General features: G+C 60.1%; 51 protein-coding genes, 6 tRNA genes and 1 pseudogene (2 of these 58 running past the window's edge). 39 read left to right on the top strand and 19 right to left on the bottom strand.

Annotated features, from left to right (window positions below; all coding sequences use genetic code 11):
• From AC3IUF_RS22155 to AC3IUF_RS22130, 6 genes are all read left to right on the top strand, one after another.
• A protein-coding gene (locus AC3IUF_RS22155; protein ID WP_414894746.1) for a histidine kinase sensor domain-containing protein crosses the window boundary here: on the top strand, positions 1-364 show its final stretch. It extends 1,061 nt beyond the left edge of the window; 364 of the gene's 1,425 nt are visible here — the last part of the coding sequence; its start codon lies beyond the left edge, outside the window; its stop codon occupies positions 362-364.
• A 253-nt stretch (positions 365-617) separates the two neighbouring features.
• A complete protein-coding gene (cysM, locus tag AC3IUF_RS22150) occupies positions 618-1,520 on the top strand; it encodes a cysteine synthase CysM (protein WP_042705044.1) in 903 nt (300 codons plus the stop codon).
• A complete protein-coding gene (gene rlmD / locus AC3IUF_RS22145; RefSeq protein WP_489279312.1) occupies positions 1,520-2,896 on the top strand; it encodes a 23S rRNA (uracil(1939)-C(5))-methyltransferase RlmD in 1,377 nt (458 codons plus the stop codon). Before cysM ends, rlmD begins: the two co-directional genes overlap by 1 nt.
• Before the next feature lie 101 nt (positions 2,897-2,997).
• Positions 2,998-5,241 carry a GTP diphosphokinase gene (gene relA, locus AC3IUF_RS22140; RefSeq protein WP_489279311.1) on the top strand — a complete coding sequence of 748 codons (2,244 nt, stop codon included), beginning with the start codon at positions 2,998-3,000 and terminating at the stop codon, positions 5,239-5,241.
• A 148-nt stretch (positions 5,242-5,389) separates the two neighbouring features.
• Positions 5,390-6,223: a nucleoside triphosphate pyrophosphohydrolase gene (gene mazG / locus AC3IUF_RS22135; RefSeq protein ID WP_460111582.1), complete on the top strand. Its 834-nt coding sequence runs from the start codon at positions 5,390-5,392 to the stop codon at positions 6,221-6,223.
• Positions 6,224-6,248: 25 nt separating this feature from the next.
• Positions 6,249-6,791, top strand: coding sequence for a DUF2058 domain-containing protein (locus AC3IUF_RS22130; RefSeq protein WP_016987455.1), 543 nt, complete (start codon positions 6,249-6,251; stop codon positions 6,789-6,791).
• A gap of 70 nt (positions 6,792-6,861) precedes the next feature.
• Here AC3IUF_RS22130 and AC3IUF_RS22125 read toward each other — a convergent pair whose 3' ends face one another.
• From AC3IUF_RS22125 to AC3IUF_RS22100, 6 genes are all read right to left on the bottom strand, one after another.
• Positions 6,862-7,050, bottom strand: coding sequence for a hypothetical protein (locus AC3IUF_RS22125; protein WP_007917473.1), 189 nt, complete (start codon positions 7,048-7,050; stop codon positions 6,862-6,864).
• A gap of 391 nt (positions 7,051-7,441) precedes the next feature.
• Positions 7,442-8,662, bottom strand: coding sequence for a beta-ketoacyl-ACP synthase I (fabB, locus tag AC3IUF_RS22120; RefSeq protein ID WP_003227152.1), 1,221 nt, complete (start codon positions 8,660-8,662; stop codon positions 7,442-7,444).
• Between the two features lie 11 nt (positions 8,663-8,673).
• Positions 8,674-9,189, bottom strand: a complete 516-nt coding sequence (gene fabA, locus AC3IUF_RS22115; protein WP_003227150.1) for a 3-hydroxyacyl-[acyl-carrier-protein] dehydratase FabA — start codon at positions 9,187-9,189, stop codon at positions 8,674-8,676.
• A 247-nt stretch (positions 9,190-9,436) separates the two neighbouring features.
• A complete protein-coding gene (locus tag AC3IUF_RS22110) occupies positions 9,437-11,341 on the bottom strand; it encodes an ATP-binding protein (protein ID WP_123376383.1) in 1,905 nt (634 codons plus the stop codon).
• A complete protein-coding gene (locus AC3IUF_RS22105) occupies positions 11,338-12,270 on the bottom strand; it encodes an ABC transporter substrate-binding protein (protein WP_123376382.1) in 933 nt (310 codons plus the stop codon). Before AC3IUF_RS22105 ends, AC3IUF_RS22110 begins: the two co-directional genes overlap by 4 nt.
• A gap of 1 nt (position 12,271) precedes the next feature.
• Positions 12,272-14,395, bottom strand: coding sequence for a TonB-dependent receptor plug domain-containing protein (locus AC3IUF_RS22100; protein ID WP_007917469.1), 2,124 nt, complete (start codon positions 14,393-14,395; stop codon positions 12,272-12,274).
• 196 nt (positions 14,396-14,591) lie between these two features.
• On the opposite strand from AC3IUF_RS22100, the gene AC3IUF_RS22095 reads away from it, so the two are divergent.
• From AC3IUF_RS22095 to AC3IUF_RS22075, 5 genes are all read left to right on the top strand, one after another.
• A complete protein-coding gene (locus tag AC3IUF_RS22095; protein ID WP_090285290.1) occupies positions 14,592-15,617 on the top strand; it encodes an NAD(P)H-dependent glycerol-3-phosphate dehydrogenase in 1,026 nt (341 codons plus the stop codon).
• A gap of 21 nt (positions 15,618-15,638) precedes the next feature.
• The gene (locus tag AC3IUF_RS22090) at positions 15,639-15,986 is read left to right on the top strand and encodes a DUF4389 domain-containing protein (RefSeq protein ID WP_008087808.1); all 348 of its coding nucleotides are present in this window, start codon (positions 15,639-15,641) and stop codon (positions 15,984-15,986) included.
• Positions 15,983-16,435: a phosphohistidine phosphatase SixA gene (gene sixA / locus AC3IUF_RS22085; RefSeq protein WP_095114423.1), complete on the top strand. Its 453-nt coding sequence runs from the start codon at positions 15,983-15,985 to the stop codon at positions 16,433-16,435. Before AC3IUF_RS22090 ends, sixA begins: the two co-directional genes overlap by 4 nt.
• Positions 16,436-16,639: 204 nt before the next feature.
• A complete protein-coding gene (locus AC3IUF_RS22080) occupies positions 16,640-18,295 on the top strand; it encodes an AMP-binding protein (protein ID WP_007917465.1) in 1,656 nt (551 codons plus the stop codon).
• A 31-nt stretch (positions 18,296-18,326) separates the two neighbouring features.
• On the top strand, positions 18,327-18,770 hold the full coding sequence (locus AC3IUF_RS22075) for a hotdog fold thioesterase (RefSeq protein WP_489279306.1): 444 nt from the start codon (positions 18,327-18,329) through the stop codon (positions 18,768-18,770).
• A 33-nt stretch (positions 18,771-18,803) separates the two neighbouring features.
• Here the strand turns inward: AC3IUF_RS22075 and AC3IUF_RS22070 are convergent, their stop codons facing one another.
• The gene (locus AC3IUF_RS22070) at positions 18,804-21,809 is read right to left on the bottom strand and encodes an RHS repeat domain-containing protein (protein WP_489279304.1); all 3,006 of its coding nucleotides are present in this window, start codon (positions 21,807-21,809) and stop codon (positions 18,804-18,806) included.
• Positions 21,810-22,034: 225 nt separating this feature from the next.
• Here AC3IUF_RS22070 and AC3IUF_RS22065 point away from each other — a divergent pair, with 225 nt between their 5' ends.
• The 4 genes from AC3IUF_RS22065 to AC3IUF_RS22050 all read left to right on the top strand — a co-directional run bounded on the left by AC3IUF_RS22065 (position 22,035) and on the right by AC3IUF_RS22050 (position 25,736).
• Positions 22,035-22,841, top strand: a complete 807-nt coding sequence (locus tag AC3IUF_RS22065) for an alpha/beta fold hydrolase (protein WP_007917459.1) — start codon at positions 22,035-22,037, stop codon at positions 22,839-22,841.
• The gene (locus AC3IUF_RS22060) at positions 22,838-23,692 is read left to right on the top strand and encodes an alpha/beta hydrolase (RefSeq protein ID WP_007917457.1); all 855 of its coding nucleotides are present in this window, start codon (positions 22,838-22,840) and stop codon (positions 23,690-23,692) included. The genes AC3IUF_RS22065 and AC3IUF_RS22060 overlap by 4 nt, the downstream gene beginning before the upstream one ends.
• 115 nt (positions 23,693-23,807) lie before the next feature.
• Positions 23,808-24,614 carry a DUF4892 domain-containing protein gene (locus AC3IUF_RS22055; protein WP_042704990.1) on the top strand — a complete coding sequence of 269 codons (807 nt, stop codon included), beginning with the start codon at positions 23,808-23,810 and terminating at the stop codon, positions 24,612-24,614.
• 69 nt (positions 24,615-24,683) lie between these two features.
• Positions 24,684-25,736: an AI-2E family transporter gene (locus AC3IUF_RS22050; RefSeq protein ID WP_007917454.1), complete on the top strand. Its 1,053-nt coding sequence runs from the start codon at positions 24,684-24,686 to the stop codon at positions 25,734-25,736.
• 634 nt (positions 25,737-26,370) lie between these two features.
• Here the strand turns inward: AC3IUF_RS22050 and xopAW are convergent.
• The 3 genes from xopAW to AC3IUF_RS22035 all read right to left on the bottom strand — a co-directional run bounded on the left by xopAW (position 26,371) and on the right by AC3IUF_RS22035 (position 29,261).
• On the bottom strand, positions 26,371-27,228 hold the full coding sequence (xopAW, locus tag AC3IUF_RS22045; protein WP_489279302.1) for a XopAW family type III secretion system calcium-binding effector: 858 nt from the start codon (positions 27,226-27,228) through the stop codon (positions 26,371-26,373).
• Between the two features lie 234 nt (positions 27,229-27,462).
• The gene (locus AC3IUF_RS22040; RefSeq protein ID WP_489279301.1) at positions 27,463-28,512 is read right to left on the bottom strand and encodes a sensor histidine kinase; all 1,050 of its coding nucleotides are present in this window, start codon (positions 28,510-28,512) and stop codon (positions 27,463-27,465) included.
• Positions 28,512-29,261, bottom strand: a complete 750-nt coding sequence (locus AC3IUF_RS22035; protein WP_016983639.1) for a response regulator — start codon at positions 29,259-29,261, stop codon at positions 28,512-28,514. Before AC3IUF_RS22035 ends, AC3IUF_RS22040 begins: the two co-directional genes overlap by 1 nt.
• A 296-nt stretch (positions 29,262-29,557) precedes the next feature.
• Between AC3IUF_RS22035 and pyrF the strand changes: the two genes are divergently transcribed.
• A complete protein-coding gene (pyrF, locus tag AC3IUF_RS22030) occupies positions 29,558-30,256 on the top strand; it encodes an orotidine-5'-phosphate decarboxylase (RefSeq protein WP_161986598.1) in 699 nt (232 codons plus the stop codon).
• Between the two features lie 125 nt (positions 30,257-30,381).
• Here the strand turns inward: pyrF and AC3IUF_RS22025 are convergent, their stop codons facing one another.
• The gene (locus AC3IUF_RS22025; protein ID WP_489279300.1) at positions 30,382-31,386 is read right to left on the bottom strand and encodes an NADP-dependent oxidoreductase; all 1,005 of its coding nucleotides are present in this window, start codon (positions 31,384-31,386) and stop codon (positions 30,382-30,384) included.
• A complete protein-coding gene (locus AC3IUF_RS22020; protein WP_489279298.1) occupies positions 31,383-31,538 on the bottom strand; it encodes a hypothetical protein in 156 nt (51 codons plus the stop codon). The genes AC3IUF_RS22025 and AC3IUF_RS22020 overlap by 4 nt, the downstream gene beginning before the upstream one ends.
• 85 nt (positions 31,539-31,623) lie before the next feature.
• Here AC3IUF_RS22020 and AC3IUF_RS22015 point away from each other — a divergent pair, with 85 nt between their 5' ends.
• The 4 genes and pseudogenes from AC3IUF_RS22015 to AC3IUF_RS22000 all read left to right on the top strand — a co-directional run bounded on the left by AC3IUF_RS22015 (position 31,624) and on the right by AC3IUF_RS22000 (position 36,054).
• Positions 31,624-32,385, top strand: a complete 762-nt coding sequence (locus tag AC3IUF_RS22015) for an SDR family oxidoreductase (RefSeq protein WP_007917441.1) — start codon at positions 31,624-31,626, stop codon at positions 32,383-32,385.
• Positions 32,386-32,576: 191 nt separating this feature from the next.
• Positions 32,577-33,977, top strand: a complete 1,401-nt coding sequence (locus AC3IUF_RS22010; RefSeq protein ID WP_123376405.1) for an aminotransferase-like domain-containing protein — start codon at positions 32,577-32,579, stop codon at positions 33,975-33,977.
• Positions 33,910-35,193: pseudogene (locus AC3IUF_RS22005) on the top strand (HAMP domain-containing protein); the annotation flags it as partial. The gene AC3IUF_RS22010 and the pseudogene AC3IUF_RS22005, both read left to right, overlap by 68 nt.
• A complete protein-coding gene (locus AC3IUF_RS22000) occupies positions 35,173-36,054 on the top strand; it encodes a methyl-accepting chemotaxis protein (protein WP_414916883.1) in 882 nt (293 codons plus the stop codon). The pseudogene AC3IUF_RS22005 and the gene AC3IUF_RS22000, both read left to right, overlap by 21 nt.
• Positions 36,055-37,706: 1,652 nt before the next feature.
• Here the strand turns inward: AC3IUF_RS22000 and AC3IUF_RS21995 are convergent.
• Positions 37,707-38,465, bottom strand: a complete 759-nt coding sequence (locus AC3IUF_RS21995; protein WP_042705064.1) for a hypothetical protein — start codon at positions 38,463-38,465, stop codon at positions 37,707-37,709.
• 384 nt (positions 38,466-38,849) lie between these two features.
• Between AC3IUF_RS21995 and AC3IUF_RS21990 the strand changes: the two genes are divergently transcribed.
• From AC3IUF_RS21990 to AC3IUF_RS21965, 6 genes are all read left to right on the top strand, one after another.
• Positions 38,850-38,925 (top strand) — tRNA-Glu (locus tag AC3IUF_RS21990).
• 2 nt (positions 38,926-38,927) lie between these two features.
• Positions 38,928-39,003, top strand: a tRNA-Gly gene (locus tag AC3IUF_RS21985).
• Between the two features lie 104 nt (positions 39,004-39,107).
• Positions 39,108-39,183 (top strand) — tRNA-Glu (locus AC3IUF_RS21980).
• Between the two features lie 3 nt (positions 39,184-39,186).
• Positions 39,187-39,262: transfer RNA gene (locus tag AC3IUF_RS21975), tRNA-Gly, on the top strand.
• 57 nt (positions 39,263-39,319) lie between these two features.
• Positions 39,320-39,395, top strand: a tRNA-Glu gene (locus AC3IUF_RS21970).
• Positions 39,396-39,397: 2 nt separating this feature from the next.
• Positions 39,398-39,473: transfer RNA gene (locus tag AC3IUF_RS21965), tRNA-Gly, on the top strand.
• A gap of 123 nt (positions 39,474-39,596) precedes the next feature.
• Here the strand turns inward: AC3IUF_RS21965 and AC3IUF_RS21960 are convergent.
• The 3 genes from AC3IUF_RS21960 to AC3IUF_RS21950 all read right to left on the bottom strand — a co-directional run bounded on the left by AC3IUF_RS21960 (position 39,597) and on the right by AC3IUF_RS21950 (position 41,721).
• Positions 39,597-40,235 (bottom strand): LysE family translocator, encoded by a 639-nt coding sequence (locus AC3IUF_RS21960; protein ID WP_095112868.1) that lies wholly within the window; start codon positions 40,233-40,235, stop codon positions 39,597-39,599.
• Position 40,236: 1 nt separating this feature from the next.
• Positions 40,237-41,007: a 2OG-Fe(II) oxygenase gene (locus AC3IUF_RS21955; protein ID WP_007908184.1), complete on the bottom strand. Its 771-nt coding sequence runs from the start codon at positions 41,005-41,007 to the stop codon at positions 40,237-40,239.
• An 87-nt stretch (positions 41,008-41,094) separates the two neighbouring features.
• Positions 41,095-41,721, bottom strand: a complete 627-nt coding sequence (locus tag AC3IUF_RS21950; protein WP_007908185.1) for an alanyl-tRNA editing protein — start codon at positions 41,719-41,721, stop codon at positions 41,095-41,097.
• Between the two features lie 90 nt (positions 41,722-41,811).
• Here AC3IUF_RS21950 and AC3IUF_RS21945 point away from each other — a divergent pair, with 90 nt between their 5' ends.
• Positions 41,812-42,810, top strand: coding sequence for a LysR family transcriptional regulator (locus AC3IUF_RS21945; RefSeq protein WP_108226336.1), 999 nt, complete (start codon positions 41,812-41,814; stop codon positions 42,808-42,810).
• Between the two features lie 132 nt (positions 42,811-42,942).
• Here AC3IUF_RS21945 and AC3IUF_RS21940 read toward each other — a convergent pair whose 3' ends face one another.
• On the bottom strand, positions 42,943-43,350 hold the full coding sequence (locus AC3IUF_RS21940; RefSeq protein ID WP_007908190.1) for a PA2817 family protein: 408 nt from the start codon (positions 43,348-43,350) through the stop codon (positions 42,943-42,945).
• A gap of 74 nt (positions 43,351-43,424) precedes the next feature.
• Positions 43,425-45,872 (bottom strand): acyl-CoA dehydrogenase, encoded by a 2,448-nt coding sequence (locus AC3IUF_RS21935; protein WP_489279296.1) that lies wholly within the window; start codon positions 45,870-45,872, stop codon positions 43,425-43,427.
• Positions 45,873-46,120: 248 nt separating this feature from the next.
• On the opposite strand from AC3IUF_RS21935, the gene AC3IUF_RS21930 reads away from it, so the two are divergent.
• The 4 genes from AC3IUF_RS21930 to AC3IUF_RS21915 all read left to right on the top strand — a co-directional run bounded on the left by AC3IUF_RS21930 (position 46,121) and on the right by AC3IUF_RS21915 (position 49,279).
• Positions 46,121-46,780, top strand: coding sequence for a transglutaminase-like domain-containing protein (locus AC3IUF_RS21930; protein WP_095112871.1), 660 nt, complete (start codon positions 46,121-46,123; stop codon positions 46,778-46,780).
• Between the two features lie 43 nt (positions 46,781-46,823).
• Positions 46,824-47,447, top strand: a complete 624-nt coding sequence (locus tag AC3IUF_RS21925) for a glutathione S-transferase family protein (RefSeq protein WP_489279294.1) — start codon at positions 46,824-46,826, stop codon at positions 47,445-47,447.
• 123 nt (positions 47,448-47,570) lie between these two features.
• Positions 47,571-48,503 carry an ABC transporter ATP-binding protein gene (locus AC3IUF_RS21920; protein WP_007949873.1) on the top strand — a complete coding sequence of 311 codons (933 nt, stop codon included), beginning with the start codon at positions 47,571-47,573 and terminating at the stop codon, positions 48,501-48,503.
• Complete coding sequence (locus tag AC3IUF_RS21915) at positions 48,500-49,279, top strand: ABC transporter permease (RefSeq protein WP_007908200.1); 780 nt, start codon at positions 48,500-48,502, stop codon at positions 49,277-49,279. The genes AC3IUF_RS21920 and AC3IUF_RS21915 overlap by 4 nt, the downstream gene beginning before the upstream one ends.
• Before the next feature lie 135 nt (positions 49,280-49,414).
• Here the strand turns inward: AC3IUF_RS21915 and AC3IUF_RS21910 are convergent, their stop codons facing one another.
• Entirely contained in the window at positions 49,415-49,933 is a 519-nt protein-coding gene (locus AC3IUF_RS21910) for a DUF2062 domain-containing protein (RefSeq protein WP_007908202.1), read from the bottom strand.
• A gap of 136 nt (positions 49,934-50,069) precedes the next feature.
• Between AC3IUF_RS21910 and AC3IUF_RS21905 the strand changes: the two genes are divergently transcribed.
• The 8 genes from AC3IUF_RS21905 to murB form a co-directional block, all read left to right on the top strand.
• A complete protein-coding gene (locus AC3IUF_RS21905) occupies positions 50,070-52,304 on the top strand; it encodes a DNA internalization-related competence protein ComEC/Rec2 (protein WP_489279292.1) in 2,235 nt (744 codons plus the stop codon).
• A 101-nt stretch (positions 52,305-52,405) separates the two neighbouring features.
• Positions 52,406-53,041: a MotA/TolQ/ExbB proton channel family protein gene (locus AC3IUF_RS21900; protein WP_007908216.1), complete on the top strand. Its 636-nt coding sequence runs from the start codon at positions 52,406-52,408 to the stop codon at positions 53,039-53,041.
• Positions 53,038-53,466: an ExbD/TolR family protein gene (locus AC3IUF_RS21895; protein WP_007908223.1), complete on the top strand. Its 429-nt coding sequence runs from the start codon at positions 53,038-53,040 to the stop codon at positions 53,464-53,466. Before AC3IUF_RS21900 ends, AC3IUF_RS21895 begins: the two co-directional genes overlap by 4 nt.
• A complete protein-coding gene (lpxK, locus tag AC3IUF_RS21890) occupies positions 53,466-54,476 on the top strand; it encodes a tetraacyldisaccharide 4'-kinase (protein WP_007908225.1) in 1,011 nt (336 codons plus the stop codon). The genes AC3IUF_RS21895 and lpxK overlap by 1 nt, the downstream gene beginning before the upstream one ends.
• A gap of 21 nt (positions 54,477-54,497) precedes the next feature.
• Positions 54,498-54,683 (top strand): Trm112 family protein, encoded by a 186-nt coding sequence (locus tag AC3IUF_RS21885; protein ID WP_003174668.1) that lies wholly within the window; start codon positions 54,498-54,500, stop codon positions 54,681-54,683.
• Positions 54,680-55,444, top strand: coding sequence for a 3-deoxy-manno-octulosonate cytidylyltransferase (gene kdsB / locus AC3IUF_RS21880; protein WP_007908227.1), 765 nt, complete (start codon positions 54,680-54,682; stop codon positions 55,442-55,444). Before AC3IUF_RS21885 ends, kdsB begins: the two co-directional genes overlap by 4 nt.
• Positions 55,444-55,908, top strand: a complete 465-nt coding sequence (locus AC3IUF_RS21875) for a low molecular weight protein-tyrosine-phosphatase (protein WP_102900035.1) — start codon at positions 55,444-55,446, stop codon at positions 55,906-55,908. The genes kdsB and AC3IUF_RS21875 overlap by 1 nt, the downstream gene beginning before the upstream one ends.
• Positions 55,905-56,087, top strand: the start of a protein-coding gene (gene murB / locus AC3IUF_RS21870; RefSeq protein WP_414916876.1) for a UDP-N-acetylmuramate dehydrogenase. 837 nt of this gene lie beyond the right edge of the window; the window shows 183 of its 1,020 coding nt (coding positions 1-183); the start codon lies at positions 55,905-55,907; its stop codon lies off the right edge, out of view. The genes AC3IUF_RS21875 and murB overlap by 4 nt, the downstream gene beginning before the upstream one ends.

Raw genomic sequence — 56,087 nt, 5'->3', positions numbered from 1 at the left:
TAACGCGATTCGGCATTCGCCGCCGAGCGGGATCGTGCGTCTTGATGGACGGCGCGATGGTGATTACTGGCATCTGTGGCTGGAAGATCAGGGCGGCGGCGTAGCGGAAGGGGATCTGCAACGGATCTTTTCACCGTTCACCCGGCTCGACGGCTCGCGGCCCGGGGACGGTGGATTTGGCTTGGGGCTGAGCATCGCGCGCAATGCCGTGCAGCGTCAGGGCGGAAGTATTTGGGCGGAGAACAGCGGGGCGGGGTTGCGGTTGAATTTGCGGTTGGTCGCTGAGGGTGATTTCGCGCCGCCTGACGCCTTCGCGAGCAGGCTCGCTCCCACATTGGAACTCGGTTCGCCGCAGATCGTGTGATCAACAGTTAATAGTGTCATCACTGCTGACACTATTCTGCGAATGACACTACTCCCTGTGGGAGCGAGCCTGCTCGCGAAGAGTCTCTGCGCATCACCACCAATGAAAATGGCTCAACACAAAAGTCGCACCACTGGTGCGACTTTCAATCCCTTATTCCCATAAACCATAAGCACCGCACTTTGCGTGATATGGCCTGCGCGGGTTTGCCGGTATGATAGGCGCCCCCGCACGTCTGGATTGCGAATACGCCATGACCTTGCAGTACCCAACCATCGCCGATTGCGTCGGCAACACGCCGCTGGTGCGTTTGCAGCGCCTGCCCGGTGCTACCAGCAACACCCTATTGCTCAAGCTCGAAGGGAATAACCCGGCGGGTTCGGTCAAGGACCGTCCGGCGTTGTCGATGATCACTCGCGCCGAGTTGCGCGGGCAGATTCATGCCGGTGATACGCTGATCGAAGCGACCTCGGGTAACACCGGGATCGCGCTGGCCATGGCGGCCGCGATCAAGGGTTACAAAATGATCCTGATCATGCCGGACAACTCCAGCGCCGAACGTAAAGCGGCAATGACCGCGTACGGTGCCGAGCTGATTCTGGTCAGCCAGGAAGAAGGCATGGAAGGCGCCCGCGACCTCGCCCAGCGTATGGAAGCCGAAGGCCGTGGCAAGGTGCTCGATCAGTTCGCCAATGGCGACAATCCTGAAGCGCATTACACCACCACAGGTCCGGAAATCTGGCGTCAGACCCAGGGCACCATCACTCATTTCGTCAGCTCGATGGGCACCACCGGCACCATCATGGGCGTGTCGCGCTACTTGAAAGAGCAGAGCGACAAAGTGCAGATCGTCGGACTGCAACCGATGGAAGGCTCGGCCATTCCGGGCATCCGTCGCTGGCCGCAGGAATACCTGCCGAAGATCTATCAGGCCGATCGCGTTGACCGTATCGTCGACATGGCGCAAAGCGAAGCCGAGGACGTCACCCGACGTCTGGCCCGCGAAGAAGGCATCTTCTGCGGCGTGTCCTCGGGCGGTGCGGTGGCAGCGATGCTGCGCCTGTCCAAAGAAGTTGAAAACGCGGTGATCGTCGCGATCATCTGCGACCGTGGCGACCGTTACCTGTCGACCGGCATTTTCGACGCGCCCAACTGATGGCCAAGCACGAGAGAGGCCTGCGCTTCCAGCCCACGGGCGGCAGCAAGGCCGCGCAAATCCCGACCGGCAAAAAGCAGCGCTTGAGCATCGAGCGCCTGGCCAATGACGGTCGCGGCATCGCGTTTTTCGAAGGCAAGACCTGGTTCGTCCTCGGCGCCCTCGCCGGTGAAGAGGTCGAAGCGCGAGTACTCGGCGCCCACGGCAAAGTGGTCGAGGCGCGCACCGAGCGCGTGTTCAAGGCCAGCGAACTGCGCCGCCCGGCACCCTGCCAGCACGCCGGCCGTTGCGGCGGTTGCAGCGTCCAGCATTTGCCTCACAGCGAACAGCTTGCCCTGAAACAGCGCATGCTCGCCGAGCAATTGTCGCGTGTCGCCGGTGTCGAACCTGAAGAATGGGCAGCACCGCTGACCGGACCTGAATTCGGCTATCGCCGTCGCGCCCGCATCGCCGTGCGCTGGGACATGAAGGCGAAGAAACTCGAAGTCGGTTTCCGCGCCGCCGGCAGTCAGGACATCGTCGCGATCAGCGAATGTCCGGTGCTGGTACAGCCCTTGCAACCGATCATGACCCGTTTGCCGGAGATGCTTCGTCGTTTGAGCAAACCGCAGGCGCTGGGGCATGTCGAGTTGTTCAGTGGCTCGTCACTGGCGGTGTTGCTGCGGCACATGGCGCCGTTGTCCGAAGCGGATCTGACGATCCTCAAGGACTTCTGCCAATTCCATGAAGCGCAGTTGTGGCTGCATGGCGAAGGCGAGCCGCAACCGGTCGATGCGACCCAGTCGCTGGGCTATCGCCTGGAACAGTGGGATCTGGATCTGGCTTACCGGCCGGGCGACTTCGTCCAGGTCAACGCTGGCGTCAACGAAGCGATGGTGGCGCAGGCGCTGGACTGGCTGAAACCGGGTAGCGATGAACGTGTGCTGGATCTGTTCTGCGGCTTGGGCAACTTTGCTTTGCCGCTGGCCAAAGCCGTGCGCGAAGTGGTGGCAGTCGAAGGTGTGCAGACCATGGTCGATCGCGCCGAAGCCAACGCCGCTAGTAACAATTTGCATAACACAAAGTTTTTTCAAGCCGATTTATCCCAGCCTTTGACCGATGCCCAGTGGATCGGAAACGGCTTTTCTGCGGTACTCTTGGACCCACCGCGTGACGGTGCTTTCGAGGTGGTTCGCAAGCTGGCGACCCTGGGTGCCAAACGGTTGGTGTATGTGTCGTGCAACCCTGCAACTCTGGCGCGCGACACGGTCGAATTGATCAAGCAGGGCTACCGGTTAAAACGTGCCGGGATTCTCGATATGTTTCCTCAGACGGCACATGTCGAGGCCATGGCGTTATTTGAAGCGAGCCAGGATGGCTCGTCTGAATCCGTCTGACCTGTCCGCGCAGCGCTCGCTTTAGCCCCGCGAGCGCGAATGGGCACTGAAGGTCAGCGATTTGACGCATTGAATCTGCGTCGTAGGGAAGGTAAAGCAACATGGTACAGGTGAGAGCACACCAGCCGATCAACACTGACGGCAGTATCAATCTCGAGGCTTGGCTCGATCACGCGGTCAGTGTCGATCTGGCACTGGATCGCGAAGCCTTGAAAGAAGCCTGCGAGTTCGCTCGCGAGGCCGAACAACAGTCCAATGCCAAGAGGAATCTGTGGGCCGAAGGCTCCGGTAGTTTCAGTACCGGCCTGGAAATCGCCGAGATTCTCGCCGACCTCAAGCTCGATCAGGATTCTCTGGTCGCGGCGGTCCTGTATCGCGGCGTACGCGAAGGCCAGATCGAACTCGCGGCCGTCGGCCAGCGCTTTGGCCCGGTGGTGGCCAAACTGATCGACGGCGTGCAGCGCATGGCCGCTATCAGCGCCAGCCTCAGTCCGCGTCAGTCGATGGTCATGGGCACGCAGGGGCAGGTGGAAAACCTGCGCAAGATGCTCGTGGCGATGGTCGACGATGTCCGTGTTGCGCTGATCAAACTGGCCGAACGAACCTGCGCCATTCGCGCGGTGAAAACCGCCGACGATGAAAAACGTAACCGTGTCGCCCGCGAAGTGTTCGATATCTATGCGCCGCTCGCGCACCGCCTCGGCATCGGTCATATCAAATGGGAACTGGAGGACTTGTCCTTCCGCTATCTCGAACCTGATCAATACAAACAGATTGCCAAGTTGCTCCACGAGCGACGGCTTGATCGCGAGCGTTTCATCGCCGACGTGATGACCCAGCTCAAGGATGAATTGCAGGCCACCGGCGTCGATGCCGACATCAGCGGCCGGGCCAAACACATCTATTCGATCTGGCGCAAAATGCAGCGCAAGGGTCTGGAATTCAGCCAGATCTACGACGTGCGTGCGGTGCGCGTGCTGGTCCCGGAAATGCGCGACTGCTACACCGCGCTGGGTATCGTCCACACCTTGTGGCGGCACATCCCGAAAGAGTTCGACGACTATATCGCCAACCCGAAAGAGAACGGCTACCGCTCGTTGCACACGGCGGTGATCGGCCCTGAGGGTAAAGTGCTTGAGGTGCAGATCCGTACGCATTCGATGCACGAAGAAGCCGAACTCGGCGTCTGCGCGCACTGGCGTTACAAAGGCACCGACGTCAAATCCGGCTCGAACCATTACGAAGAGAAAATCTCCTGGCTGCGTCAGGTCCTCGAGTGGCATGAAGAACTGGGTGACATCGGTGGCCTGGCCGAACAGCTGCGCGTCGACATCGAGCCGGACCGGGTCTACATCTTCACCCCCGACGGTCACGCCATCGACTTGCCAAAAGGCGCGACGCCGCTGGACTTCGCTTACCGCGTGCACACCGAAATCGGCCACAACTGCCGTGGCGCGAAGATCAACGGGCGCATCGTGCCGCTCAACTACAGCCTGCAGACCGGTGAGCAGGTCGAGATCATCACCAGCAAGCACGGTACGCCGAGCCGCGACTGGCTGAACTCCAACCTCGGGTACGTCACCACCTCGCGGGCGCGGGCGAAGATCGTTCACTGGTTCAAGCTACAGGCGCGCGACCAGAACGTTGCCGCCGGTAAAACCCTGATCGAACGCGAACTGACGCGCCTCGGTCTGCCCGCGGTGGACTTCGACAAGCTGGCCGACAAGGCCAACATGAAAACCGCCGAAGACATGTTCGCCGCCCTCGGTGCCGGCGACCTGCGTCTGGCGCAACTGGTCAACCTGGCGCAGCAACTGGTCGAGCCGGAACGCGGTAACGAACAGCTGGAACTGATTCCGCGCAAAGCCACCGGCTACAAACCGGGCAAGCGCGGCGACATTCAGATCCAGGGCGTCGGCAACCTGATGACGCAGATGGCCGGCTGCTGCCAGCCACTGCCGGGCGACGCGATCGTCGGTTACATCACCCAGGGCCGTGGCGTGAGCATTCACCGTCAGGACTGCGCCTCGGTGCTGCAACTGGGCGGGCGCGAGCCAGAGCGGATCATTCAGGTCAGCTGGGGCCCGGTGCCGGTGCTCACCTACCCGGTGGACATCGTCATCCGTGCCTACGACCGCTCCGGTCTGCTGCGTGACGTCTCGCAGGTGCTGCTCAACGAGCGCATCAACGTGCTGGCGGTCAATACCCGCTCGAACAAGGAAGACAACACCGCGCTGATGTCCCTGACCATCGAGATCCCGGGGCTGGATGCGCTGGGGCGCTTGCTCGGGCGCATATCGCAGTTGCCGAACATCATCGAAACGCGGCGTAACCGTACGCCCTGAAGATGGCTTCGATTGATCGTTCCCACGCTCTGCGTGGGAATGCCTCTAGGGACGCTCTGCGTCCAGTGACGCGGAGCGTCACGGGCTGCATTCCCACGCAGAGCGTGGGAACGATCAAGATCGCAGAAAGAGTTGAGTGAGAGTTTGTATGTACAGCCTTGAAGACCTGCTCCACCTCATGAGCCGTCTGCGCGATCCTCAGTACGGTTGCCCGTGGGACATCAAGCAAACCTACGCGACCATCGTCCCGCATACCCTCGAAGAAGCCTACGAAGTGGCTGACGCCATTGAACGAGGCGACTTCGATCATTTGCAGGGGGAGTTGGGCGATCTGTTGTTTCAAGTGGTGTATTACAGCCAGTTGGCCAAGGAAGAAGGGCGCTTCGAATTTGCCGGGGTGATCGACAGCATCACCCGCAAGCTGATTCGTCGTCATCCTCATGTCTTTCCAACGGGCGATCTGTATGCACCGCTCGACGTGCCGCGCTTGAGCGAGGAACAGGTCAAACAGCGCTGGGAAGAGATCAAGGCAGAGGAGCGTGCGGAGAAATCTGCCGCGCCCGAGCAACTGTCATTGCTTGATGATGTGCCGGCCACGTTGCCGGCGCTGTCGCGTTCGGCCAAATTGCAGAAGCGCGCCGGCCAGGTCGGTTTCGACTGGCCGGACGCCTTGCCGGTGCTCGATAAGGTGCGCGAAGAACTCGACGAAGTCCTCGAAGCCATGTCCGAAAACGATCCCGTCGCCGTTGCTGACGAGATCGGCGACTTGCTGTTTTCCGTGGTCAACCTGGCCCGGCACTTGAAGGTTGACCCGGAAACCGCGCTGCGTGGCGCCAACGGCAAGTTCGAAAGACGTTTCCGATTTATCGAACAGGCATTGCGCGACACCCACCGTCCCATAGAAGATTGCACCCTCGAAGAGTTGGACGCCCTGTGGGGTGAAGCCAAACGTCAGGAAAAGAATTTGCCCGGCTGCGGCTGAGCCACTGCCCAAGTGAGTAAGCACCATGAGTATTTCCCTTCGCGACCAGTTGCTCAAAGCAGGACTGGTCAATCAAAAGCAGGCCAAGCAGGTCAGCAAGGACAAGCAGAAGCAGCAACGTCTGGCGCACAAAGGCCAGATCGAACTGGATGACTCGCAGCAGCGCGCGGCTCAGGAAGCCATGGCCGAGAAGGTCAAGCGTGACCAGGAGTTGAACCGCCAACAGAAAGAGAAAGCCGAGGCCAAGGCGCGTGCAGCGCAGGTCAAGCAACTGATCGAAGTCTCGCGTCTGCCGAAGCTGACCACCGAGGATTACTACAACTTCGTCGACGACAAGAAGGTCAAGCGCATCTCGGTCAACACGCTGATGCGCAACAAGCTCAGCAGCGGTTCGCTGGCGATCGTGCACCATGCCGGCGGCTACGAAGTCATCCCGCGTGAAGCGGCCCTGAAGATCCAAGAGCGCGATCCGCAGCGTATCGTCCAGCTCAACGTGCAGACTGAAGAGGTCAGCACCGAGGACGATCCTTACGCGGCGTATCAGATCCCTGATGATCTGATGTGGTAAATCGATAAAGCTGTAACAACGACAAACCCCGCTCATGGCGGGGTTTGTCGTTTTCAATGCTGTGGTTGAATCAGGCGGATTTCAGGTCCCGCTGCTGTTCTTGCACTTCCAGTTCGGCCTTGTAGTTGTGGGCATCGATCTCGTTGTGGAACATGCCAACCAGCAAGTCTTGTTGATGCACATCCCAGATGCGGATACCGGCGGCTACGCCTTCGTGGGACATGTGTGAATCGTCGCGTTCAGTTACTTTTACAGTCATCTGCTAGCTCCAAATCTCAAGTTATCTGCAGCAAGGCGTGTGCAGGACTCTGTTATAGAATTTGTTAGCCTGCTAAGTAAACGGCTGATTTGTGCAAGGTGTTGTTGCGTTTTTTGCAACAGTGCTGCAGCCCGCGTAATCCGCGACATTCGGTCGCAGGGCGGTAAGTTTCATGACAGAAGTTTCATCTCCAGAACGCTCTGGATCCCTGTGGGAGCTGGCTTGCCAGCGATGACGTCGGCACAGCAAGCATCTTCGTTGCCTGACACTCCGCTATCGCTGGCAAGCCAGCTCCCACAGGGATCAGCGGTGTTCCGGCTAATTTCTGCAGGCGAAAAAAAACGCCCCGAACCAGTCGGGGCGTTTTTGTGTGTGGCTTAAGCGGGGGGAATTACTTGCCTTCCCAGCGCTTCAGTACCAGCGTGGCGTTGGTGCCGCCGAAGCCGAAGCTGTTGCTCATCACGGTGTTGATGGTGGCGTTCTCGCGGGTCTTGGTCAGCACCGGCAGATCGGCCACTTCCGGGTCCAGCTCGTCGATGTTGGCGGAACCGGCAATGAAGTTGCCTTCCATCATCAGCATGCAGTAGATCGCTTCGTGAACGCCGGCGGCGCCCAGGGAGTGACCGGACAGGCTCTTGGTCGAGCTGATCGCAGGTGCCTTGTCGCCGAACACTTCACGCACACCTTTCATTTCCGCGACGTCGCCGACCGGAGTCGAAGTGCCGTGGGTGTTCAGGTAGTCGATCGGGGTATCAACGGTGGACATCGCCATCTGCATGCAGCGGATCGCGCCTTCGCCGCTTGGGGCAACCATGTCGTAGCCGTCGGACGTCGCGCCGTAGCCAACGATTTCCGCGTAGATCTTGGCGCCACGGGCCAGAGCGTGTTCCAGCTCTTCAACCACGACCATGCCGCCACCGCCAGCGATGACGAAACCGTCACGGTCAGCGTCGTAGGCACGGGAAGCCTGTTCCGGGGTGTCGTTACGCTTGCTGGACAGTGCGCCCATGGCGTCGAACAGGAACGATTGGCTCCAGTGCTCTTCTTCACCGCCACCGGCGAAGACGATGTCCTGCTTGCCCATCTGGATCTGTTCCATGGCCGTACCGATGCAGTGAGCACTGGTGGCGCAGGCAGAAGCGATGGAGTAGTTCAGGCCCTTGATCTTGAATGGCGTGGCCAGGCAAGCGGAAACGGTGCTGCTCATGGTCCGCGTTACACGGTATGGGCCAACGCGTTTCACGCCTTTCTCGCGCAGGATGTCCAGCGCTTCCATCTGGTTCAGCGTGGAAGCACCACCGGAACCAGCGATCAGGCCGGTACGCGGGTTGGACACTTGCTCTTCGGTCAGGCCGGAGTCAGCGATAGCGTCTTTCATGGCCAGGTAAGCGTAAGCCGCTGCGTGGCCGACGAAGCGATAGATCTTGCGATCGATCAGCTCTTCAAGGTTGAGGTCGATGGAGCCGGAAACCTGGCTACGCAGACCCATTTCGGCATATTCCGGATTGAACCGGATGCCAGGGCGGCTTGCACGCAGGTTAGCGGAGACGGTCTCTTTGTCATTGCCCAGGCACGAAACAATGCCCAGACCAGTGATAACGACGCGGCGCATGCGAATAACCCTTAGAAGTTGTCAGTGGAGGTGAACACGCCGACGCGAAGGCCTTCGGCGGTGTAGATTTCGCGACCGTCGACAGTCACCGAACCATCGGCGATGGCCAGGTTCAGCTTGCCCTTGAGGACGCGTTTGATATGAATGTTGTAGGTGACTTTCTTGGCGGTCGGCAGCACTTGACCGAAGAATTTCACTTCGCCCGAACCCAGCGCACGGCCACGGCCCGGCAGACCTTGCCAGCCCAGGAAGAAACCGACCAGTTGCCACATGGCGTCCAGACCCAGGCAGCCCGGCATCACCGGATCACCTTCGAAATGGCACGCGAAGAACCACAGGTCAGGGTTGATATCCAGCTCGGCGACCAATTCACCTTTGCCGTACTTGCCACCTTCTTCGCTGATCAGGGTGATGCGATCGACCATCAGCATGTTCGGGGCGGGCAGTTGCGCGTTACCTGGGCCGAACAGCTCACCGCGACTGCAGCGCAGCAGATCTTCCCGAGTAAAGGCGTTTTGTTTGGTCATGCGAGCTCCTCAATAATCCCATGCGGCAGGTGGGGCAAATCTTCCCGACCGTTCGAAGCGTTCATGCCTCGAACCGGCAGCCTACTCATAGACTATTGCGTTGTGGTGAAAGTCACAGCACCAAGGACATGAATGTACACTTGTGCACTGAAATTTTTATTCAAGCCCCTTTTGAGGCTCGTTCGGGTGCCTAAGACTGCCGCACTTTCGCTTTTCATGCCAGTCGCAGATGGTCGAAAGGCCCACACTACGACACCCAGCGCTGCAGAATCTGCTGCAGATCATTACGTTTGAACGGCTTCGCCAAATAATCGTTCATGCCCGCCGACAGACAGGTTTCGCGGTCACCCTGCAAGGCGTTGGCCGTCAGGGCGATGATCGGCACTTCGCTGCGACCCGGCAGAAGACGGATCTGCCGTGTCGCTTCGTAGCCATCGATAATCGGCAAGCGGCAATCCATCAGAATCACTTCGAAGTCGCTGCCCTCGGCGCTGCGCACGGCTTGTGCGCCATCGCTGGCAACACTGACAGTAAAGCCCAGACTGCGCAGCATCGCTTCAATCACGGTCTGATTCACCGGGTTGTCTTCGACCAGCAAGACATTGCGCCCTTCGCCATGGCCCTTGCCGTTCAGTGCTCGCGGCGCGGTCAGTGCCGGCAGCGCCTGCTTATACAGGGCCAGCGGAATTTCCAGGGTGAACACCGAGCCACGACCTTCTTCGCTCTGCGCGCGCAAGGTGCCACCCATGCGTTCGGCCAGTGTACGGGCGATCGGCAAACCGAGACCGGTGCCGCCGTAACGCCGCGAAATCGAGCTGTCGGCCTGCTGGAAGGCGTTGAACATCAGCTCCAGGCTTTCTGACGAAATACCGATGCCGCTGTCGCGCACCGAGCAGGTGAACCACAACAATTCGTGATCCAGCGACTGCCACTGCGCCTCGATGCTGACGCGACCCTGCTCGGTAAACTTCAGCGCATTGCCGACGAGGTTGACCAGAATCTGCCGGATCCGCGTCGGATCGCCCTGCACCTGCAAACCGCGCATGTCGTCCGGGATGCGCAGATTCAGAGCCAGGCCGCGTTGCACTGCGCTGTGCTGGAACGACTGCGCGCAGGCGCCGATCAGTTCAGCGAGGTTGAACGGGATGTGCTCCAGTTCCAGCTCGGAACGTTCGATGCGCGAGAAGTCGAGAATATCGTTGATGACTTTCAGCAGGTGTTCGGTGGACTCCGAGGCGAGGGCGGCGTACTCGACCTGCTCCTCGGTCATCTCGGTGGTTTCCAGCAATTGCAGCATGCCCAGCACACCGTTCATGGGGGTGCGCAGTTCATGGCTCATCATCGCCAGGAAATCGGACTTGGCGTTGTTGGCCTTTTCCGCTTCCTCGCGGGTCTGGATCAGTTGCGCCATGGCTTGATGTTGCTCACGGCTGGCTTGTTCCAGCGCCTGGGCGAGGTTATTGATGTGCTGCGACAGCGCGCCGAGTTCGGTGTCATCGACAATCGGCAGCGGCGTTTTGTAGTCGCCGTCCTGAATGGCCTTCACCGCGTCACCGATATCGCGGATCGGCTGCGACAAGCTGCCTGCCAGGCGCCGCGCCAACACAAACGTGAAGAGCAGGGCGAACAGCGCGAGAATTGCGGCCTTGAACAGGATTTCCTGCTGGCGCTGACTGAAGGCATCGTTGGACAGACCGACGATCACCCGGCCCAGATAATCTTCGCTGGCCCCGCTATTGCTGACCTTGCCGTCCTGGAAGAAATCGTTGTGCAGGGCGATGCGTTGCAGGCGCACCGGTGCCTGAAATACTTCGACCTGATGCGGTCGACCGTGCGCCGCCGCGGGTTGTTCGACGTAGACCAGAATCCGGTTGGCGCTGTCCTGCACTTCAAGAAAACGCACATTGGGCGTGGCCAGTGTGGCCTTGAGCAGGCTCTCCAGCACTTCGTTGTTGCCGGAAATCACCCCGTATTCGGTGGCGGGCGCCAGTTGGTTGGCGATCAGTTGGCCGGTGTGGTTCAACTCCTGACGCAAATCCTGAATGCGCACGAAGGTGAAAAAACTGATCAACAGCAGGGTCAGCAACAACGCCGGGCCCAGGCTGATCAGCTGGGTGCGGGTATTGATGTCCCAACGGCGACGGAAACTCATGGGCGGTGTTCTCCTTCAGCCAGCGCGCTGGCGACAGACGCTTCATTCAACGGTTCGATACCCAGTGAACGAGCGACCTGCGCATTACTTGAGACTTTGAAACGTGCGGGGTAGAGGGTTCGCGGCCAAGTGGCCGGCGGTTGGTCGAGCAATTGATCGAGCATCGCCAGCCAGTCGTTCTGATCGCTGTACGTACTGGCCAGGCTGCCGGCGCGAACGAACGCGACGTTGGGGCCGACCAGTGCGACTTGCCGTGAGTAACTGCTGAGCAGCAGGTTTTTCGCGGTTTTCGGGTTGTACAGATCGGGGTCGTCGAGCCCGAGCAGCACGTCGCTGTTTTTCAGCACGGTTTGCAGCGGGCGGCTGTCGTGGGTGTTGTCCCAGCGCTGGCTGACGACTTGCAGGTTCAGCGGCGCGGCGGCGAGATTCAGTTCCTTGAGGAGGAATTCACTGTGCTGATCGAACAGCACGCCGATCCGCCGGGCCTGGGGCAAAATGCGCCGGATCAACTGCAACTGTCGGCTCAGCGGCGGATCACTCCAGAGCAAACTCAGATGCGCCGGTTGCGCGTTGCCCAGGCGCTGGCGAGCTTGCAGGCGACTGATGCGCAGCACCAGTGTCGCCGGGCCTTGTGGTTCTTGCAGACGCCAGTCGAGACTCGGCAGGTCGAGCAGAATCAGGCGCAGGCTGGTGGGCAGTTTGCCCGGTGCCGGCAGACTGGCCAGTGGCTGGAAACGCACGTTGTCGGTCGGGCGCAATTCGCTGAGTGCCTGCACGAACGCTTGCACGCCAGGACTTTCCTCGGCGCCGGTCAACAGAATATCGGCCGCCTGCACCGCCACGCCATGCAGCCATGCGGTCAGAAACAGACACACCCCGGCCAGCCAGTGGCCAAAGGTTGGCAGCTTCCGTGACGGCCCGTAGTGCATCCTAGAACTCCAGCTCGGCGCTGAAATACATCACCCGGCGTTCGTCGTAATTGTTGTCGACGAAAGTGGTCGGCTCATGATCGAGGCGCTGTTGCAGCACGCCGGCCAGTTGCAGTTGGGCTTTGCCCAGCGCAATGCGTTTGGCGATGCGCGTGTCGACGCGTTCGAAACGGTAGCCGTTGAGCGCGTTGTCGCCGTAATAGAAGAGGGCGCTGTTCCAGCCGTGGCCCCAATCGCGCAGCCAGCCGGCCGAACCGCTGTTGCGCGAGGTGAATTGCTGATCCAGTGGGTTACTCGCCTCGGCATCGACAAAGGCGTAGGTGAAGCGCAGGCGATCGGCGAGGCTCACGCGCCAGTCGAGCTGGGTTTCCGTGCCGCGAAACCGTGAGCTGTTGGCGTTGCTCGCGATGTATTGGTTGTTGCGCAGCGGCTCACTGATCATTCCGGTGATCTCGTCGTAGAACAGCTTCACATCCAGGGCCAGGCCCAACTCGGCGAAATAGCCGTTGTAACCCAGTTCGCGCGAGCGCATGTGTTCCTGATCGAGATCGCCCGGGCCACGCGTTTTGACAAAGTAGCGCGCCGACGACTGGCCGTAGGCCGAGGGCCGCAGGTTGCTGACCTGATAGCTCCAGTTGACGTTGTTCTCGAACATGTCCGGCGAGCGGATAGCCTCCGAGTACACCGCACGCAGGCCGTGGCGCGGGTTGATCAGGTAATTGACGGCAAATCGCGGGGTCAGCGAACTGCCAGTCAGTTGCGTGTTTTCAAACATCGCGCCGCCCTGCAACAGCCAGTGTTCCGTGGCGCGCCATTCCAGTTGGCCGAACGCGCGCCAGGTGGTGTCGTCCAGCGTGCCATTGAAGTAAGTCTCGGAGTCGGCGCGGTCGTAACGGTAGTTCATGCCGCTGACCAGTCGCAGGCTGTCGGACAGGCTGAGGGTGTCCTGCAATTCGAGGTCGTAACGCGATTCGCGGGCGCTCTGGTCGATGTCGCCGCACAGGGTCCGGCTGGCACCGTTGCGCCATTGATCAAGCACCTGATTGGCCAGGGCCATTTCCTGCGGGGTGCCGGGCGCTGCGCCGGGGCCGGTGAAACGGGTGATGTTGCGCGCCAGACGTTCGGTGTAATTCGGGTTGAGTTGCCACAACTGCGTCAGTTCGGGGCTGAACGATACCTCGGCATCGCAGGCGCGCCAGGTTTGCTGACGATCCCAGTGTTGCGCCGAGCCTTGTATATAAAGGCTGTGTTCGGGATTGATGTCGAGGTTCCAGCGCACCGAGCCGGCGTAATCCTTGGCGACCACGTCGGAATTGTTCCCAGCGGCGGTAATCCCGGAGAAAACCGGGCGGTAGGTGTAAGGCCGCTGGTTGCTGCCGTCCTTGGCGTTGACCTGCCAATCGAGGCTCTGGTTGTCGCTGAGGGTGTGACTGACCGCGAGACTGAAACGGTTCAAGCGGCGGCTGTCACGGTAATCGGCTCCGCTGCGATCGCTGTCGAAGCCGTCGTCTTCCTGCCCGGACAACGACAGGCGCAAGTCACCGCCATTCCAGCCGGTGCCCTGGCTGGCATAAAAGTCATTGATGCCGCGCTGGCCACGGGTGTACTTCAACCGTGTGCCGTGGCTGTCGGCCGGGTGGCGGGTGATGATGTTGACCACCGCCATCAGCGCATTGGCGCCGTAGCTGACGGTGTTCGGGCCGCGAAAGACTTCGATGCGCTCGATGTCTTCCATGGCCACCGGAATATCGCTCCAGTCCACCGTGGACAAGCCTGCGCGATAGACCGAACGGCCGTCGATCAGCACTTGCATGCGCCGTGCTTCGCTGGCGTTGGTGCCGTGGTAATTGACCGCCGCCTGATTGCCGCTGATGTTGCCGACCATCATCCCCGGCACCAGCCGCAGCAGTTCACTGATATCGCGCGCGCCGCTGGCGTTGATCAATTCGCTGTCGATGACGGTCATGCTCCCCGGCACTTCTGCCGGCGTCTGTTTCAGGCGCGTGGCCGTCAGCACCTGCGGCAGTGCTTCGTTGTCCAGGAACAGGTCGTCCGCCAGCACTACCGGGCTAAACAGCAGCGCCAGTAAAACGGACGAACGCGGGGACGCAGAGCCAAAAGACACGACACAACCTTGATAGCGAAGAATTGGCGCGCATGTTAACCGAGGACAGCGACTTTTCCAGTCACGTTGCAGGCATTTTCCTAGGTTTTGTTGGTCTTCTTCCTACAAGTGTCGGTAATTGATGCAGGGGCTGGCCGCGCGTGGGCCGCCCCGTATAATGCCGCCATCGCCACTGGTATGGATTAACGGATTGCATATGACTGAACAGCGCCCGATTGCGGTCCTGGGAGGCGGAAGTTTTGGTACCGCCGTGGCCAATCTATTGGCCGAGAACGGCCATCAAGTCCGGCAGTGGATGCGTGACCCCGAGCAGGCCGAGGCCATTCGGGTCAATCGCGAAAACCCGCGTTACCTCAAAGGCATCAAGATTCTCCCGGGTGTGACCGCCGTCACCGACCTGCAGGAAACCCTCGACGCCTGTGATTTGTGCTTCGTCGCGCTGCCGTCCAGCGCGCTGCGCACGGTACTCGCCGCCCACGCCGAGCGGTTGAGCGGCAAGATGCTGGTCAGCCTGACCAAAGGCATCGAAGCGCAGACCTTCAAGCTGATGAGCCAGATTCTCGAAGAAATCGCCCCGCAGGCGCGCATCGGCGTGTTGTCCGGGCCGAACCTGGCGCGCGAGATCGCCGAGCACGCGCTGACCGCTACCGTGGTCGCCAGTGAGGACGAAGAACTGTGCAAAGCCGTGCAAGCCGCGCTGCACGGTCGCACCTTCCGCGTTTACGCTAGCGCTGACCGTTTCGGTGTCGAGTTGGGCGGGGCGTTGAAAAACGTCTACGCGATCATCGCCGGCATGGCGGTGGCGCTGGAGATGGGCGAGAACACCAAGAGCATGCTGATCACCCGTGCCCTCGCCGAGATGACCCGCTTTGCCGTGAATCAGGGCGCGAACCCGATGACCTTCCTCGGTCTGGCTGGTGTCGGTGATCTGATCGTGACCTGTTCGTCGCCGAAGAGTCGCAACTATCAAGTCGGTTTCGCGCTGGGTCAGGGCTTGAGCCTCGACGAAGCGGTGTCGCGCCTTGGTGAAGTCGCTGAAGGGGTCAACACCTTGAAGGTGCTCAAGGCCAAGTCCCAGGAAGTCGGCGTGTACATGCCGCTGGTCGCCGGGCTGCACGCGATCCTGTTCGAGGGACGCACGCTGGAGCAGGTGATTGGTCTATTGATGCGGGCCGAGCCGAAAACCGACGTCGACTTTATTTCCACCAGCGGTTTCAACTGAGTGAGCCGGGAGTAGCAAGCCATGAACGATCCGAAAACCGAAGCCAAGTACGAATCCATCCTCCTGCGCGTGCTGTGGATGATCGTCTACGTGCTGGTCTGGCAAGTGGCGCAGTTCATCCTCGGCGCGGTGGTGCTGGTGCAACTGATCTATCGTTTGATCTATGGCGCGCCGAGCGCCAGCCTGATGAATTTCGGCGACAGCCTGAGCCAGTTTCTGGCGCAGATCGGGCGTTTCGGCAGTTTCCACAGCGACCAGAAACCCTGGCCGTTCGCCGACTGGCCAACGCCACGTACCCCGGAAGGTGAAGCGCCACACGCCGTTGCCCCGGCGCCACATCCGGTGCGAGATGAGGAACCCAAGCTATGAAACTCTGGGTATTGCGTCACGGCGAGGCCGTGCCTTACGGCTCGTGCCCCGACTCCGAGCGTGAACTGACCGAGCACGGTCGCAAAGAGGCCTTGAGCAGCGCCGCCCGTTTGATCGGCCAGCCGCTGACCGCGATTTACGCCAGCCCTTATTTACGCGCGCAACAGACTGCGCAGATTGTTCGTGAAACGCTGGGTTTCGAGCCGGAAATTCGCACGGTCGAGTGGCTGACGCCGGAGGTTGATCCGGACAAGGTCACCGATCAACTGGTGTCGGTGAGCAACGTGCTGCTGGTCAGCCACAACCCGTTGGTGGGCAACTTGCTGAGCTATTTGCAGCATGGCGCCGGGTATCCGCCGGAGAAGGTCAGCACCGCCGGCCTGGCAGAGCTGGAAAGCCCAGAGTTGCTCATCGGCTCGATGACCCTCAACAGCCTCAAGCACCCGTAACGCTGATCCCTTGTGGGAGCGAGCCTGCTCGCGAAAGCGGCGTGTCATTCACCCTTTATGTGTCTGACAGACTGCATTCGCGAGCAGGCTCGCTCCCACATTGGTTTCGGCGTACACCATGAAATTATTTGTTTGAATTTTCCAACCAAGCACTTGCTTGGTTGACTACGCTTGCTCCAGACCCAAAAAACAGGAGCGAGTCGCATGTCTGCCGCCTTCCGTTTGCCGCTGGACGTGTTCTACGAGCGTGAAGCCCGCCATCCGCGCCAGCGCTTCCTCGTGCAGCCCATCGGCGGCGGCCAGGTCGAGACGCTGAGTTGGGCCGACGTCGGCCATCAGGCCCGCTGCGCCGCACATTGGTTGCGCGCCCGCGAGTTGCCACAAGGCAGCCACATCGCCCTGATCTCGAAAAACTGTGCACACTGGATCATCGCCGACCTGGCGATCTGGATGGCCGGGCACGTCTCCGTCCCGTTGTACCCCAACCTGACCGCCGACTCCGTCGCGCAAGTACTCAATCACTCGGAAAGTGTCCTCGCCTTCATCGGCAAACTCGACGATTGGCCGGGCATGGCCAAAGGCGTGCCGGCCGATCTGCCGACCATCAGCCTGCCGCTGCATCCGCCCGGGGAGTTCGATTTCAGTTGGGCAGACTTGCAGCGCAGCTCACCGATTCAGGACGATCCTCGCCCGGCTGCCGAGCAACTGGCGACGATCATCTATACCTCCGGCACCACTGGCCTGCCCAAAGGGGTGATGCACAGTTTCGCCAATCTCGGCTTCGCCACCACGCGCGGCACGCAACTGTTTGGTCTCAACGAGAACGACCGGCTGCTGTCGTACCTGCCGCTGTGCCACGTTGCCGAGCGGATGTTCGTTGAGCTGGCCTCGATCTATACCGGGCAAACGGTGTTCTTTGCCGAAAGCCTTGAGACCTTTATCACCGATCTGCAGCGAGCTCGGCCAACCGCGATGTTCGGCGTGCCGCGCATCTGGACCAAATTCCAGATGGGTGTGTACAGCAAGATCCCGGCGAAGCGTCTGGATTTTCTCCTCGGCCTGCCGTTCATTGGCAAACGTGTCGGGCACAAAGTGCTGGCGGGACTGGGGCTGGATGCCTTGCGTGTGGCGCTGTCCGGCGCCGCGCCTGTGCCGCAGACGTTGCTCGCCTGGTATCGCAAACTTGGCCTTGATGTGCTGGAGGTCTATGGCATGACCGAGGGCTGCGGTTACTCGCACATCTGCCTGCCGGGGCAATACAAACAGGGCTGGATCGGCAAACCGTGCCCGGAAGTCGAGGTGCGCATTGATGAGTCGGGCGAGGTGCAGGTGCGCAGTCAGGCGAACATGCTCGGCTACTTCAAGGAACCGCAGAAGACCGCCGAGACCCTGACCGAGGACGGCTTTCTGCGCACCGGCGACAAGGGCGAGCAGGATGCCGAAGGGCGCCTGCGCCTGACTGGCCGACTCAAGGAAATCTTCAAGACCAGTAAGGGCAAATACGTCGCCCCGGCGCCGATCGAAAATCGTCTGGCCGTGCATTCGCGCATCGAACAGGTCTGCGTGGTCGGTGACGGTTTGAGTGCACCGCTGGGGTTGTGTGTGCTGTCGACGGTCAATCAGGAGGAGGGCCGGGCGAGTCTGCATTCGAGCCTTGAGAAACTGCTGGAAGAGGTCAACGCCGTACTCGACAAGCATGAACGCCTGCGCCGATTGGTGGTGGTCAAGGACAGTTGGGCGGTGGAAAACGGCTTCCTCACGCCGACGCTGAAGATCAAGCGCAACGTCATCGAAGACACCTATGGCGCGCGTTTCGAAGAATGGAGCGAGCGCAGCGAGGCGGTGCTGTGGCAGGATTGAGCGACCACTAAAACAACAAAGGAAGTCTGCGATGAGCTTGTGGCGTACCGCCCCCAACATCGAGCAGTTGAACGCGATCCAGAAAAACACCATCGGCGAAGTGCTGGACATCCGCTTCGAAGCGTTCGACGAAGAATCGCTGACTGCGAGCATGGTCATCGACCATCGCACCCATCAGCCCTACGGCTTACTGCACGGTGGCGCATCGGTGGTGCTGGCGGAAACCGTCGGTTCGATGGCCAGCTATCTGTGCATCGACGCCAGCAAGTTTTATTGCGTCGGCCTCGAGATCAACGCCAACCATTTGCGCGGCTTGCGCAGTGGCCGGGTGACGGCGGTGGCCAAACCGATTCACATTGGTCGCACCACCCATGTATGGGATATCCGTTTGACCAGCGATGAAGGCAAGGCCAGTTGTGTGTCGCGGCTGACCATGGCCGTGGTACCGCTGGGTGAGCAGCCGCCGGCACGTTGATGGCGATGGCTGCTCTCAACCGCGCTAACGCGCTCAGAAGTTCAGTTGTGATCGGGAGTATTTTCGTTGTCCCGGCCCCGTTTCACTGACGAAATGCAAGACTTCAGTGGCGGCGGGGTCAAAATCTGCATTGCTCGAAATCGGCGGACTTTCTCGACGGATGTCGGCGCCGACCTGATTCCTCTCAAGGTCCCAGGAGGTTCGGCCCAGTTCTGCGCTTAAACCGGGCGTTGCAATTGTGACAAACGTCGAGCGTATATCGCCGACGGCGCTCATGACTGCCCGGTTCACCGCTGTTCGAGTGTGTACGTCCAGGGCGTCGTATCCGGGAATTTGTGCAACCGCCAGGTTGGCGATTTGCCCTAGAGACATGAAGAAGTGGCGGGTGCTGAAGCCTATCAAGGCGTTGTCGGGGTTGAAGGTTGGATCGCTGTTGCTCGAAGGCCTGGCCGGCGTGCCGCGCATCCCTCTTACAACAGAGGCGCCGGCAGCGCTGGTGGCCGTCACCGCCGAGACAGAAAGAATCGACTGCAGAACGTTTCCGGTCACATCCGTGCCTAACAGCACTGAACCTGCGAAACCGGTGGCGCCTGCTGCCAACCCTGCTGCCCCGACACTGGCCGCTCCCGTGGCCAGGTCGACACGGCCGATGGAGGGATTGCTTTGGCCGACATTGGCGAGGTACTGGGCCGACATCTCACGAAACACCGTACCGAATGCGCCGCCAATCTGATTGGCAGCCGCAGTATTGCCTCTTGGATCGAGTATGCCGAGCAAGGAAGGCGCGGCACCCAACGCCGCACCCAATGCGGCGCCACCGATTTTTGCCGCCAGCGGCCCCCAGTTTCCCGGGTCGTCGATGGACATTGAACTTTGCGCCCAGTTGGACCCGGCGTAACCACTGATGCCGCCCGAAATGGCGCCGGCCACCGCACCGCCAATCGTCACCGCCGTGTTCGCCGCCGGCAAGAAGCCCACGAAAGCCGCCTGGACAGCCGAGCCAACGGCTGCGCTGAAAAACTCTCGAGCGGCTGTCGCGCCCGCTGCCCTGGCGGTATCGACCCCCGCCAGTCCCTGTCTGTCGACGAACCTGACAGGATTGCCGCGTACCATCAAAAACAGGTTCAGACCATCGGCGATACCGGCCGGATCGGGACTGATCCAGCGCATCAACCAAGGTGCGTAGAAGCGTTGTCCATAGTAATAAAGTCCTGTGGCATCGCGCTCCTGGCCTGCGTAGCGACGGGTCTTGTAGCTCGCTTGAACCTGATCGGGGCCCGCCCACCAGGAAGTACCACCGTAGGGGAAATAGTGTTCCTCACTGACGGTGTCTCCCTGATGGTCCAACACCAGCATGCTCGAGCCCAGATGATTGCTGAAGCTGTAGTGGTATTGATTGGCTGCCACACCTTTGCCGGGCCAATGCAGAACCTCAACCGCACAGCGTCCCGCTTGCACTGAAATGACATGCAGGGCTTCGTCGGGCGACTCGCGTATTTCCAGCTCTGGCAAGTAGCGCGTTTGATGCCGTTGCGCGATGCCCTCCATGTATACGAGACGAACCTTGCGCTTGCGCTGGCCGGCACCGTTGTACACGTAGCGTTCGCAGTCATTCGCAGCATGTTGGCGTATGACTTGATCAACCTGACTCAATCGCCTGCCAGCGTTCCACTGCAATAGCTGCCCGGGCTGCAGAGTTTTGCGGTTGCCATTGGCATCAAATGCGGCGGCGATTTCAGGCTCGTCGGGCAGCGTTCCATCGTCGGATTGTTCAAGTCCCCGATTGCTGTACCGCGAGATCGCCGTACGCTGTGTCCAGCTCTGGCTGACCGCGTTGTGCACCAGCATCGTGAGATTGCCGGCAGCATCGTACGTGTACGTCTCACAGTAGTTTTCCAGTTGCGCGGAGTCTGGCGGGGAGGTGAAGACGGGGGCTGCGGGGCCATTCGACGTGTTGCTTCGTTGCCAGCCAGTGGCTGAAATCAATTGGTACAGGCTGTCGTAAGTAAAGGTACTGAGCGGTTCGATCTTCTGGTTGCGAAAGAAGCGCGTGCGTTGTGCCATGTCCTGGATGCTGAGGATATTGCCCACCGGATCATAGCGATAAACCAGTTTTTGCAGATTGGGCCTGGCGAATGTCTCGGCACTGATTTGCTCGAGTCGACCATTTTGCGGATCGTAAAGGTTCTGACTGATCACGCCGTTGGCGGCCACTTGGCGCACAATCTGATTGTCGGGGTTGTACTGGATGTCGAGCAGTAATAAGTGGTCTTGCGTATCTCCCGCGATTTTCAGACTGATCTGTTTCAGTTGTCCGGCAATGTTCAGTTGTAGCCGCTTCAGGTTGCCCATTGCGTCTTGCTGGCTGATCACCTCCCCCAACGCGTTGAGGCTGAAATGGGTTGCTGCGCCGTGACCGGTTTCATGTAGCAGGTCTCTCTGTGGCTCGGTTTCCGGCCAGTCAGGTTCATCGAGTTGGTCAAGGAAATGTTGAACACACGCGATCGGGACACCGCTCAGGGCGTAGTGCGGAAAGAATTCAGTACCGGCACTGTCGTCATGGCGAACAACTCGCCCACACTGGTTGCGCCCTGCAGTCGCTGGCGTACTGTCACCGTAAGTGAAAAATGTGCTGTTTCTGGCATTCCCCCCACAGGTCTGTTCGATGGCACTGACCGGACGCAGCATCAAGTCGTAGCGGGTCTGCGTTTGGGTCAGCAGGCCGTCCCAGTCGATCAGGCGTTGACCGGCTGCCCCTGGCAAGGTCAGTTGACTAGTCCCGTCAACACATTCGCTGCCAAGGAGCGCTCCAGTGAGGCTGGAACGCAGTTTCATGTTCGGTGCAGCATTTGGCTCGCGCGCTTGCAGGGCGTGCAAGCGAGGATCGTAGACATCAGTCAGACGAGCGACAGCGTCGTAGCGCTGGCGGTAGATTCGCGCTTCGACCACCGCAGCGTGTGTGTCACGGCAATAGGACACCGTAGCAATGTTCAGCCTGCGTGGATCCGTCACAGAAACGGTCGGCGTGTAAGCGTGCATGAATGTCACATTCCGTAGCCAGTGAACCGGACTCAGTTATTCGGCAACGGGGCCGAACGGTCAACTGTCAGAAATTACAGTTGAGCGAAGTTTGCGACGACTGGTGCAATCTGCGCTTATGAATAAAACAACATCGCCACCATTCCTGGCAGTTACGGTCATTGCTCCTGGACGCGGTCTTACGGACAATCAACGCCACGTTTCCCGCTCATGGATTTACCCAGCATGTCGCAACCGATCTTTTTCGCCCACGCCAACGGATTTCCCTCGGGCACCTATGGCAAGTTGTTCGCGGCGCTGGCGCCTGAGTACCGGGTTGCGCATCTGGAGCAGCATGCCCATGACCCGCGTTTCCCGGCGGACGACAACTGGTACAACCTTGTCGATGAGTTGATCCACCATTTGCAGCAACAGGATCAACCAGTGTGGGGCGTTGGCCACTCCTTTGGCGGGGTGTTGCACCTGCACGCGGCGCTACGTTGCCCTGAGCTGTATCGCGGTGTGGTGATGCTTGATTCACCCGTGTTGACTCGCACTGATCAGTGGGTGATCCGTGCCGCCAAGCGTTTTGGCTTCATCGACAGACTGACCCCGGCGGGCCGCACCCTGGGCCGGCGGGAAGAGTTCGCCGACCTCGACAGTGCGCGCAGCTATTTTGCTGGCAAGACACTGTTCCGTGGTTTCGATCCGGAATGCTTCGATGCCTACCTGCAACACGGTTTGCATCAGGTCGGCGACAAACTGCGCCTGCGTTTCGACCCGGCCACCGAGATCAGCATCTATCGCGGCGTGCCGCACACCAGTCCTGGCCGCACCCGGCAATTGCAGGTGCCGCTGGCGGTGGTGCGCGGGCACAAGAGTCGTGTGGTCATGCGTCATCACACCCGTTTCGTTTCGCGTCTGGCCCAAGGCGAGGCGTTGAGCATGCCCGGCGGGCACATGTTCCCGCTTGAGCGCCCGCAGGACACCGCACGGTTGTTGAAGAACCTGTTTACCCGTTGGGAAAAACGCCAGGACAAGGATTGCGCATGAGCCCGCCCTTCGAAGAAGTCCGCCTGAGCCTGCCGCATATCGAACTGGCCGCGCATTTGTTCGGGCCCGAGGACGGTGTGCCGGTGATCGCGCTGCATGGCTGGCTCGACAACGCCAACAGCTTTGCCCGTTTGGCGCCGAAGCTCAAAGGCTTGCGCATCATCGCGCTGGACATGGCCGGGCACGGGCATTCCGGGCACCGACCGAATGGCGCCGGCTATGCGCTGTGGGATTACGCCCATGACGTGCTGCAGGTCGCCGAGCAACTTGGTTGGAAGCGATTCGGCCTGCTCGGGCATTCGATGGGCGCCATTGTCTCGATGGTGTTGGCGGGTTCGTTACCGGAACGCATCAGTCATCTGGCACTGATTGACGGCGTGATTCCTCCTACAGACAAAGGCGAAAACGCCGCCGAGCGCATGGGCATGGCCCTGCAAGCGCAACTGGATCTGCGCGACAAACGCAAACCGGTCTACAACACCCTCGACCGTGCCATCGAAGCGCGGATGAAGGGGCTGGTCGCGGTCAGTCGAGAAGCCGCCGAGTTGTTGGCTCAGCGCGGATTGATGCCGGTTCCGGGCGGCTACACCTGGCGCACCGACAATCGACTGACCCTGCCATCACCGCTGCGCCTGACCGAGGAACAGGCAATGGCTTTCGCGCTGCGGGTCAGTTGCCCGGCGCATCTGGTGGTCGCGGCTGACGGCATGCTGGCTAAACATCCCGAGTTGCTGGAGCGTCTACCCTTCAGTCGGGAACAGTTGGCGGGCGGGCACCATTTGCACCTGAACGATGAGGCCGGGGCCGACCTTGTCGCAGACTGTTTCAATCGGTTCTTCGCCATTCCTTGACTTGCTGCGGGCAACTGTCGAGGCTGGGCGGGTTGAAATGGGAGACAACCACGATGGATTTCTACACCGCTGCGACCTCGAATCATCCAGCATTACCGATCCGATGAGCCTGACTATACGGTCACTCAGTCTGTTGGCACTGTGCTGTTTCAGTACCGTTTCGTTCGCCGCCGATGTGCCGGGCAGCCAGGATCTGCAGATCGTGCCGCGTCTGGCCGATGCGCAGATCGTCGACTATCGCCCTCCGGTTGAACTGGAGCGGATCTATCCGCTGGGCTCGATCCGCAAGATCAGCGGGCAACTGCGCTTCGACGGCCAGGTCACTGCTCGTGGCCAGATCACGTCGGTGACTTACGAGTTGCCCCCCGAACACTCCGCCACCGAAGCCTTCACCGCCGCCCGCGAGGCCCTGCAAAAGCAGGACGCAGAATTGCTGTTCTGGTGTCAGGCGCGTGATTGCGGCGAAAGCAGCCTCTGGGCCAACGAGGTGTTCGGTAACTCCAAGTTGTACGGCGCTGACGAACAACAGGCGTATCTGTTGTTGAGGCTGGCCGCACCGCGCGACAACACGCTGGTGGCGCTTTACAGCATCACCCGTGGCAATCGCAAAGCCTATCTGCATGTCGAACAGTTCGAGGCGGTTGCACCGCTGGGTGAGTTGCTGCCGACTTCGGCAACCTTGTTGCGTCAGCTCAAAAGCACCGGTGAGCTGGACTTTCCTGATCGCGTGAATGAGCCGGATGACACTTGGCTGCGGTTGATTTCCCGTGGACTTAATCTCGACACGACGTTGCGTGTAACGGTGTCAGGGCCAAAGGCCGAGGCCTGGCGCCAGGCGCTGATCAATCAGGGGGTGCGGGCGGCACGCATGGAAACCGGCAGTGTCGAAGGCTCTGGCCTGCGCATCGATCTGTTGCGGTAAGCTGTTTTTGGCGAGCACGAGCCGTGTGTTCGCCTACTCTTTGCCTGACTGACTTTTTCGAGACCTTACATGCTCAATAATGATCGCCTGCTGGTGCAGATCCTGCTGCTGGTGTTGTTTGGTGCCAGCCTCTGGGTGATGGCGCCATTCTGGTCGGCGCTGTTCTGGGGCGCGGTGCTGGCGTTTGCCAGTTGGCCGTTGATGCGCCTGCTGACCCGTTGGCTCAATGGCCGTGAATCCTTGGCTGCGGCGATTCTGACGTTGGGCTGGATGTTGCTCGTGGCCGCGCCGCTGGTGTGGCTGGGGTTCAACCTGGCGGATCATGTGCGCGATGCCACGGCGTTTATCAAGGATGTGCAGGTCGACGGTCTGCCGGAAGCGCCGGTGTGGCTGGGGACTCTGCCGTTTGTGGGCGAGCGTCTGGTCGGGCTGTGGAACAGCATCGATCAGCAGGGCGCCGCTCTGATGGTGTCGATCAAACCTTATCTGGGGCAGGTCGGTAACTGGCTGCTGGCGCGCAGTGCGCAGATCGGCGGCGGGATTCTCGAGCTGACCCTGAGCATTGTCTTTGTGTTCTTTTTCTATCGTGACGGGCCGCGACTGGCGGCGTTTGTACACAGTCTGCTGCAGCGGCTGATCGGTGATCGGGCGGGGTATTACATCGACTTGGTGGCCGGCACGGTGCAGCGGGTGGTCAACGGGGTGATCGGCACGGCGGCGGCGCAGGCAGTTCTGGCGTTGATCGGCTTTTTGATTGCCGGGGTGCCGGGGGCGCTGGTGCTGGGGATTGTCACCTTCCTGCTGAGTCTGATTCCGATGGGGCCGCCGTTGGTGTGGGTGCCGGCGACGGCCTGGCTGGCGTGGAAAGGTGAGTATGGGATGGCGGTGTTTCTCGGGATCTGGGGGACGTTCATCATCAGTGGCGTGGACAACGTGCTCAAGCCGTATCTGATCAGTCGCGGGGGGAATTTGCCGTTGGTGATTGTGTTGCTTGGGGTGTTTGGCGGGTTGATTGCGTTTGGGTTTATCGGGTTGTTTATCGGGCCTACGTTGTTGGCGGTGGCTTATAGTTTGTTGACGGATTGGAGTAAGAGTCAGTCTCGGGTTGAGGAGCGGCGCTAGCGGTTTTGGGTTTTGGGTTTTGGGTTTGGGGTTTTGGGTGAATATCCGTTGCTGCGGTAACGGCGGCTTAGGGTTCCGCCCTTACGGCGGGTCACTTTTTCCAGACGCCGAAAAAGTAACCAAAAAGGCTTGCTCCTACGTGCGGCCCGCTCGCTGGGGCTCGGGGTTCCTTCGCTGCGGGATCGATCCGGGCGCAGCGTCTCCGGTTTGCTTCGCTGCACCTCCTCTCGCTGTGTTTGGCTGCGCCAAACGGTCGCTGCGCTCCCACGCCCGGATCAATCCCTCCACTCAGCCTTCCGACGTCGCCCGTGGATCAAGATCAAAAGCAGGCGAGCGGACACTCGGCCTATTGAGTGGTGAAGAGCGTGGGGTGTTCGGCTTTTGATGTGTTTCAGAATCTGAGTTCAACTCGGTATTTCACGTCGGTGTAACTCGTCCAAACACCTCAGATCAGTCCCCTCTCCCTCTGGGAGAGGGCTAGGGTGAGGGGATTTTGATCTGTTTCAGAATCTGAGTACGACTCGGTGTTTCACGTCGGCGTAGCTCTCCCAAACACCTCGATCAGTCCCCTCTCCCACGGGAGAGGGTTAGGGTGAGGGGCTTTTGATTGTCCGTGGCAAATAATGGCGTCGACTCAAGTCGCCACATTCAAATACTTGCCCACCGACGCCGTTTTTTCCAGCGAGTACTGTTTGCTCAGATTGGCAATCATGCGGTTCAGCGCTTCAGTGGTGCTCTGGGTGGAAGCGGTCTGTTCTTCCTCCGGTCGTTCTCTCCCAGCCTGTAACGCCGCTTTCAGTTCATCACTGCTCACGCCGCCGCTGCTGTCGCTATCGAGCACCTTGAGCAGCGCGGCGCTGGTGTCGGTGCTGGTCGTTGCGGTGCTGTTGTTGCTGGTTTGCAATGCGCTGTTCAGTTCTGTCGCGGTCACGCTGCCGTCGCCATCGGCGTCGAGTTGGCTGAACAGTTCGTCGCTGTTGATTTGTGGTGGCGGAGGCGGCGGTGGGGTCAGGCTGGCGGTGAGTTCGTCCTGGCTGACGGTGCCGTCCTTGTTCTTGTCCAGGGCGGAGAAGATTTCGTTGCTGTCGGCGCTGCTGCCGGCGCTGGTCAGGCCGCTGCTCAGTTCGTCGCTGCTGATGGCGCCGTCGCCATCGGTGTCGAGGGCGCTGATCAGGGCGTCGGCGAGATCGGTGTCCGGAGCTTGATCGTGTGGCGGTGGCGGAGGCGGCGCCATGGCGGTCATTTCTTCGGCGCTGAGGCTGCCGCTGGCGTCGCTGTCCAGATCACCGAACTGTTTGCTCAGGTTGACCAGCAGGCCGTCGTCGGACTTCTGCGACAGGGCGCTTTTCAGTTCGTCCTGATCCACCGCGCTGTCGCCGTTGCTGTCGAGTTTGGCGAACAGTTCTTTTTGCAGTTGCTGGCTGCGCGCGTTTTGCGTGGAGGTGCTGCTGGTGCTGGTATAGCTTGTGTAGTTGCTGACGCTACCGATCATCGGACTCACTCCCTGGAATGGCAAACCGGTGGGTGTACCGGCTTATGCAGCCTCAGGGCGCAAGTTGTCGGGGGTATGTGGGGTTTGTACCGGTGGGTACACACGGCAGAATGAACACCGCCGAACTCTGTGGGAGCGAGCCTGCTCGGGAAGAGGCCGGTACATCCAAAAGAGATGTTGGATCAGATGACGCCTTCGCGAGCAGGCCCGCTCCCACATTGGGCGGTGGTGTTTTCAGGTGCGCGGCAGGCGAATGATGGCGGTAAGGCCGCCGCCCGGGGTTTCTTCGAGATTGAGCTGCCCACCCAAACGCTGCGCCGCCTCGCGGGCAATGGTCATGCCCAGCCCCACACCGCCGGAGTTACGATTGCGCGAACCTTCCAGCCGATAAAACGGCTCGAACACCGCTTCACGTTTGTCCTCGGCAATCCCCGGGCCATGGTCGATCACGTGGATCAGCAGTTGCTCGCGTTGATCTTGTAACTCGATGCGCGCCTGGCCGGCATAACGCAGGGCGTTGTCCATGAGGTTGTTGATGCACGAACGCAGCGCCATCGGCTGCACCGGCAACGGCGCGCAGTGGCCGCTGACCTGCACGTCGGCGCCCTGGTCCTGAGCGTTTTCGCACAGCGATTCGACCAGCGCCTGCACATCCATCAACTGCAAGGCTTCGCTGGTGCGCTGTTCGTGCAGGTAGGTGAGGGTGGCGTCGAGCATGCCGATCATGTCGTCCAGGTCCTGACGCATCTGGCCTTGCAGCTTTTCATCGCTGATGTTTTCCAAGCGCAGTTTCAGGCGTGACAGCGGTGTGCGCAGGTCGTGGGACACGGCACCGAGCATTCGTGCGCGCTGCTGCACCTGTTCGCGAATGCGCCGCTGCATCAGGTTGAAGGTGTAGGCGGCTTGTCGTGCTTCCCGTGGGCCGGACTCGTCGAGTGGCGGGCTGTCGAGGTCTTCGCTGAGGCGTTCGGCGGCGTTGCTCAGGCGCTGGATCGGGCGACTGAGCAGTTTGGCGCCGTACCAGGCCGCGATCATCAGCGTGATGAACTGAAAGGTCAGTGGCACCACCGGGCCACCAAACCACGGACGCGGTGGCCGTGGCGGGTAGCGCGGGTCTTGCGCCATTGCTTGGCCGTTGGCGCCTTGGGAGAACTCCGGAGGCGGCGGAGGCGGAGGCGGGCCGTAGAGACGGAACCAGGTGAAAGCCAGCAGGTGCGCGAGGACGATCGCCACGAACAGCACGCCAAACAGGCGCCCGAACAGCGTGTCGAAGCGCGCCCGCATCAGCCGATGTCTCGCGCGTCGAACAGGTAACCCTCACCGCGCACGGTTTTGATCAACTGTGGGGCTTTCGGGTCATCGCCGAGTTTCTGCCGCAGGCGCGAGACCAGCAAATCAATGCTGCGGTCGAAGGCTTCGATCGAGCGACCCCGGGCTGCGTCGAGCAATTGCTCGCGGCTGAGCACTCGGCGCGGACGTTCGATAAACACCCACAGCAGGCGAAATTCGGCGTTGGACAGCGGCACCACCAGACCATCGTCGGCGATCAATTGGCGCAGGACGCTGTTCAGGCGCCAGTTGTCGAAACGAATGTTGGCGCGTTGTTCGGTGCGGTCGTCACGCACCCGGCGCAGAATGGTCTGGATGCGCGCGACCAGTTCGCGCGGTTCGAACGGTTTGGCCATGTAGTCGTCGGCGCCCAGTTCCAGGCCGATGATGCGGTCGGTCGGTTCGCAGCGAGCGGTGAGCATCAGGATCGGGATGTCCGATTCAGCGCGCAGCCAGCGGCACAGCGACAAGCCGTCTTCGCCGGGCAGCATCAGGTCCAGCACGACGACATCGAAATGCTCGGCCAGCAGCGCCTGACGCATCGCCGCACCGTCGGTGACGCCGCTGGCGTGGATGTTGAAGCGGGCGAGGTAATCGATCATCAGCTCGCGAATCGGCACGTCATCGTCGACGATCAGCGCGCGAATGCTCCAGCGCTTGTCGTCTTTAGGCTCATCCGTCGCGGTCATTTGGGTGTTGTGCATGAGGCTGTTCATCTGCCAGTAGGCCGCCAACCACAAAAGATGGGCTGCGAGGTGGTGGTTTCAGCATAGGCGTCCAGCCGCGAGGCGGGAAGTGCTGATGTAAGGACGTGTTGCGGCTGGCGAGGCTAGCGCGGATGCTTGTTGCTGGCGTGTCGGCTGTGTATCGGAGTCGACACAATAGCAGCGAGCGCTATGCTGATCACGGTTGGTGCGACGATTTACCGATCATCGGGTGCCGCGCCGCTGCCGGTTCCGCTACAATGCGCGCCGATTTCGACCTGCCTGAGAGCCCATTCATGTCCGCCTGCCAGACTCCTATCATCGTCGCCCTGGATTTCCCTACCCGTGACGCCGCACTGAAGCTGGCCGACCAGTTGGACCCGAAACTGTGCCGGGTCAAAGTGGGCAAGGAACTGTTCACCAGTTGCGCCGCCGAAATTGTCGGCACCCTGCGTGACAAGGGTTTTGAAGTATTCCTCGACCTGAAATTCCATGACATTCCCAACACCACCGCGATGGCCGTGAAAGCCGCCGCCGAGATGGGCGTGTGGATGGTCAACGTGCATTGCTCCGGTGGTATGCGCATGATGGCCGCTTGCCGTGAAGAGCTGGACAAGCGCAGCGGCCCGCAGCCGTTGCTGATCGGCGTGACCGTGCTGACCAGCATGGAGCGTGAAGACCTGGCCGGTATCGGTCTGGATATCGAACCGCAGGAACAAGTGCTGCGTCTGGCTGCACTGGCCGAGAAGGCTGGCATGGACGGTCTGGTGTGCTCGGCGCTGGAAGCCACGGCACTGAAAACCGCGCATCCGTCGCTGCAACTGGTGACCCCGGGGATTCGTCCGGCGGGCAGCGCGCAGGACGATCAGCGCCGCATTCTGACCCCGCGTCAGGCGCTGGATGCCGGTTCCGATTATCTGGTGATTGGCCGTCCGATCAGCCAGGCGGCGGATCCGGCCAAGGCGTTGGCTTCGGTTGTAGCCGAAATCGCCTGATCAGACCCCGCGAAACCCTGTAGGAGTGAGCCTGCTCGCGATAGCGGTGTGTCAAACAACGTTAATGTTGACTGACACACCGCTATCGCGAGCAGGCTCACTCCTACCTTTGTTTTGTGGTGAGTTTAAACCTTCAACACCAACTTGCCGAAGTTCTCGCCGCTGAACAATTTCATCAGCGTCTCCGGGAACGTCTCCAGGCCTTCGACGATATCTTCCTTGCTCTTGAGCTGCCCCTTGGCCATCCAGCCGGCCATTTCCTGCGCGGCGCTGGCGTATTGCGCGGCATAGTCCATCACCACAAAACCTTCCATCCGCGCGCGATTGACCAGCAGCGACAGGTAGTTGGCCGGGCCTTTGACCGCTTCCTTGTTGTTGTACTGGCTGATCGCGCCGCAGATCACCACGCGCGCTTTCATGTTAAGACGACTCAACACCGCATCGAGGATGTCGCCGCCAACGTTGTCGAAATAGACGTCGACGCCTTTCGGGCATTCGCGTTTAAGCCCGGCTACAACGTCTTCGGACTTGTAGTCGATGGCGCCGTCGAAGCCCAGTTCATCAATGAGGAATTTGCACTTGTCGGCACCGCCGGCAATGCCAACCACTCGGCAACCTTTGATCTTGGCGATCTGCCCGGCAATGCTGCCCACTGCGCCCGCCGCACCGGACAGCACAACGGTGTCGCCGGCCTTCGGTGCACCGACATCCAGCAGGGCGAAATAGGCGGTCATGCCAGTCATGCCCAGTGCCGACAGATACACCGGCAGCGGTGCCAGTTTCGGATCGACTTTGTAGAAACCTCTTGGCTCACCGAGGAAATAATCCTGCACGCCAATGGCGCCGTTGACGTAGTCCCCGATGGCGAATCCCGGATTGTTCGAAGCAACGACTTTGCCTACACCCAACGCGCGCATGACTTCGCCGATACCGACCGGCGGGATGTAGGACTTGCCTTCGTTCATCCAGCCACGCATGGCCGGGTCGAGGGACAGGTATTCGTTCTTGACCAGAATCTGCCCCGCCGCCGGTTCACCCACCGGGACTTCCTGATAGGTGAAGGTCTCGCGGGTTGCCGCGCCCACCGGGCGTTTGGCGAGCAGGAACTGGCGATTGGTCTGGTTGGTCATGACAGGCACTCGAACGGAATGAAGCTTTGTTGATAGACCTTCGCCGGCATTGGCGCAAGGTTGGCTGATGCGGCGAATGCACGCCGATCCAGTGCAGTGATGATCACCGGGCTGGTTTTATCACTGCAACGCATGGGCACATAAACAGCCATTGGATAGTGCTGACGCTCGGCAGACCTCAATGGCTATGCTGCCATTCCACACATCCCCTGCATCCATCCCTTCGAGGACATAACAATGAGCATGACGTTTTCCGGTCAGGTTGCCGTAGTCACCGGCGCCGCCAACGGCATCGGCCGTGCAACCGCGCAGGCGTTCGCTGCCGAAGGCCTGAAAGTGGTGGTCGCCGACCTGGACGCGGCAGGGGGCGAGGGCACCGTTGCGCTGATTCGTACCGCTGGCGGCGAAGCGACCTTCGTGCGTTGCAACGTGACCGTCGAAAGCGAAGTGAAGAATCTGATGGACGAGGTGATCAATACCTACGGTCGTCTGGACTACGCCTTCAATAATGCCGGTATCGAAATCGAAAAAGGCAAACTCGCTGAAGGCTCGATGGATGAGTTCGACGCAATCATGGGCGTCAACGTCAAAGGCGTCTGGCTGTGCATGAAGTATCAACTGCCATTGTTGCTGGCGCAGGGCGGCGGGGCGATCGTCAATACCGCCTCGGTGGCGGGACTGGGCGCGGCGCCGAAGATGAGCATCTACGCGGCGTCCAAGCATGCGGTGATTGGCTTGACCAAATCGGCAGCCATTGAGTACGCGAAAAAGAAAATCCGCGTCAACGCTGTGTGTCCGGCGGTGATCGATACCGACATGTTTCGCCGCGCTTATGAGGCTGATCCGAAGAAGGGCGAATTCGCCAACGCGATGCACCCGGTCGGTCGCATCGGCAAGGTCGAGGAAATTGCCAGCGCTGTGTTGTACCTGTGCAGCGACGGTGCCGCCTTCACCACGGGCCACTCTCTGGCAGTGGATGGCGGCGTCACCGCTTTCTGAATAAAGCGCCAGAAAAAACAGCCCGCATTCATTGCGGGCTTTTTTGTGGGTCACGGTCAGTTCCGTGAAGTCCCTTAAACAATGTGTATCAAACGGTTAGAACGGTCGCTTTTGGCGGCGTTGTCGCACAGCCTGTCCGGCGCGGCTGTGATTTACTGCCGCCAGCAAAACGGACAGGAGTTTGCTTGCTCATGGAATTGAGAATTGATCGACAGGCAATGGTGCCGGTCGTGCAGCAGATTGTTGACGGACTGACCGAGTGGATCCTGCAAAATGGCGTACCGCCGGCCACTCGTTTGCCCTCCGTGAGGCAAATCGCCCGGGGTAATCTGCTCAGCCAGTCGTGTGTGGTCGAGGCCTGTGAGCGTCTGGTATCGCAGGGCGTTCTAAGCACCTGCCAAGGCACCGGATTCATCGTCGCCGCCTCGCCGTCGACACTGGGCGCAGAGGATGAACTGGCGCTGTTCGGGGGGCGGTATGCCTGGTGCGATGCAGTGTGCGAGACGGCCGGTGGCTTGAAGCTGGGTGCTGGTGGTCTGCCGCAAAGCTGGCGCGAGCCTGACGACCTCAGCTATGCGCTGCGCGAGGTGGCGCGCACCGATATGGCCAGTCTGTTCAACTACAGCACACCCTTTGGGCTTCCAGCGTTGCGCGAGCAGATCGTCAAGCGCCTGAAGCTGCTCAATATCGAGGCCCGCAGTGCGCAGTTGCTGAGTACCTGCGGTGCCAGCCATGCGCTGGATCTGATCGTGCGTACCTTGTTCAAGTCAGGAGACTGCGTGGTGGTCGAAACGCCCGGTTACGCGCCGCTGTTTGATCTGCTGCGTCTGCATGGCGTGCACATGCTCGAGGTGCGTCGTACCCCGAACGGGCCGGATATCGAAGCGCTCGAGGCTGTGCTGCAACAGTTTCGCCCCGGCGCATTGTTCATCAACAGCCATCATCACAACCCTACCGGTACTTGCCTGTCGCCGAGCGTTGCGCAACGCATCCTGCAACTGAGCAAGACCTACGATCTGCGCGTGATTGAAGACGACGTCTATGCGGACTTGCACACGGACAACGGCACACGACTGGCGGCGCAGGACCATGAGGGGCGCGTCATTTACGTGGGCAGCTTTTCCAAGACACTGAGCAGCTCGTTGCGGGTCGGGTTCGTCTTCGCCGACAGCGAAATCGTCAGGCGGCTGGCGCAGGTCAAGATGATCAGTGGTTTGGGGGTGTCGAGGTTTTCCGAAGCGGTGCTGGCCAGTCTGATGGTCAGTGGCGCTTACCGCAAACTGGTGCAGCGTCAGCGTCAACGTTTGAATGCCGATCGCGCCGCCGCGCTGCAGGCGCTGGAGGACGCTGATTGGGAGGTGTTCGGCAAACCTGCGGGTGGGCTTTTCATTTGGGCGCGCTCGCGCATGACCGATCAGGTTCGAGTGCGTCGTCATGCTCAACGCTGCGGCGTGCTGCTGTCAGCGCCTGACGCGTTCAGTCCCAGTGGTGAGTCGGGCGACTGGCTGCGCATCAACGTTACCTATGCATGCGATCCACGCGCTCGGCAGTTTTTCCGCCACACCGGTTCGGATCGACCTCAAGTGTTCTGAAAACGACGCGGGCGTAGCTTTTTGCCATTATTCCGACGCCAGAGACTTGTGTCGGTGGATGGCCGTTGCGACTCTTCGCTCTACTGACAATGGCAGGGGACTACGCGCAATGATTTCGGCCATGCAAGGACGTTTTGCCAACCTCGGTATGGCGAAAAAACTGGGTATCGGGTTTGTGCTGGTTTTGCTCCTGACTGCGCTGGTGGCGGCCATTGGCGTCTGGTCCCTGCAAACCATCAGTCAGCGTTTCGACGGGCTGAAACAGATGTCCTCGCTCAACAGTGGCCTGCTCAACGTGCGCCTGCTCGAGCAGGAATACGCTTTGCGAGGCAATCCGAAGACCGCCGATGCGCTGCGTAAGGGCGTCGACGAACTGGTCGTTCTGGCTGATCAGCTCAAGACGCAGTCGGCGGCGAACGTGCCGGTCATGAATGATGTGCAGCAGTCGCTGGGAGCCTATCGAAAGGCGTTCGATGAATTTGTGTCGTTGACTCAGGCCAAGGACCTGGCACTGGAAATGGCCAGTTGGTCGGTGTCCAGTGTGGCCAACAACCTTGACGTATTGCAGGCCGGGCTTGCCGACGACGGTGCATATACCTTGAAGGACACCGAGGGCAAGGACGGCGCGCAATTCATCGAGCAGGCCAGTCAGGTCAGTCAGGTCTCCCGGCTGATGCTGCAAGCGATGAACGAAGCGCGGATTCGTCTGGATCAAAGCCGCAAGGGTGATGCCGACGGTGCCGGCAAGGGCAATATCGAACAGGCCGCACAGGCCCAGGCCCAGGCCGAAGAACTGAAAACCACGGTCAAGGACGAAGGCTATCTGACCGTGCTCAACGAAGTCTCCGGGCATATCGCCGGTTTCAACGACAAGCTCGCCGAATACACCGGATTGCTCGCGCAGGAAAAAACCGTCTACGAGCAATTGCACCAGCGTGCCGACCAAGTGGTCGAGCGGGTCAACCAGGCGTATGTCGCTGAAGACGGTGCGATGCAGGCGGAACTGAAGAAAAATTCGCTGCTGATCATTGGTTCATCGGCGCTGGCGTTGTTGGTCGGCTTGTTCGCGGCGTGGCTGATCACCCGACTGATTGTCGCGCCATTGCGCAGCGTGATTCAGGTCGCGCAACAGATTGCCGCCGGCGACTTGAGTGCGACCGTGCAAGTGACCCGGCGTGACGAGATCGGCCAGTTGATGCTCGCGATGCAACAGATGGGCGCGGGGTTGAGTACGATTGTCAGCGGCCTGCAGGCAGGGATCGAACAATTGGCCAGTTCGGCGCAATCGTTGTCGGCGGTCACCGAGCAGACCAACCTTGAGGTCAGCAGCCAGAAGGAAGAAACCGAGCAGGTCGCCACGGCGATGAACCAGATGACCGCCACTGTGCATGACGTCGCGCGCAATGCCGAAGAGGCTGCGGTGGCCGCGCAAACGGCGGATGACAAGGTCGAGAGTGGTCAGCAAGTGGTGCGCCAGAGCATGGCGCGCATCGAGCAATTGGCTGATTCGGCGACGTCGGCCAGTTCCAGCATCGAAAGCCTGAGTGCGGAAATCCAGAATATCGGCACGGTGCTGGAGGTGATCAAGAGTGTCGCCGAACAGACCAATCTATTGGCGTTGAATGCCGCGATCGAGGCGGCGCGGGCCGGGGAGCAGGGCAGGGGCTTTGCGGTGGTGGCCGATGAGGTGCGTGCTTTGGCTCGGCGCACGCAGCAATCGACCGAGGAAATTGAGCGACTGGTGAGTGCATTGCGCTCGGCGGCGCATTCGTCGGTGCAGCAGATTCAGAGCAGCGGCGAGTTGGTGAAGCTGGCGGTGAGTGATGCCTTGCAGACCGAGAGTGCGCTGGGGAGTATTGCGGCGGCGGTGTCGTTGATTCAGCAAATGAATCAGCAGATTGCGGCGGCGGCCGAGGAGCAGAGTTCGGTGGCGGAGGAGATCAATCGCAGTGTGACGAGTATTCGTGCGAGTGCGGATCAGTCGTCGATCGCGATGCGTGGGAATGCGGCTTCGAGTGTTGAGCTGGCGCAGTTGGGGAGTGAGTTGCGCGGGATGGTTGGGCATTTTCGGCTTTGACGCTTTGGGCTTGGCGGCCTTTGGGCCGACCAGGCTCTTGGGGTTTTGGGGGGATATCCGTTGCTGCGGGTGTTGCTGATTAGGGTTCCGCCCTTACGGCGGGTCACTTTTGGCAAACGCCCCAAAAGTAACCAAAAGGTCTGCGCCCTGACGTTCGGCCCGCTCGCTGGGGCTCGGGGTTCCTTCGTTCCGGGATCGATCTGGGGGCATCGCCTACGGCTTGCTTCGCTGCACCTCCTCTCGATGTGTTCGACTTCGTCGAACGGTCGCTGCGCTCCCACCCCCGGATCAATCCCTCCACTCAGCCTGCCGACGGGCTTTAAGATCAAGAGCTGCAGCCGAGCTAACGCTCATCCTGTTGAGTGGTGAGAAGCGACGCGGTGCGAGGTGGGCGCTGTTTTGCTTTTCTGTAGGAGTGAGCCTGCTCGCGATCGCGGTCTTGCAGCCAACTCATCTCTGCCGGATGTACTTAAATCCTGTGGGAGCTGGCTTGCCAGCGATGGCGGCCTGACAGCCGGCCAATCCCTGTCAGATGTACTCAATCCCATTGTAGGAGTGAGCCTGCTCGCGATCGCGGTCTTGCAGCCAACTCATCTCTGCCGGATGTACTTAAACCCTGTGGGAGCTGGCTTGCCGGCGATGGCGGCCTGACAGCCGACCAATCCCTGTCAGATGTACTCAATCCCATTGTAGGAGTGAGCCTGCTCGCGATCGCGGTCTTGCAGCCAACCCATTTCTGCCGGATGTACTCAAACCCTGTGGGAGCTGGCTTGCCAGCGATGGCGGCCTGACAGCCGGCCAATCCCTGTCAGATGTACTCAATCCCATTGTAGGAGTGAGCCTGCTCGCAATCGCGGTCTGGCAGCCAACCCATTTCTGCCGGATGTACTCAAACCCTCTGGGAGCTGGCTTGCCAGCGATGGCGGCCTGACAGCCGACCAATCTCTGTCTGAATGCACGCAGTTCAAACTGTAGGAGTGAGTCTGCTCGCGATCGCGGTCTGGCAGCCAACCCATTTCTGCCGCATGTACTCAAACCCTGTGGGAGCTGGCTTGCCAGCGATGGCGGCCTGACAGCCGACCAATCTCTGTCTGAATGCACGCAGTTCAAACTGTAGGAGTGAGCCTGCTCGCGATCGCGGTCTGGCAGCCAACTCATCTCTGCCGGATGTACTCAAACCCTGTGGGAGCTGGCTTGCCAGCGATGGCGGCCTGACAGCCGGCCAATCCCTGTCAGATGTACTCAATCCCATTGTAGGAGTGAGCCTGCTCGCGATCGCGGTCTGGCAGCCAACCCATTTCTGCCGGATGTACTCAAACCCTGTGGGAGCTGGCTTGCCAGCGATGGCGGCCTGACAGCGAGCCAATCTCTGTCAGATGTACTCAATCCCATTGTAGGAGTGAGCCTGCTCGCGATCGCGGTCTGGCAGCCAACCCATTTCTGCCGCATGTACTCAAACCCTGTGGGAGCTGGCTTGCCGGCGATGGCGGCCTGACAGCCGACCAATCTCTGTCTGAATGCACGCAGTTCAAACTGTGGGAGCGAGCCTGCTCGCGAAAGCGTTCTCACATTCACCGGTTTTCTTTCGGATTCACTCCCGCGAGCCCACAAAAAAAGCCACCTCTCGGTGGCTTCTCTTTCAACATCTGCAATCAGTCGTAAATCACTTTCTTTTTCCAGTCGGCATCGGCCTCTACATCTTTTAGGCCGGCGGTCAGTTGGTTCTCCTCACCTTCAACCGGTGCAATTTTGTCCATGACCTGGGCGTTGGCGCGGGCCAGCAGTTTTTCCAGATATTGCAGTTGTTCTGCATACACCTGTGGGTCCTGCTGTTTGCGCAGGTATTGCACGCCGCGTTCGAAGGCGAGGCGGGCCTGGCCGGGCTGGTTTTGTTGCAGGGACTGTTGGCCGAGGTTGTTGAAGAATTCGATGTGCAGCAGCACAAGTATGTGGCGGACCTCGCGGATCCAGTGTTTGGCTTCGTTCGGTGGCAGGAAGCCGTCGTGGGCGGCGCGGGTGATCTGGCCGTGGAGGGCTTCGAGCAGGAAGCGCACGTCTTTGGCTTTGGCTTCGGTCAGGATCGGCGCCGGAGGGTTGTTGACCGGGATCGATTCGCCTTGGGCGACCAATGCGCTCAGTTCGGTGATGCGCGCTTTGGTGGTGGCGCTGGTTTTTTCCAGGTTCAGCAGGCGCTGGCAGACATTCAGCTCCAAGCGGGTCAGCAGCAGCTTGAGGGCCGGAGTCATGAACTGGCCCGGGAAGGTCTCGGTCAGTTCGCCGCAGCGGCGCAGGCGGTCGTTCAGTTCGACCTTGGTACGGGCCTTCTCCAGTTTGTTGTTTTCCACCACATGGTTCATGTAGCCAATGGCGATCAGAATTGCGATCCCGGCTATGACTAGCAGGGTGATCATGAGTGGTGTCACCGGTAAGACCTCTTTATAGGGTTCGCATGCGAGTGTAGTGGCTGGGCATTTAGCCGCCTAGCGCCGCTCGACGAGTTGGATCGGCAGGTTCAATCTGTATCGGCCGCACGCTGCTTATATGAATGCTGGCGATGCATGTGCAGATTGCCATCACTGTGCGGTGGACTATAACGTCTTGGCGAGTGGCGGAATATAGGCGTCAATCGTCGGGCGACGGAAAAGCCCGGTTGCCGCCGTAAAGCAGGTCGAAGTCATTGATTTAAATAAATTTATATCAAGGGGTTGACGACCTCTCAATCCATCCATAGAATGCGCGCCACTTGCAGCGTAAAGCACACAGCGAAGCGCGGCAGGGAGTGAATGTTGTAGCGTGTCCCCTTCGTCTAGTGGCCTAGGACACCGCCCTTTCACGGCGGTAACAGGGGTTCGAGTCCCCTAGGGGACGCCAATGCGGGAATAGCTCAGTTGGTAGAGCACGACCTTGCCAAGGTCGGGGTCGCGAGTTCGAGTCTCGTTTCCCGCTCCAATTTTAAACAGCAGTGCTTTCGGGCGGTGCTGAGTGAAACCAGAACCAAGTCTTCGGACAAGGATCTGGACACCGAAACACACACCATGTGTTCCGGGTAGCGTGTCCCCTTCGTCTAGTGGCCTAGGACACCGCCCTTTCACGGCGGTAACAGGGGTTCGAGTCCCCTAGGGGACGCCATTTGCGGGAATAGCTCAGTTGGTAGAGCACGACCTTGCCAAGGTCGGGGTCGCGAGTTCGAGTCTCGTTTCCCGCTCCAAATTCTAAAGACGCCGCTCAGTGAGCGGCGTTTTTATTAGTGAAAGTTGTAGCCTGTGTCCCCTTCGTCTAGTGGCCTAGGACACCGCCCTTTCACGGCGGTAACAGGGGTTCGAGTCCCCTAGGGGACGCCATTGCGGGAATAGCTCAGTTGGTAGAGCACGACCTTGCCAAGGTCGGGGTCGCGAGTTCGAGTCTCGTTTCCCGCTCCATATTCACAAAAACGCCGCTCAACTGAGCGGCGTTTTTGTATGCGCACGATTTGTAGTTGAGTCATCAGTCATGAAAAAGGCCCGCCGAAGCGATTCGGCGGGCCTTTTGCGTTATGCGTCGGCTTACCAGGACAGCATCAGGCGACCGGCAAACAGAATCAGCACCACGCCCATCGTGCGTTCAAACCAATGGCCCATGCGCATGAACAGCAAGCGAACCCGATTGCTTGAGAAAAACAGCGCGACCACAACAAACCACAGCGCATTCACAAAGCACATCCACAGCCCGTAAAAGGCCTGGATCTGCAGGGGCGTGCTGGCGCTGATGATCGTGGTGAAGATGGCCAGGAAAAACAGCGTGGCCTTGGGGTTGGTCGCATTGGTCAGAAAACCGGTGCTGAAGGCCTTGAATAACGTCTGTTCAACCACCGGCTCCTCGCTGGTCTTTTCACCTTCAAGGGACGATTTCGGCTTGCTGCGCAACAGGCTGACACCCAGATACAGGATATAAGCCCCGCCAATCACTTTGGCCACGGTCAGCAACCACGGAGTGGTGTGCATCAGCGCCCCGACTCCCAGCAGCGTGTACAGCACGTGCACGGAAATCCCCGCGCCGATCCCCAGCGCCGTACAGATTCCCACCAGTCGGCCGAAGCGTACGCTCTGGCGAATAGTGACTGCGAAGTCCGGGCCGGGAGCAACCACGGCCAGAAAGTGAATGGTAGCCAGCGCCAAAAACTCGCCCAGATAATTCGAATACATCTCAGCTCCAGTAGGTCAGGGGTGAAGCATTGCCGCGATAGCCGACAAAAAAGGAAAGACTCAAGCGCGGGTCTGCCACGCCCGGGGTCACCGAGTGCATGCGACGCGAATTGAACATGATGAAATCGCCGGGTTGCGGTCTCACTTCGAGGGCCGGCGGGCCGAGCAGCGCCGGTTCGATGCCATAGCTGTCACCCCGCATTTCGTCGAATTGATCGGGGCTGATGTCGTCGTCCCACATCTGCAACGCGCCGCCTTCGGTCGGCATGTTCAGGTAGACGTTGCAGGCAAACTGCGCCTCAAGGCTGCGGGCCTGGAAGCTGTCCGGGGCGTCCTTGGCGAAGATGTCGTGGTGGGCGAGGAAGCACACCCCCGGTTTCACCACTCGCGAAAGGCCAACATACATTTTCCGGCCGTAGAGGTTTTCCAGGTGTGCGCCGGCGGGCCAGGATTCGTCGAGCATGCAGCGCAAGGTGTCGATCGGTGAAGAGTAGGGCGCGCAGCGATTGCGCAGTTCGGCGATGTTGCTGGTGGCGCGTTCGAAGTAGTCCTCAATCAGCAACGGTTGATTTTCCGCCTCATAAAAGGCCATGCCGATGCGGCCGATACTCGGTGCGTTGATGTAACCCTCAAAGCCTGGAGCGAGAATCTTGTCGCCAATCTGAATGGCCAGCGGCTCAGGCAAAAAGCCTTTGACGCGGATGGCGAGGACTTCTTCGTTGGCCAGTTTTTTTATGCACGTCTCATCGAGACGCTCGACGTCTAGCATCATTTTTTAGGTCCATCTATCGATAGTCAACGGAACCTGCGAATGCGGTTCCCCGGCGTCGGACGTTGCGTGAGGCCGCGTCCGAAATGCTCAATCCACGCTGTAGTGGACAGACAACGTGCCTTTCTTCTGCGAAAGGGACGCGATCGTGACAGTGCCCAGATCCTTCAGGCTACGTACATGGGTGCCGCCACAGCCATAGGCGGGCAGTTCACCGAAACCGATTTCTCGCGCACCTTCGCGCAGCGAGGTCAGGCGCGGCAGATCGTGCTCGATCCACTGGGCGATTCCGTGTTGAACGGTCTCTGCATCGACTTCCTGCGCACCATCGCCGGGTTTGAATTGCACTCGACCTTCGTCCGGCCAGTGGTGTGCCTTGATAGGCATCCAGCCCAACGCCTGAACGAAATGCCCGATCAAGTGGCCGGCTGAATGCATGCGTGTATTGAAGTTTCGGCGCTGTTCGTCGATGCGGATACAGGTCATGCCGAGCGCCACCGGGCGATCGACAAAATGGATGATCCGGTCCGGCTCCTGTACCACGCGCAGCACCTGGCTTTCACCGATCCAGCCGGTATCACAGGGCTGGCCGCCGCCCTGCGGGTGAAACAGCGTGGCGCGTAATACCACGGCGAATTCGTGCTCTTGGGGCGTGCAGTCGAGGACTTCCACATTGGCCTTGAGGTCATCACTATGGAAAAAGAGGCGAAGCGTCATATTCCATGCCCTTATTAAAGTTTCTTTTTTTATTATATGAATCGTGCAATAACGTGATAATCCGTTCAAACATCAAAGGACTTGTGCGCTGTGAGCATCAATCTGCCGCTACCGCTGCTCGGTGAAATGGCGATTTTCGTCAAAGTCGTGGAGACCGGCAGCTTCTCTGAGGCCGCTCGGCAGCTGGGGTCATCGCCGTCAGCGGTGAGCCGCAGTATCTCGCGCCTGGAAAAAGCCTTGGCCACGCGGCTGCTGCAGCGCACCACGCGCAAGCTGCGTTTGAGTGATGGCGGCGAGGAGGTATTCAAGCGCTGTCAGGAAATGGTCAGCGCAGCCAAATCGGTCATGGAGATCAGTGGCCAGTTCACCCATGAAGCCGAAGGACTGGTGCGGGTCAGCGTACCGAAAGCGGTAGGGCGCTTTGTGATTCATCCGCACATGCCCGAGTTTCTGCGGCGTTATCCCAAGGTCGATGTCGAGCTGTTGCTTGAGGATCGCCAGGTCGATTTGATCGACGACCATGTCGATCTGGCGATTCGCATCACCGATCGACCACCGGCCGGACTGGTCGGGCGGCAATTGCTGACCATTGATCACTTGCTCTGTGCCACGCCGCAATACCTGGCCGAGCACGGCACACCGACTCACCCGCATGATTTGCTCAATCACAGTTGTATCTATCTGGGCGAAACCCCGAGCGATGCGCGCTGGAAATTCAAGAAAGGCAGCAAAGCGGTAACGGTGGGTGTGCGCGGTCGCTATGCCGCCAATCACACCGGCGTTCGATTGGGCGCGGTGTTGCAACACATCGGCATTGGTAGCCTGCCATATTTCACTGCCCGCTATGCGCTGGAGCAAAAGTTGGTGGTCCAGGTGCTGCCGGATTGGACCTTCCTTGCGTCCTATCACGGCGGATTGTGGTTGCTGCACTCGCCGACGCGTTATCTACCACCCAAATTGCGGGTGTTTATCGACTATCTGGTGGAATGCCTGGAGAAAGAACCGACCTTGAGCAAGCCGGGCAAATCAGTGGGGGAGAGCAACGCCGCGATGGCCTATGAATTGCCCGAAAGCGAAGGGTTGTTGTAACGCAAAAACAAAAGATCGCAGCCTGCGGCAGCGCCTACAGAGGATTGCGTGTATCCGTTATGACGGGCGTACACAGTCAATGTAGGAGCTGCCGAAGGCGGCGATCTTTTGACCTTCAACCAAACAGTTAAATCAGTGCTTGCTGTCCTGAGCGGACATCGCCAGCAGCTGTTTTTCCTGGTTCCAGTCGAACGGTTCATCGTTCTGTTCGGCTTCGTAACGGCGTTCTTCCAGTGCCTGATACATGTCGATCTCTTCATCGGCCAAATAGTGCAGGCAATCACCGGCGAAGAACCACAGCAGATCGCGCGGGATCAGGTGGGCGATTTGCGGGTAACGGGTAATCACTTGAGTCAGGATGTCCTGTCCCAGGTACTGGCTTTCGATCGGATCGATCGGCAGCGATGCCAGCAGTTCGTCGAAACGCTCCAGGAACAGGGCATGGCTTTCTTCGGGAACCTGTTCGGCCTCACCTACGGCGACCAGGATACTGCGCAGGTGGTCGAGCAAAACAAGATGATCGGCAACGACGTTGGACACGAGATAAGTCCTCAAGAGCAAAACGGGCGCAGGAGTATAAAGCTCCTGCGCCCTGTTGGACATGTTTGTCAGGATCAGCGGACTTTGCCCTCTGCCAGCGCCAGCTCCTCTTTGTCGAAATCATCGACGTCGATCACCTTGCGTCGCGCCGCTTCGGCATCGCGCAGACTCTGCGCTTCCACTGGTTGCAATACTCCAGCTTCAAGCGCGGCATCGATGGCGTGTTCACCCGCGACCGGTTTGACCTGACCGCTTTTCAGCGAGGTGTGCAGTTTTTTGTGCAACGGCTGTGCGGCATTCAGCAGATCACTGGCGTGTTGCAGCGCGCCGACGGCATCGTCTGCCGACTGTGGGCGATAGCAACCGGCAAGCAGTTCTTCCAGCGCCGGATCGCCCTTGGCGCGACCAATGACCCCAGCCACTTCGGCACCGAGTTTGTCCGACGGGCCTTTGTGACGACGACCGAACGGAAACACGATGGCTCGCAGCAGACCGCCGAACACCTTGTTCGGGAAGTTGCGCAGCAACTCATCCAGCGCCCGTTCCGATTGGCCGAGGCTTTCTTCCATCGCCCAACGGAACAGCGGTTCCATATAGGCCGGCGAATCCAGATCGTGGTAACGCTTAAGCGCAGCCGAGGCCAGATACAAGTTGCTCAATACATCACCCAAACGTGCCGACAGACGCTCACGACGCTTCAGTTCGCCGCCGAGCAGCATCATGCTGAAGTCGGCGAGCATGGCAAATGCCGCTGCCTGGCGATTGAGTGCGCGGAAGTAACCCTGACTGATCTTGTCGCCCGGCGCATGTTCGAAGTGGCCGAAACCGAGGTTCAGCACCAGCGTGCTGGCCGCGTTGCTTACGGCGAACCCGATGTGTTTGAGCAGCAGGCCATCGAACTCTTTCAACGCCTGATCCTTGTCTTCGCGGCCGGCCAGAGCCATCTCCTTCAGTACAAACGGATGGCAGCGAATCGCGCCCTGACCGAAGATCATCAGGTTGCGCGAAAGGATGTTTGCGCCCTCCACGGTGATGAAGATCGGCGCACCGTTCCAGCTGCGCCCGAGGTAGTTGTTCGGCCCCATGATGATCGCCTTGCCGCCGTGCACATCCATCGCATGGCTGATGCACTCGCGGCCGCGTTCGGTGAGGTGGTACTTGAGGATCGCCGACAGCACCGAAGGTTTTTCGCCCAGGTCCACCGCGTTGGCGGTGAGCATGCGTGCCGCGTCCATCATCCACGCGTTGCCGCCGATGCGCGCCATGGCCTCCTGAATGCCCTCGAACGCCGACAGCGGCACGTTGAACTGCTCGCGAATCTGCGCGTACTGACCCGTGACCAGACTGGTGAATTTGGCCGCGCCGGTACCGACGGCTGGCAATGAGATCGAACGGCCGACCGACAGGCAGTTCATTAGCATCATCCAGCCCTTGCCGAGCATTTCCTGACCGCCGATCAGGAAGTCCAGCGGGATAAACACATCCTTGCCGGAGTTCGGGCCGTTCATGAATGCCGCGCCCAGCGGCAGGTGACGACGACCGATTTCCACGCCGGCGGTGTCGGTCGGGATCAGTGCCAGGCTGATGCCAAGGTCTTCCTTGTCGCCCAGCAGATGTTCCGGGTCATAGGCCTTGAAGGCCAGACCGAGCAGGGTGGCCACGGGGCCAAGAGTGATGTAACGCTTTTCCCAGTTCAGGCGCAGGCCGATGACTTCCTGACCTTGCCATTGGCCTTTGCAGATGATCCCGGTGTCGGGCATCGCGCCGGCATCGGAACCCGCGAGCGGGCCGGTGAGGGCAAAGCACGGAATGTCATCGCCCCGGGCCAGACGCGGCAGGTAGTGATTGCGTTGTTCGTCGGTGCCGTAATGCAGCAGCAGTTCGGCCGGGCCGAGTGAGTTCGGCACCATGACAGTGGAGGCGAGGTCACCGCTGCGGGTGGCCAGTTTCATCGCCACTTGCGAGTGCGCGTATGCAGAGAAGCCTTTGCCACCGAATTCTTTCGGAATGATCAGGGCAAAAAAGCCGTGTTCCTTGATGTGCGTCCAGGCTTCGGCCGGCAGGTCCATCGACTGGCCGATCTGCCAGTCAGTGACCATCGCGCAAAGCTCTTCGGTCGGGCCGTCGATGAACGCCTGTTCTTCTTCGCTCAATTGCGCCTTGGGATAGGCCAGCAGCTTGTCCCAGTCCGGGCGGCCGCTGAACAGCTCGCCGTCCCACCACACGGTGCCGGCGTCGATCGCGTCGCGTTCGGTCTGCGACATCGGCGGCAGGGTTTTCTGGAACCAGCTGAACAGCGGCGCAGTGAAATGTTTGCGGCGCAGGTCAGGCAACAGCAGCGGTGCAGCGACCACCGCCAGCAAGATCCACAACACCGCCAATAACCAGCCCGGCGCATGACTGAAAATGCCCATCGCCAGCAGGTAGACGGCAACGATGCCCAACGCAGGCAGAGGGGAAATACGCCGGTGGGCGAGATACGCCACGCCAACGATCAAAACCAGTATCCACAACAACAGCATATTCAGTCCTCCGTGAACCAAGGCAAATCGACCCTCCAGAGCTTAGACGGCATCTGTAAAAGCGGGTGGTCAGACCAAGGTGATTGAAATCGTGGGAAACCCCGGATGGTGTTCGTAGGTTCGGTGGGCAACACCTGTGGGAAATCGTTCGCTGATCCCGCGTCTTTGCGTGCAAGTTTGGCCGAAACGTCGTTATCTCTGTGCTGAAGGTATCGCTAGACTCGGGGCTCACCCAGGAGATTGTCGTCATGCACGAGTATCTGAGTCCCGGCCGCTTCATCGATAGTGACCACCCGGCGGTGGTGGAGTTCGCCGAACTGCATCGGGGCATCAGTCGCGATCCGCTCGAGCAGTCGATCAGTCTTTATTACGCCGTGCGTGAGGCGGTGCGCTACAACCCCTACACCTTCAGCCGCGATCCGCAGACCTTGTGCGGCAGTTATGCGCTGGCGACGGGGGAGAGTTATTGCGTACCGAAAGCCACGCTGCTGGCGGGCTGCGCGCGGCATTGCGGGATCCCGGCGCGCATCGGTCTGGCCGATGTGAAAAATCACCTGTCGACCCCGCGTCTGCTCGAGTTGCTGAAAAGCGATATGTTCGCCATGCACGGCTATACCGAGTTCTTTCTCAATGATCGCTGGATCAAGGCAACACCGGCGTTCAACCAGAAGCTCTGCGAGTTGTTCAATGTCGCGCCGCTGGAGTTCGACGGCATCAACGACAGCGTTTTCCATCCGTTCAACCGTGACGGTGCGCAGTTGATGGAGTATCTGGTCGACCACGGGCAATTTTCCGATGTGCCGGAAACGTTCTTCTTCGAGCATCTGCAAAAGTGTTATCCGCATCTGTTCACTGATCAGCAGCCGCAACTGCTCGGTGATATGCAGAGTGATTTGAGCCGTACCTGATCCGGCGTATGCTGCCTGCCCACTCATTTGAAAAGAGGCGGTCATGCTGAAGATCTGGGGACGGAAAAACTCATCGAATGTCAGGAAGCCATTGTGGGCCGCCGAGGAGCTCGGCCTGGCCTACGAAGCGATTGATGCCGGCGGCGCATTCGGCGTGGTCGACACACCCGAGTATCGGGCGATGAACCCGAACGGGCGGGTGCCGGTGATCGAGGACGACGGTTTTGTGTTGTGGGAGTCCAACGCCATCGTCCGCTATCTGCTGGCCAGACATGCGCCCGACAGCCATTGGTATTCGGCAGATCCGCAGGCGCGCGCCGTCGCTGACAAGTGGATGGACTGGACCACTTCGAGTTTTGCCGGTCCTTTCCGCACGGTGTTCTGGGGTGTGTTGCGCACGCCGGCGGACAAGCAGGACTGGACGGCAATCAACGCCGCGATCAAGGAATGCAACGAGTTGCTGAGCATGGCCGACAGTGCCTTGGCCAGTCAGCCGTATCTTTCCGGCAATGACATCGGCATGGGCGATATCCCGTTGGGCAGTTTCATTTATGCCTGGTTCGAGATGCCCATCGAACGCGCCCCGCAACCCCATCTGCAAGCCTGGTACGAGCGCCTGAAGCAGCGTTCGGCCTACCAGAAAGCGGTTATGACCGCGTTGACTTAATACCTACTATCGACACACTTGACTGTACTTGTACGGCGGCGGCAAGCACCATTGCGCACTTGCGCTGCGGTTCGATCCTTCGCCGCCGTCTCCTTTTTCCCTTCAATGGTGCGTAAATCAGATATGAGTTCCGCTCTGTCCATCCGGCAGCTAACCAAAACCTACGGCAACGGGTTCCAGGCCTTGAGTGGTATCGATCTGGACGTCGCCGAAGGTGACTTTTTCGCCTTGCTCGGCCCCAACGGTGCCGGCAAATCCACGACCATCGGCATTCTCTCGACCTTGGTCAACAAGACCAGCGGCACGGTGAATATCTTCGGTCATGACCTGGACAAAAATCCTGCGCAGCTCAAGCGCTCGATCGGCGTCGTGCCCCAGGAATTCAACTTCAACCAGTTTGAAAAGACCTTCGACATCGTCGTGACCCAGGCCGGTTACTACGGCATTCCGGCGAAGATCGCCAAGGAACGCGCCGAGCAGTATTTGACCCAACTGGGCTTGTGGGACAAGCGCGATGTGCCGTCGCGTTCGCTGTCGGGCGGTATGAAGCGGCGCTTGATGATTGCCCGCGCACTGGTGCATGAACCGCGTCTGCTGATCCTTGATGAACCGACCGCAGGCGTCGATATCGAGCTGCGCCGTTCGATGTGGACGTTCCTCACCGAACTGAACCAGAAAGGCATCACCATCATCCTCACCACGCACTATCTGGAGGAGGCCGAGCAGTTGTGCCGCAACATCGGCATCATCGACCACGGCACCATCGTCGAGAACACTAGCATGAAACAATTGCTGGGCCAGTTGCACGTGGAAACCTTCCTGCTGGACCTGAAAAACGACTTGAACGCTGCGCCGCAATTGCTCGGCTACCCCGCCCGATTGCTCGACAGCCATACCCTTGAAGTCCAGGTCGACAAGTCCATGGGCATCACGGCGTTGTTCACCCAGTTGGCGCAACAAAACATCGAAGTGCTGAGCCTGCGCAACAAAACCAATCGCCTCGAGGAGCTGTTCGTGTCCCTGGTCGAGAAAAATCTGTCGAAGGTGGCGGTATGAGTTCCGAATTCCGTCCCAACCTCGTCGCCCTGCAGACCATTGTTTACCGCGAGGTCAAACGCTTCACGCGGATCTGGCCGCAAACGCTGCTGCCGCCGGCGATCACCATGGTTCTGTACTTCGTGATTTTCGGCAATCTGATCGGTCGCCAGATCGGTGACATGGGCGGCTTCACTTACATGGAGTACATCGTGCCGGGGCTGATCATGATGTCGGTGATCACCAACTCTTACGGCAACGTGGTCTCGAGTTTCTTCGGCAGCAAGTTCCAGCGTTCCATCGAGGAACTGATGGTGTCGCCGGTATCGCCGCACACGATTCTGATCGGCTTCACCATTGGCGGCGTGTTGCGTGGCTTGATGGTGGGTGTGATCGTGACGATTCTGTCGCTGTTCTTCACCCATTTGCAGGTGCATCACCTCGGCGTGACCATCCTCGTGGTGGTACTGACGGCGACGATCTTCTCGCTGCTGGGCTTCATCAACGCAGTGTTTGCGCGCAACTTCGATGATATTTCGATCATCCCGACCTTTGTGCTGACGCCGCTGACGTACCTGGGTGGGGTGTTCTACTCGATCACGCTGCTGCCGCCGTTCTGGCAGACCGTGTCGCTGGCCAACCCGGTGCTGCACATGGTCAACGCTTTCCGTTACGGCATTCTGGGTGTGTCGGATATCCGCATCGGCATCGCGATCACCTTTATGCTGGTGGCGACGGTGGTGTTGTATCTCGGTTGTGCGCGGTTGCTGGTGAGTGGGCGCGGGATGCGTACCTGACTCCAGACCGAGTCGTGGCCATCGCGAGCAGGCTCACTCCTACAGGGGAACGAATTCCAATGTAGGAGTGAGCCTGCTCGCGAATGCAGACGCCACAAACCAGAACGGCCTCCCACTGCGGAGGCCGTTTTGCATTCAGCGCATGCGGCTTTTCTTGCGCCGCGCCCATTGCCGCGCGACCCACCAGCGCCAATACATCATCACCAGACAGTAGGCGAGGGCGCCAAGCACCAGCCCTACCACCACCGAACCGAGCAGAAACGGCTGCCACAGCGTCGACAACTCGCCGCTGATCCATTCCCAGGTCAGCTCATCCGGCAGATGCCGGGCGGGCACGTCCATCAAAAACGCCCCGGCCTGATAAGTGCAGAAAAACACGGCCGGCATGGTGATCGGATTGGTCAGCCACACCAGACTGACCGCAATCGGCATATTCCCTCGCACCATGACGGCGAGGGCAGCCGCCACCAGCATCTGCGCCGGAATCGGCAGGAATGCGGCGAACAGGCCGACGGCCATCGCTCGGGCGACCGAGTGGCGATTGAGGTGCCAGAGGTTCGGGTCATGCAGCAACTTGCCGAGAAAGCGTAAGGATTTGTGTTCCCTGATGCTCGTCGGGTCGGGCATGTAACGTTTGAATAAGCGCCGGGGCATAAGGCTTCTCGGTCGGTTAAGGCGGCAAGTATGTCTGGATTCTACGAAGCGCCCATTCAGACTTTGTGACAATTGTTGACGACGCTTGTGCCCGACACCCGCTATGCCTAAAAGCGGGACTCTCAAGGACGGGCTTATGCGCACAGGGATGATGGCGCTCGCAGCCGGTCTGCTGGCCCCGGTTTTTATGCCGGCACTACCGCCGGTCTGGTTGATGCTGCTGTTGCCGGTCGTGGCTTTGATGCTGCTGCCGTTTCGCAGCTACCCCTTGGCGTTTTTGCTGTTTGGCTTCACGTGGGCCAGCGTCGGTGCGCAGTGGGCGCTGAATGATCGCTTGCCGATCGGGCTGGATGGCGAAACCCGGTGGGTTGAAGGGCGGGTCGTCGGTTTGCCGCAGAACAGCGACGGCGTGGTGCGCTTCGAATTGGCCGATGCACACTCACGGCATGAAAAACTGCCGGCGCTGATGCGACTCGCCTGGTACGCCGGCCCGCCGGTCAACAGTGGCGAGCGTTGGCGATTAGCGGTCAAGCTCAAGCGTCCGGGTGGATTGCTCAATCCGCACGCTTTCGATTACGAAGCATGGCTGCTGGCGCAACGCATCGGCGCCACCGGCACGATCAAGGACGGCCAACGCCTGAGCGAAGCACGCTGGGCCTGGCGCGACAGTATTCGTCAGCGTTTGCTTGAGGTAGACGCACAGGGACGGGGCGGGGCACTGGCGGCGCTGGTGCTGGGCGATGGCTCGGGACTCAGTCGCGAGGACTGGCAGATTCTGCAGGACACCGGCACCGTGCACTTGCTGGTGATTTCCGGTCAGCACATTGGCTTGCTGGCGGCAGTGATGTACATGCTGGTCAGCGGATTGGCCCGTTTTGGCCTGTGGCCGCTGCGCTGGCCCTGGTTGCCGTGGGCCTGTGGTCTGGCATTTGCGGCGGCGCTCGGTTATGGCCTGCTCGCAGGATTCGACGTGCCGGTACAGCGCGCCTGTGTGATGGTCGGTCTGGTGCTGTTGTGGCGCCTGCGTTTTCGTCATCTTGGTGCATGGTGGCCGTTGTTGCTGGCGTTCAATGCGGTGCTTTTGCTCGATCCCCTGGCCAGTCTGCGCCCCGGTTTCTGGCTGTCCTTTACCGCTGTTGCCGTGTTGATCTTCACCTTTGGCGGTCGGCTGGGCGCGTGGCGTTGGTGGCAAACCTGGACGCGGGCGCAGTGGTTGATTGCCATCGGTCTGTGTCCGGTGTTGCTGGCACTGAATCTGCCGATCAGTCTTAGCGGACCACTGGCGAACCTGTTGGCAGTGCCTTGGGTCAGCCTGGTTGTATTGCCGCCAGCACTGCTCGGCACGTTAATGTTGCCGGTGCCGTATGTCGGTGAAGGTCTTTTGTGGCTGGCCGGCGGTTTGATCGATGCGCTGTTTCGTACTTTGGCCGTGATCGCCGGGCAGTGGCCGGCATGGACAGCCGCCGCTGTGCCGGGTTGGGTCTGGTTGCTCGGCAGCCTCGGTGCCGTGTTGTTGCTGTTGCCGCGCGGCGTGCCGATGCGTGCACTGGGCTGGCCATTGCTATTGCTGCTGGTCGTGCCACCACGCGAACGGCTGGATGAAGGATTGGCCGATATCTGGCAGCTCGATGTCGGCCAAGGCCTGGCCATCTTGATTCGTACTCGTCATCACGCGTTGCTCTATGACGCTGGGCCACGCTTTGGCGATTTCGATCTCGGCGAACGGGTGGTACTGCCCGCGTTGCGCAAGCTCAGTGTAGAGAAACTTGACCGGATGCTGCTTAGCCATGCGGACGCCGATCACGCGGGTGGCGCTCTGGCGATCATGCGCGGTTTGACCGTCGCTCATGTGCTCAGCGGCGATCCGGCGGCACTGCCCGCGCAATTGGGCGCCGAAGCCTGCGAAAGCGGCCAGCAATGGCAATGGGACGGCGTGCGTTTTCAGCTCTGGCAGTGGGCGGAGGCTCACGACAGCAATCAGCGTTCCTGCGTAATGCAGATCGAGGCCAATGGCGAGCGCTTGCTGCTGACCGGCGACATCGACAGCCATGCCGAGCGCTTGCTGCTCGACAGTCCGCTGGCCGTGCCGACGCAATGGCTGCAATCGCCGCACCATGGCAGCCGCAGTTCATCGTCCATGGCGCTGCTCAAAGTCTTGCAGCCTGAGTCCGTGCTGATCTCGCGAGGCCATGGCAACTCTTTCGGCCATCCGCACCCGACCGTGCTGGCGCGTTATCGAAAATTGAATCTGCACATTTACGACAGCGCCGAGCAGGGCGCCATTCATCTGCAACTGGGTACCTTCAAGGCGCCACGCACAATGCGTCAGCAACGGCGTTTCTGGCGTGATCCGCCCGCACTGGCCCGTTGATCGGGGCGTGGGCGAATGGGGCATCACGGTCGTCGGGGCGGCGGGTCTTAATCGTGAATCGGTATGGTAAAGTGGCGCACTTTTTCGAGGGGACTGTCACTGTGTGGGAATTGGTCAAATCCGGCGGCTGGATGATGTTGCCGATCATTCTGAGCTCCATCGCGGCCATGGCGATCGTCGCCGAACGCCTGTGGACCCTGCGCGCCAGTCGCGTCACCCCCGAGCATCTGCTGGGCCAGGTCTGGGTGTGGATCAAGGACAAGCAGCTCAATAAAGAAAAGCTCAAGGAATTGCGCGCCAATTCGCCGCTGGGAGAAATCCTCGCCGCCGGTCTGGCCAACTCCAAGCATGGTCGCGAGATCATGAAAGAGTGCATTGAAGAAGCCGCCGCCCGCGTTATTCACGAGCTCGAACGCTACGTCAATGCGCTGGGCACGATTGCCGCCATGTCGCCGCTGCTGGGCCTGCTGGGCACGGTGTTGGGCATGATCGACATTTTCAGTGCCTTCACCGGTTCAGGTATGACCACCAATGCCTCGGTATTGGCCGGCGGTATCTCGAAAGCGCTGATCACCACGGCGGCGGGCTTGATGGTCGGTATTCCGGCAGTGTTCTTCCACCGGTTCCTGCAGCGCCGCATCGATGAACTGGTCGTCGGTATGGAGCAGGAAGCGATCAAACTGGTTGAAGTGGTGCAAGGCGACCGTGACGTCGATCTGGCCGAGGGCCGCGCGTGAAATTCCGTCGCAAGCCTCGGGAAACCATCGACATCAACCTCGCATCGCTGATCGATGTGGTGTTTATCCTGCTGCTGTTTTTCGTCGTGACCACCACGTTTACCCGTGAAACCCAGTTGCGCGTCGACCTGCCGGAAGCGGTCAGCGGCTCACCGGCCGAAGACCAGCAGCTCAAGCAGATTGATGTGGCTATCAGCGCTGAGGGCGTGTTTTCGGTGAACAACAAGATTTTGCCGAAAAATGATCTGGCGACCCTGATGGAAGCCATGCAGAAAGAGTCCAACGGCGACACCAACATGCCGTTGTCGATCAGTGCCGATGGCAAGACTCAGCATCAATCAGTGATCACCGCCATGGACGCGGCCGGCAAGCTCGGTTTCAGCCATCTGCGCATGACCACGGTCGAGGCGGCGCCGAAATCCTGATGAGTCTGTCCGATCGTTTGCTAGCCGCGTGGTATCAGGGGCACCCGGCCCTGACGTTGCTGCGGCCGTTGGAGTTGTTGTACCGCCGCGTGGTAGTCAAAAAACGCCAGCGCTTTCTCGACGGTGAGGGCGAGATCTATCAGCCACCGGTGCCGTTAATCGTCGTCGGCAACATCACCGTGGGTGGCACCGGCAAGACACCGATGATTCTCTGGCTGATCGAGCACTGTCGGCGCAGCGGCTTGCGCGTCGGCGTGGTCAGCCGTGGTTACGGTGCCAAACCGCCGCAGCTGCCGTGGCGGGTTGAGGCCGATCAAGCCGCCGACATTGCCGGAGACGAACCGCTGCTGATCGTCCAGCGCACCGGCGTACCGTTGATGATTGACCCCAATCGCAGCGCCGCCGTCAAAGCCTTGCTCGCCAGCGAACCGCTGGATCTGATCCTGTCGGATGACGGCATGCAGCATTACCGTCTGGCGCGAGATCTGGAACTGGTGCTCATCGATGCCGCCCGTGGTCTGGGCAACAAGCGTTGTCTGCCGGCCGGACCGTTGCGGGAGCCGATCGAGCGCCTGCAAAGCGTCGACGGCGTGCTGTTCAATGGTGCCACTGAAGACCGAGATGACGGTTTTGCTTTCCGTCTGCAACCCACCGCGCTGGTCAATCTGCGCAGTGGCGAGCGCAAGTCGCTCGATCATTTCCCGTCCGGCCAGGCCGTGCACGCGGTCGCCGGGATTGGCAATCCGCAACGTTTCTTCAATACCCTCGAAGCGCTAGACTGGCGCGCAGTGCCCCACGCGTTTGCCGATCACGCCGAATACAGCGTGCAGGCCTTGAATTTCACACCGTCATTGCCGTTGGTGATGACCGAAAAGGACGCGGTGAAGTGCCGTGCCTTCGCTACAGCCGACTGGTGGTATCTGGCGGTCGATGCCGTGCCGTCGCCGGCCTTCGTGGCCTGGTTTGACACGCAGCTGATGCGCCTGTTGCCCGATCGGCTTTTGCCTTAACTCTTTACTCAGGGAATGTTCATGGACACCAAATTGCTCGATATCCTCGCGTGCCCGATCTGCAAAGGCCCGCTCAAGCTCAGCGCCGACAAGACCGAGTTGATCAGCAAGGGCGCCGGTCTGGCATACCCGATCCGCGACGGCATCCCGGTGATGCTCGAAAGCGAAGCCCGTACCCTGACCACCGACGAGCGTCTGGATAAATGACCACTGCCTTCACCGTTGTCATCCCGTCACGTTTCGCCTCGACCCGTCTGCCGGGCAAACCGCTGCTGGACATCGCCGGCAAGCCGATGATCCAGCACGTCTGGGAACAGGCGAGCAAAAGCAGCGCCAGCCGCGTGGTGGTTGCGACTGACGATGCGCGCATCGTCGAGGCCTGCAAGGCCTTTGGCGCCGAAGTGGTGCTGACCCGTGAAGACCATAATTCCGGCACCGACCGTCTGGCCGAAGTCGCGGCGAAACTGGGCCTCGAGCCTGACGCGATCGTGGTCAACGTGCAGGGTGACGAGCCGCTCATTCCACCGAGCGTGATCGATCAGGTCGCCGCCAACCTCGCCGCCCACACCGAAGCGCGCATGGCCACGCTGGCCGAGCCGATCGAGGACGTGGAAACCCTGTTCAATCCGAACGTGGTCAAGGTCGTCAGTGACATCAACGGTCTGGCGCTGACCTTCAGCCGCGCGACCCTGCCGTGGGCACGCGACGCGTTCGCCAAGAGCCGCGAGCAATTGCCGGAAGGCGTGCCATATCGTCGCCATATCGGCATTTATGCCTACCGCGCCGGTTTCCTTCAGGATTTCGTCAACTGGGGGCCGTGCTGGCTGGAAAACACTGAATCCCTCGAGCAACTGCGTGCCCTGTGGCACGGCGTGCGCATTCATGTTGCTGACGCGTTGATCGCGCCACCGACTGGCGTCGACACCGTCGAAGACCTTGAGCGCGTTCGTCGCCTGCTGGAGGCCTGATGCGCGTTCTGTTTGTGTGCCTGGGCAATATTTGCCGTTCGCCCACCGCTGAAGGCGTGTTGCGCCACAAACTGCGTGAAGCGGGGCTGGCGGATCAGGTTGAAGTGGCCTCCGCCGGCACCGGTGACTGGCACGTCGGCAATCCGCCAGACAAACGCAGCCAGGCCGCCGCCAAAGTGCGCGGTTATGACTTGTCGGCGCAACGCGCGCAGCAGGTCAGCCGTGCTGACTTCGCCAGTTACGATCTGATTCTGGCCATGGATAACAGCAACCTGCGCAACCTCAAAGCCTTGCAACCATCCACCGGCAAGGCTGAACTGGATCTGTTCCTGCGCCGTTATGCCGGGCTGGTCGATGAAGTGCCGGATCCGTATTACGACGGTGATCAGGGTTTCGAGCAGGTATTGGATCTGATCGAAGCGGCCTGTGACCAACTGCTGATCGAAGTGAAGGGCCGGTTATGAGTTTGCAGGTGCAACCGCAGGTTTCCCTGAAACCGTTCAACAGTTTTGGCGTGGATGTTCGCGCGCAACTGTTCGCCGAGGCCCATAGCGACGCCGATGTCCGTGAGGCGTTGGCTTATGCGAAAACACATGACGTCCCAATGCTGGTGATCGGCGGTGGCAGCAACTTGCTGCTGACC

Source organism: Pseudomonas sp. KH_040, assembly GCF_057839305.1.
This window is presented reverse-complemented; position numbering and strand designations above follow the sequence as displayed.

Excerpts from the sequence above, each read along its gene's own strand:
- AC3IUF_RS21960 (WP_095112868.1), bottom strand. The coding sequence starts at position 40,235 with ATGTATTCGAATTATCTGGGCGAGTTTTTGGCGCTGGCTACCATTCAC.
- AC3IUF_RS22090 (WP_008087808.1), top strand. The coding sequence starts at position 15,639 with ATGAACGATCCGAAAACCGAAGCCAAGTACGAATCCATCCTCCTGCGC.
- AC3IUF_RS22065 (WP_007917459.1), top strand. The coding sequence starts at position 22,035 with ATGTCGCAACCGATCTTTTTCGCCCACGCCAACGGATTTCCCTCGGGC.
- AC3IUF_RS21925 (WP_489279294.1), top strand. The coding sequence starts at position 46,824 with ATGCTGAAGATCTGGGGACGGAAAAACTCATCGAATGTCAGGAAGCCA.
- AC3IUF_RS21995 (WP_042705064.1), bottom strand. The coding sequence starts at position 38,465 with ATGATCACCCTGCTAGTCATAGCCGGGATCGCAATTCTGATCGCCATT.
- AC3IUF_RS22080 (WP_007917465.1), top strand. The coding sequence starts at position 16,640 with ATGTCTGCCGCCTTCCGTTTGCCGCTGGACGTGTTCTACGAGCGTGAA.
- AC3IUF_RS21935 (WP_489279296.1), bottom strand. The coding sequence starts at position 45,872 with ATGCTGTTGTTGTGGATACTGGTTTTGATCGTTGGCGTGGCGTATCTC.
- AC3IUF_RS21930 (WP_095112871.1), top strand. The coding sequence starts at position 46,121 with ATGCACGAGTATCTGAGTCCCGGCCGCTTCATCGATAGTGACCACCCG.
- AC3IUF_RS22015 (WP_007917441.1), top strand. The coding sequence starts at position 31,624 with ATGAGCATGACGTTTTCCGGTCAGGTTGCCGTAGTCACCGGCGCCGCC.
- AC3IUF_RS21910 (WP_007908202.1), bottom strand. The coding sequence starts at position 49,933 with ATGCCCCGGCGCTTATTCAAACGTTACATGCCCGACCCGACGAGCATC.
- sixA (WP_095114423.1), top strand. The coding sequence starts at position 15,983 with ATGAAACTCTGGGTATTGCGTCACGGCGAGGCCGTGCCTTACGGCTCG.
- AC3IUF_RS22125 (WP_007917473.1), bottom strand. The coding sequence starts at position 7,050 with ATGACTGTAAAAGTAACTGAACGCGACGATTCACACATGTCCCACGAA.
- AC3IUF_RS21955 (WP_007908184.1), bottom strand. The coding sequence starts at position 41,007 with ATGATGCTAGACGTCGAGCGTCTCGATGAGACGTGCATAAAAAAACTG.
- AC3IUF_RS22025 (WP_489279300.1), bottom strand. The coding sequence starts at position 31,386 with ATGACCAACCAGACCAATCGCCAGTTCCTGCTCGCCAAACGCCCGGTG.
- pyrF (WP_161986598.1), top strand. The coding sequence starts at position 29,558 with ATGTCCGCCTGCCAGACTCCTATCATCGTCGCCCTGGATTTCCCTACC.
- mazG (WP_460111582.1), top strand. The coding sequence starts at position 5,390 with ATGTACAGCCTTGAAGACCTGCTCCACCTCATGAGCCGTCTGCGCGAT.
- kdsB (WP_007908227.1), top strand. The coding sequence starts at position 54,680 with ATGACCACTGCCTTCACCGTTGTCATCCCGTCACGTTTCGCCTCGACC.
- cysM (WP_042705044.1), top strand. The coding sequence starts at position 618 with ATGACCTTGCAGTACCCAACCATCGCCGATTGCGTCGGCAACACGCCG.
- lpxK (WP_007908225.1), top strand. The coding sequence starts at position 53,466 with ATGAGTCTGTCCGATCGTTTGCTAGCCGCGTGGTATCAGGGGCACCCG.
- AC3IUF_RS22040 (WP_489279301.1), bottom strand. The coding sequence starts at position 28,512 with ATGCGGGCGCGCTTCGACACGCTGTTCGGGCGCCTGTTTGGCGTGCTG.
- AC3IUF_RS22095 (WP_090285290.1), top strand. The coding sequence starts at position 14,592 with ATGACTGAACAGCGCCCGATTGCGGTCCTGGGAGGCGGAAGTTTTGGT.
- AC3IUF_RS22110 (WP_123376383.1), bottom strand. The coding sequence starts at position 11,341 with ATGAGTTTCCGTCGCCGTTGGGACATCAATACCCGCACCCAGCTGATC.
- AC3IUF_RS22070 (WP_489279304.1), bottom strand. The coding sequence starts at position 21,809 with ATGCACGCTTACACGCCGACCGTTTCTGTGACGGATCCACGCAGGCTG.
- AC3IUF_RS22050 (WP_007917454.1), top strand. The coding sequence starts at position 24,684 with ATGCTCAATAATGATCGCCTGCTGGTGCAGATCCTGCTGCTGGTGTTG.
- relA (WP_489279311.1), top strand. The coding sequence starts at position 2,998 with ATGGTACAGGTGAGAGCACACCAGCCGATCAACACTGACGGCAGTATC.
- AC3IUF_RS22060 (WP_007917457.1), top strand. The coding sequence starts at position 22,838 with ATGAGCCCGCCCTTCGAAGAAGTCCGCCTGAGCCTGCCGCATATCGAA.
- AC3IUF_RS21920 (WP_007949873.1), top strand. The coding sequence starts at position 47,571 with ATGAGTTCCGCTCTGTCCATCCGGCAGCTAACCAAAACCTACGGCAAC.
- AC3IUF_RS22035 (WP_016983639.1), bottom strand. The coding sequence starts at position 29,261 with ATGCACAACACCCAAATGACCGCGACGGATGAGCCTAAAGACGACAAG.
- AC3IUF_RS22020 (WP_489279298.1), bottom strand. The coding sequence starts at position 31,538 with ATGGCTGTTTATGTGCCCATGCGTTGCAGTGATAAAACCAGCCCGGTG.
- AC3IUF_RS21885 (WP_003174668.1), top strand. The coding sequence starts at position 54,498 with ATGGACACCAAATTGCTCGATATCCTCGCGTGCCCGATCTGCAAAGGC.
- fabA (WP_003227150.1), bottom strand. The coding sequence starts at position 9,189 with ATGACCAAACAAAACGCCTTTACTCGGGAAGATCTGCTGCGCTGCAGT.
- AC3IUF_RS21915 (WP_007908200.1), top strand. The coding sequence starts at position 48,500 with ATGAGTTCCGAATTCCGTCCCAACCTCGTCGCCCTGCAGACCATTGTT.
- AC3IUF_RS22075 (WP_489279306.1), top strand. The coding sequence starts at position 18,327 with ATGAGCTTGTGGCGTACCGCCCCCAACATCGAGCAGTTGAACGCGATC.
- AC3IUF_RS21905 (WP_489279292.1), top strand. The coding sequence starts at position 50,070 with ATGCGCACAGGGATGATGGCGCTCGCAGCCGGTCTGCTGGCCCCGGTT.
- AC3IUF_RS22010 (WP_123376405.1), top strand. The coding sequence starts at position 32,577 with ATGGAATTGAGAATTGATCGACAGGCAATGGTGCCGGTCGTGCAGCAG.
- AC3IUF_RS21950 (WP_007908185.1), bottom strand. The coding sequence starts at position 41,721 with ATGACGCTTCGCCTCTTTTTCCATAGTGATGACCTCAAGGCCAATGTG.
- AC3IUF_RS22000 (WP_414916883.1), top strand. The coding sequence starts at position 35,173 with ATGCTCGCGATGCAACAGATGGGCGCGGGGTTGAGTACGATTGTCAGC.
- AC3IUF_RS21875 (WP_102900035.1), top strand. The coding sequence starts at position 55,444 with ATGCGCGTTCTGTTTGTGTGCCTGGGCAATATTTGCCGTTCGCCCACC.
- AC3IUF_RS22130 (WP_016987455.1), top strand. The coding sequence starts at position 6,249 with ATGAGTATTTCCCTTCGCGACCAGTTGCTCAAAGCAGGACTGGTCAAT.
- AC3IUF_RS22105 (WP_123376382.1), bottom strand. The coding sequence starts at position 12,270 with ATGCACTACGGGCCGTCACGGAAGCTGCCAACCTTTGGCCACTGGCTG.
- rlmD (WP_489279312.1), top strand. The coding sequence starts at position 1,520 with ATGGCCAAGCACGAGAGAGGCCTGCGCTTCCAGCCCACGGGCGGCAGC.
- fabB (WP_003227152.1), bottom strand. The coding sequence starts at position 8,662 with ATGCGCCGCGTCGTTATCACTGGTCTGGGCATTGTTTCGTGCCTGGGC.
- xopAW (WP_489279302.1), bottom strand. The coding sequence starts at position 27,228 with ATGATCGGTAGCGTCAGCAACTACACAAGCTATACCAGCACCAGCAGC.